The 55929-nt window shown below is 73.3% G+C and carries 52 protein-coding genes and 1 pseudogene (1 of these 53 only partly in view); 34 read left to right on the plus strand and 19 right to left on the minus strand.

Annotation, left to right across the window (positions count from 1 at the left end; genetic code table 11):
• A pseudogene (locus tag AC5RWQ_RS17645) lies at nt 1-376 on the minus strand (hypothetical protein); the annotation flags it as partial.
• A gap of 392 nt (nt 377-768) precedes the next feature.
• On the minus strand, nt 769-2250 hold the full coding sequence (locus tag AC5RWQ_RS17650; protein WP_494283800.1) for an aminopeptidase P family protein: 1482 nt from the start codon (nt 2248-2250) through the stop codon (nt 769-771).
• A 192-nt stretch (nt 2251-2442) separates the two neighbouring features.
• Here AC5RWQ_RS17650 and asnB point away from each other — a divergent pair, with 192 nt between their 5' ends.
• The gene (gene asnB, locus AC5RWQ_RS17655; protein ID WP_494283801.1) at nt 2443-4404 is read left to right on the plus strand and encodes an asparagine synthase (glutamine-hydrolyzing); all 1962 of its coding nucleotides are present in this window, start codon (nt 2443-2445) and stop codon (nt 4402-4404) included.
• Between the two features lie 101 nt (nt 4405-4505).
• Here asnB and AC5RWQ_RS17660 read toward each other — a convergent pair whose 3' ends face one another.
• Nucleotides 4506-5609, minus strand: a complete 1104-nt coding sequence (locus tag AC5RWQ_RS17660; protein WP_494283802.1) for a lytic polysaccharide monooxygenase auxiliary activity family 9 protein — start codon at nt 5607-5609, stop codon at nt 4506-4508.
• A 322-nt stretch (nt 5610-5931) separates the two neighbouring features.
• Here AC5RWQ_RS17660 and AC5RWQ_RS17665 point away from each other — a divergent pair, with 322 nt between their 5' ends.
• Complete coding sequence (locus AC5RWQ_RS17665; RefSeq protein WP_334493079.1) at nt 5932-6864, plus strand: carbohydrate kinase family protein; 933 nt, start codon at nt 5932-5934, stop codon at nt 6862-6864.
• 72 nt (nt 6865-6936) lie between these two features.
• Here AC5RWQ_RS17665 and AC5RWQ_RS17670 read toward each other — a convergent pair whose 3' ends face one another.
• Nucleotides 6937-8166 (minus strand): multidrug effflux MFS transporter, encoded by a 1230-nt coding sequence (locus AC5RWQ_RS17670; protein ID WP_494283803.1) that lies wholly within the window; start codon nt 8164-8166, stop codon nt 6937-6939.
• Between the two features lie 79 nt (nt 8167-8245).
• Between AC5RWQ_RS17670 and AC5RWQ_RS17675 the strand changes: the two genes are divergently transcribed.
• Nucleotides 8246-8692, plus strand: coding sequence for a MarR family winged helix-turn-helix transcriptional regulator (locus AC5RWQ_RS17675; RefSeq protein ID WP_494283804.1), 447 nt, complete (start codon nt 8246-8248; stop codon nt 8690-8692).
• A gap of 15 nt (nt 8693-8707) precedes the next feature.
• Here AC5RWQ_RS17675 and AC5RWQ_RS17680 read toward each other — a convergent pair whose 3' ends face one another.
• Both AC5RWQ_RS17680 and AC5RWQ_RS17685 read right to left on the minus strand, forming a co-directional pair.
• Complete coding sequence (locus AC5RWQ_RS17680) at nt 8708-9538, minus strand: MBL fold metallo-hydrolase (RefSeq protein ID WP_494283805.1); 831 nt, start codon at nt 9536-9538, stop codon at nt 8708-8710.
• Entirely contained in the window at nt 9535-9939 is a 405-nt protein-coding gene (locus AC5RWQ_RS17685; RefSeq protein WP_494283806.1) for a thioesterase family protein, read from the minus strand. The genes AC5RWQ_RS17680 and AC5RWQ_RS17685 overlap by 4 nt, the downstream gene beginning before the upstream one ends.
• A gap of 114 nt (nt 9940-10053) precedes the next feature.
• On the opposite strand from AC5RWQ_RS17685, the gene AC5RWQ_RS17690 reads away from it, so the two are divergent.
• The gene (locus tag AC5RWQ_RS17690) at nt 10054-11175 is read left to right on the plus strand and encodes a phosphatase PAP2 family protein (RefSeq protein WP_494283807.1); all 1122 of its coding nucleotides are present in this window, start codon (nt 10054-10056) and stop codon (nt 11173-11175) included.
• Nucleotides 11176-11497: 322 nt separating this feature from the next.
• On the opposite strand, the gene AC5RWQ_RS17695 is transcribed toward AC5RWQ_RS17690, so the two are convergent.
• Genes AC5RWQ_RS17695 through AC5RWQ_RS17705 form a run of 3 tightly spaced genes read right to left on the minus strand, consistent with a single transcriptional unit; the run spans nt 11498 to nt 13807 of the window.
• The gene (locus AC5RWQ_RS17695) at nt 11498-13030 is read right to left on the minus strand and encodes a PH domain-containing protein (protein WP_494283808.1); all 1533 of its coding nucleotides are present in this window, start codon (nt 13028-13030) and stop codon (nt 11498-11500) included.
• Entirely contained in the window at nt 13027-13554 is a 528-nt protein-coding gene (locus AC5RWQ_RS17700) for a PH domain-containing protein (protein WP_494283809.1), read from the minus strand. Before AC5RWQ_RS17700 ends, AC5RWQ_RS17695 begins: the two co-directional genes overlap by 4 nt.
• 22 nt (nt 13555-13576) lie before the next feature.
• The gene (locus AC5RWQ_RS17705; protein WP_334491784.1) at nt 13577-13807 is read right to left on the minus strand and encodes a hypothetical protein; all 231 of its coding nucleotides are present in this window, start codon (nt 13805-13807) and stop codon (nt 13577-13579) included.
• 240 nt (nt 13808-14047) lie between these two features.
• Between AC5RWQ_RS17705 and AC5RWQ_RS17710 the strand changes: the two genes are divergently transcribed.
• The 3 genes from AC5RWQ_RS17710 to AC5RWQ_RS17720 are packed head-to-tail and all read left to right on the plus strand — an operon-like array spanning nt 14048 to nt 17090.
• On the plus strand, nt 14048-15163 hold the full coding sequence (locus AC5RWQ_RS17710; RefSeq protein WP_494283810.1) for an AAA family ATPase: 1116 nt from the start codon (nt 14048-14050) through the stop codon (nt 15161-15163).
• Nucleotides 15142-16143: a DUF58 domain-containing protein gene (locus tag AC5RWQ_RS17715; RefSeq protein ID WP_494283956.1), complete on the plus strand. Its 1002-nt coding sequence runs from the start codon at nt 15142-15144 to the stop codon at nt 16141-16143. The genes AC5RWQ_RS17710 and AC5RWQ_RS17715 overlap by 22 nt, the downstream gene beginning before the upstream one ends.
• Nucleotides 16140-17090: a VWA domain-containing protein gene (locus AC5RWQ_RS17720; protein WP_494283811.1), complete on the plus strand. Its 951-nt coding sequence runs from the start codon at nt 16140-16142 to the stop codon at nt 17088-17090. Before AC5RWQ_RS17715 ends, AC5RWQ_RS17720 begins: the two co-directional genes overlap by 4 nt.
• Before the next feature lie 45 nt (nt 17091-17135).
• On the opposite strand, the gene AC5RWQ_RS17725 is transcribed toward AC5RWQ_RS17720, so the two are convergent.
• Complete coding sequence (locus AC5RWQ_RS17725; protein ID WP_494283812.1) at nt 17136-17315, minus strand: hypothetical protein; 180 nt, start codon at nt 17313-17315, stop codon at nt 17136-17138.
• 430 nt (nt 17316-17745) lie between these two features.
• On the opposite strand from AC5RWQ_RS17725, the gene fabG reads away from it, so the two are divergent.
• The 4 genes from fabG to AC5RWQ_RS17745 all read left to right on the plus strand — a co-directional run bounded on the left by fabG (nt 17746) and on the right by AC5RWQ_RS17745 (nt 21161).
• Complete coding sequence (fabG, locus tag AC5RWQ_RS17730; protein ID WP_494283813.1) at nt 17746-18450, plus strand: 3-oxoacyl-ACP reductase FabG; 705 nt, start codon at nt 17746-17748, stop codon at nt 18448-18450.
• A 21-nt stretch (nt 18451-18471) separates the two neighbouring features.
• Nucleotides 18472-19239, plus strand: coding sequence for an enoyl-ACP reductase FabI (fabI, locus tag AC5RWQ_RS17735; RefSeq protein WP_334491780.1), 768 nt, complete (start codon nt 18472-18474; stop codon nt 19237-19239).
• A gap of 71 nt (nt 19240-19310) precedes the next feature.
• Nucleotides 19311-20342, plus strand: coding sequence for a ferrochelatase (locus AC5RWQ_RS17740; protein WP_494283814.1), 1032 nt, complete (start codon nt 19311-19313; stop codon nt 20340-20342).
• 39 nt (nt 20343-20381) lie between these two features.
• On the plus strand, nt 20382-21161 hold the full coding sequence (locus AC5RWQ_RS17745) for an HAD-IIA family hydrolase (protein WP_334491778.1): 780 nt from the start codon (nt 20382-20384) through the stop codon (nt 21159-21161).
• Nucleotides 21162-21164: 3 nt separating this feature from the next.
• Here AC5RWQ_RS17745 and AC5RWQ_RS17750 read toward each other — a convergent pair whose 3' ends face one another.
• Nucleotides 21165-21959 carry an Rv1486c family protein gene (locus tag AC5RWQ_RS17750; protein ID WP_494283815.1) on the minus strand — a complete coding sequence of 265 codons (795 nt, stop codon included), beginning with the start codon at nt 21957-21959 and terminating at the stop codon, nt 21165-21167.
• A 182-nt stretch (nt 21960-22141) separates the two neighbouring features.
• Here AC5RWQ_RS17750 and AC5RWQ_RS17755 point away from each other — a divergent pair, with 182 nt between their 5' ends.
• Complete coding sequence (locus AC5RWQ_RS17755; protein WP_494283816.1) at nt 22142-22954, plus strand: DUF3097 domain-containing protein; 813 nt, start codon at nt 22142-22144, stop codon at nt 22952-22954.
• Between the two features lie 41 nt (nt 22955-22995).
• Here AC5RWQ_RS17755 and AC5RWQ_RS17760 read toward each other — a convergent pair whose 3' ends face one another.
• Nucleotides 22996-24306: a serine hydrolase domain-containing protein gene (locus tag AC5RWQ_RS17760; protein WP_494283957.1), complete on the minus strand. Its 1311-nt coding sequence runs from the start codon at nt 24304-24306 to the stop codon at nt 22996-22998.
• A 92-nt stretch (nt 24307-24398) separates the two neighbouring features.
• On the opposite strand from AC5RWQ_RS17760, the gene AC5RWQ_RS17765 reads away from it, so the two are divergent.
• From AC5RWQ_RS17765 to AC5RWQ_RS17780, 4 genes are all read left to right on the plus strand, one after another.
• Nucleotides 24399-24872, plus strand: a complete 474-nt coding sequence (locus tag AC5RWQ_RS17765) for an NfeD family protein (RefSeq protein WP_494283817.1) — start codon at nt 24399-24401, stop codon at nt 24870-24872.
• A gap of 5 nt (nt 24873-24877) precedes the next feature.
• Nucleotides 24878-25984, plus strand: coding sequence for an SPFH domain-containing protein (locus AC5RWQ_RS17770; protein ID WP_494283818.1), 1107 nt, complete (start codon nt 24878-24880; stop codon nt 25982-25984).
• 150 nt (nt 25985-26134) lie between these two features.
• Nucleotides 26135-26932: a hypothetical protein gene (locus tag AC5RWQ_RS17775; protein WP_494283819.1), complete on the plus strand. Its 798-nt coding sequence runs from the start codon at nt 26135-26137 to the stop codon at nt 26930-26932.
• Nucleotides 26933-27128: 196 nt separating this feature from the next.
• A complete protein-coding gene (locus tag AC5RWQ_RS17780) occupies nt 27129-29375 on the plus strand; it encodes a transglycosylase domain-containing protein (RefSeq protein WP_494283820.1) in 2247 nt (748 codons plus the stop codon).
• A gap of 86 nt (nt 29376-29461) precedes the next feature.
• Here AC5RWQ_RS17780 and AC5RWQ_RS17785 read toward each other — a convergent pair whose 3' ends face one another.
• A complete protein-coding gene (locus tag AC5RWQ_RS17785; protein WP_494283821.1) occupies nt 29462-29887 on the minus strand; it encodes a GNAT family N-acetyltransferase in 426 nt (141 codons plus the stop codon).
• A gap of 168 nt (nt 29888-30055) precedes the next feature.
• Between AC5RWQ_RS17785 and AC5RWQ_RS17790 the strand changes: the two genes are divergently transcribed.
• Nucleotides 30056-30619, plus strand: coding sequence for a dihydrofolate reductase family protein (locus AC5RWQ_RS17790; RefSeq protein ID WP_494283822.1), 564 nt, complete (start codon nt 30056-30058; stop codon nt 30617-30619).
• A 4-nt stretch (nt 30620-30623) separates the two neighbouring features.
• Here AC5RWQ_RS17790 and AC5RWQ_RS17795 read toward each other — a convergent pair whose 3' ends face one another.
• Nucleotides 30624-32468, minus strand: coding sequence for a thiamine pyrophosphate-requiring protein (locus AC5RWQ_RS17795; protein ID WP_494283823.1), 1845 nt, complete (start codon nt 32466-32468; stop codon nt 30624-30626).
• A 132-nt stretch (nt 32469-32600) separates the two neighbouring features.
• Here AC5RWQ_RS17795 and AC5RWQ_RS17800 point away from each other — a divergent pair, with 132 nt between their 5' ends.
• Together AC5RWQ_RS17800 and AC5RWQ_RS17805 are read left to right on the plus strand one after the other, a co-directional pair.
• Entirely contained in the window at nt 32601-33410 is an 810-nt protein-coding gene (locus tag AC5RWQ_RS17800; protein ID WP_494283824.1) for a TrmH family RNA methyltransferase, read from the plus strand.
• A gap of 52 nt (nt 33411-33462) precedes the next feature.
• Nucleotides 33463-35316, plus strand: coding sequence for a PucR family transcriptional regulator (locus tag AC5RWQ_RS17805; RefSeq protein WP_494283825.1), 1854 nt, complete (start codon nt 33463-33465; stop codon nt 35314-35316).
• Nucleotides 35317-35342: 26 nt separating this feature from the next.
• On the opposite strand, the gene AC5RWQ_RS17810 is transcribed toward AC5RWQ_RS17805, so the two are convergent.
• Nucleotides 35343-36692, minus strand: a complete 1350-nt coding sequence (locus AC5RWQ_RS17810) for a MurL-like N-terminal domain-containing (RefSeq protein WP_494283826.1) — start codon at nt 36690-36692, stop codon at nt 35343-35345.
• 90 nt (nt 36693-36782) lie between these two features.
• Between AC5RWQ_RS17810 and murD the strand changes: the two genes are divergently transcribed.
• The 3 genes from murD (at nt 36783) to AC5RWQ_RS17825 (ending at nt 40756) form a co-directional block, all read left to right on the plus strand.
• Complete coding sequence (gene murD, locus AC5RWQ_RS17815) at nt 36783-38132, plus strand: UDP-N-acetylmuramoyl-L-alanine--D-glutamate ligase (RefSeq protein WP_494283827.1); 1350 nt, start codon at nt 36783-36785, stop codon at nt 38130-38132.
• 510 nt (nt 38133-38642) lie between these two features.
• Nucleotides 38643-40190 carry a chymotrypsin family serine protease gene (locus AC5RWQ_RS17820; protein WP_494283828.1) on the plus strand — a complete coding sequence of 516 codons (1548 nt, stop codon included), beginning with the start codon at nt 38643-38645 and terminating at the stop codon, nt 40188-40190.
• A gap of 71 nt (nt 40191-40261) precedes the next feature.
• Nucleotides 40262-40756 (plus strand): hypothetical protein, encoded by a 495-nt coding sequence (locus tag AC5RWQ_RS17825; protein ID WP_494283829.1) that lies wholly within the window; start codon nt 40262-40264, stop codon nt 40754-40756.
• Between the two features lie 28 nt (nt 40757-40784).
• Here the strand turns inward: AC5RWQ_RS17825 and AC5RWQ_RS17830 are convergent, their stop codons facing one another.
• Nucleotides 40785-41759, minus strand: coding sequence for a hypothetical protein (locus AC5RWQ_RS17830; protein ID WP_494283830.1), 975 nt, complete (start codon nt 41757-41759; stop codon nt 40785-40787).
• A gap of 304 nt (nt 41760-42063) precedes the next feature.
• Here AC5RWQ_RS17830 and AC5RWQ_RS17835 point away from each other — a divergent pair, with 304 nt between their 5' ends.
• On the plus strand, nt 42064-43371 hold the full coding sequence (locus tag AC5RWQ_RS17835) for an aspartate aminotransferase family protein (protein WP_494283831.1): 1308 nt from the start codon (nt 42064-42066) through the stop codon (nt 43369-43371).
• Nucleotides 43368-44864: a CoA-acylating methylmalonate-semialdehyde dehydrogenase gene (locus AC5RWQ_RS17840; protein ID WP_494283832.1), complete on the plus strand. Its 1497-nt coding sequence runs from the start codon at nt 43368-43370 to the stop codon at nt 44862-44864. The genes AC5RWQ_RS17835 and AC5RWQ_RS17840 overlap by 4 nt, the downstream gene beginning before the upstream one ends.
• Here the strand turns inward: AC5RWQ_RS17840 and AC5RWQ_RS17845 are convergent.
• Entirely contained in the window at nt 44836-46221 is a 1386-nt protein-coding gene (locus AC5RWQ_RS17845) for an acyltransferase family protein (RefSeq protein WP_494283833.1), read from the minus strand. The two genes, AC5RWQ_RS17840 and AC5RWQ_RS17845, sit on opposite strands and share 29 nt — an antisense overlap.
• Nucleotides 46222-46330: 109 nt before the next feature.
• Here AC5RWQ_RS17845 and AC5RWQ_RS17850 point away from each other — a divergent pair, with 109 nt between their 5' ends.
• From AC5RWQ_RS17850 to AC5RWQ_RS17860, 3 genes are read left to right on the plus strand one after another with little or no spacing between them, the layout of a single operon-like run.
• Nucleotides 46331-46705, plus strand: coding sequence for a VOC family protein (locus AC5RWQ_RS17850; protein WP_494283834.1), 375 nt, complete (start codon nt 46331-46333; stop codon nt 46703-46705).
• Entirely contained in the window at nt 46698-47018 is a 321-nt protein-coding gene (locus AC5RWQ_RS17855) for an ArsR/SmtB family transcription factor (protein ID WP_494283835.1), read from the plus strand. The genes AC5RWQ_RS17850 and AC5RWQ_RS17855 overlap by 8 nt, the downstream gene beginning before the upstream one ends.
• Entirely contained in the window at nt 47011-47436 is a 426-nt protein-coding gene (locus AC5RWQ_RS17860) for an SRPBCC family protein (protein ID WP_494283836.1), read from the plus strand. Before AC5RWQ_RS17855 ends, AC5RWQ_RS17860 begins: the two co-directional genes overlap by 8 nt.
• 16 nt (nt 47437-47452) lie before the next feature.
• Here AC5RWQ_RS17860 and AC5RWQ_RS17865 read toward each other — a convergent pair whose 3' ends face one another.
• A complete protein-coding gene (locus tag AC5RWQ_RS17865) occupies nt 47453-48442 on the minus strand; it encodes an N-acetylglucosamine kinase (RefSeq protein ID WP_494283837.1) in 990 nt (329 codons plus the stop codon).
• A gap of 199 nt (nt 48443-48641) precedes the next feature.
• Here AC5RWQ_RS17865 and AC5RWQ_RS17870 point away from each other — a divergent pair, with 199 nt between their 5' ends.
• From AC5RWQ_RS17870 to tnpB, 7 genes are all read left to right on the plus strand, one after another.
• Complete coding sequence (locus AC5RWQ_RS17870; protein ID WP_334491758.1) at nt 48642-49589, plus strand: MurR/RpiR family transcriptional regulator; 948 nt, start codon at nt 48642-48644, stop codon at nt 49587-49589.
• Nucleotides 49586-50335 carry a sugar isomerase domain-containing protein gene (locus tag AC5RWQ_RS17875; RefSeq protein WP_334491756.1) on the plus strand — a complete coding sequence of 250 codons (750 nt, stop codon included), beginning with the start codon at nt 49586-49588 and terminating at the stop codon, nt 50333-50335. Before AC5RWQ_RS17870 ends, AC5RWQ_RS17875 begins: the two co-directional genes overlap by 4 nt.
• 26 nt (nt 50336-50361) lie before the next feature.
• Nucleotides 50362-51774, plus strand: a complete 1413-nt coding sequence (gene ngcE / locus AC5RWQ_RS17880; protein WP_334491754.1) for an N-acetylglucosamine/diacetylchitobiose ABC transporter substrate-binding protein — start codon at nt 50362-50364, stop codon at nt 51772-51774.
• Between the two features lie 45 nt (nt 51775-51819).
• Nucleotides 51820-52761, plus strand: a complete 942-nt coding sequence (locus AC5RWQ_RS17885; RefSeq protein ID WP_334491753.1) for a carbohydrate ABC transporter permease — start codon at nt 51820-51822, stop codon at nt 52759-52761.
• A gap of 13 nt (nt 52762-52774) precedes the next feature.
• The gene (locus AC5RWQ_RS17890) at nt 52775-53731 is read left to right on the plus strand and encodes a carbohydrate ABC transporter permease (RefSeq protein ID WP_494283838.1); all 957 of its coding nucleotides are present in this window, start codon (nt 52775-52777) and stop codon (nt 53729-53731) included.
• 169 nt (nt 53732-53900) lie between these two features.
• Complete coding sequence (locus tag AC5RWQ_RS17895; RefSeq protein ID WP_494283839.1) at nt 53901-54479, plus strand: IS607 family transposase; 579 nt, start codon at nt 53901-53903, stop codon at nt 54477-54479.
• The gene (gene tnpB / locus AC5RWQ_RS17900; protein WP_494283840.1) at nt 54469-55863 is read left to right on the plus strand and encodes an IS607 family element RNA-guided endonuclease TnpB; all 1395 of its coding nucleotides are present in this window, start codon (nt 54469-54471) and stop codon (nt 55861-55863) included. The genes AC5RWQ_RS17895 and tnpB overlap by 11 nt, the downstream gene beginning before the upstream one ends.
• A gap of 3 nt (nt 55864-55866) precedes the next feature.
• Here the strand turns inward: tnpB and AC5RWQ_RS17905 are convergent, their stop codons facing one another.
• Nucleotides 55867-55929, minus strand: partial view of an ABC transporter ATP-binding protein gene (locus AC5RWQ_RS17905; RefSeq protein ID WP_494283841.1) — the end only. It continues 1665 nt past the right edge of the window; 63 of the gene's 1728 nt are visible here — the last part of the coding sequence; the start codon falls outside the window, past its right edge; it ends in the stop codon at nt 55867-55869.

Consider the following 55929-nt stretch of genomic DNA (forward strand, 5'->3'; position numbering starts at 1 on the left):
TCTCCTGCTCGATCGTCGGCAGGGCCGTGCCGGACTTCTTGTCGGAGCCGTCGAGCTCGTAGGTGCAGTGCGCAGCCAGCTTCAGCGTGCCACCGTGGTCCCGGTTGGCCAGATCGACCGCCTCGATGAGCTTCTCCTCGTCACAGGGCACCTCCCGCACGCGCCCGTGCTCATCATCCCGGTCCTTGCCGCGGTGGTCGTCGGCCTCCTCGCCCTTGTCTTCGCTCTCCTCGTCGGCCTTGCCCGCGTCGCTGACGTTCTGTCGGGCCGTGGCCGCCTGGCTGTCCGACACGCCCTTGGCGTCGTCGGACTTGTCGTCCCGGGCGGCGAGGCCACCCAGCGCCGCCAAGCCGACGACGCCGGTCAGCCCGACCACGCCGGTAGCGACCCAGAGCGTGCGCCGCCTGTTCGTGGGTGGGGTCGTCGGGGCCCCGCCGTCGGAAGCCGTTACGTCTTGAGACATCAGAGCCTTCCGCCCTTTCTCTCTATCAGACGGGGTCGCACCACTCGGAGCGGGGCGACCAGCTACAAATCGGTTGCAGCATCTGATCCCCACCGTATGAGAAGGATCCTCACGAGGAGGACGTATCCGAAAAACCCCGCCTTACCCTCACATTCCGGCCGGGTGGCGCGTCGGCGTGCGGAGGGTCGAGAAGGGCGCGATCGGCGCGAACAGCGGAAACGGCAACGGGCCCCGCCGCCAACGCCGGGACGAGAGATCGTCGCGTACGTCGGCGGCGGGGCCCGCCGCTCAGGTCGTAACCGGGCTCAGCCGGGCAGGCGCGGACCCGCCTCGCGCTGCGCGGCCAGCCAGCTCTCCACCTCGTCCGAGCGGCGCGGCAGCCCCGCCGAGAGGTTCACCGAGCCGGTCGCGGTGACCAGGATGTCGTCCTCGATCCGGACGCCGATGCCACGCAGCTCCTCGGGGACCAGCTCGTCCTCCGGCTGGAAGTACAGGCCCGGCTCGACGGTGAGCACGTAGCCCTCGCCGAGCGGGCCGTCCCGGTAGGTCTCCTTGCGGGCGTTGGCGCAGTCGTGCACGTCGATGCCGAGCATGTGGCTGGTGCCGTGCAGCGTCCAGCGGCGGTAGACCGTGGAGGCCGGGTCCATCGCCTCGTCCACGCTCACCGGCAGCAGGCCGAGATCCTTCAGCGCCTCGGCGAGCACCCGCATCGAGGTCAGGTGCACCTCTCGGAACGCCACGCCCGGCCTGATCGCGTCGATGCCGGCCTGCTGGGCGGCGTACACCGCGTCGTAGACCTGGCGCTGCAGCGGGGTGAACCGGCCGTCGACCGGCAGCACCCGGGTGACGTCGGCGGTGTACAGGTTACGGTTCTCCACGCCCATGTCCATCAGCAGCAGTTCACCCGGGCGGGTGGCGCCGTGGTTGTGCACCCAGTGCAGGATCGTGGCGTGCTCGCCACCGCCGACGATCGAGTTGTAGCCGACGTCGTTGCCGTCGTGCCGGGCGCGCAGCGCGAAGATCCCCTCCAGCAGCCGCTCCGAGACACCCCGGTCGGCCGGCAACGCCCGCGCCACGTCCTCGAAGCCGCGGACGGTCGCGTCCACCGCATCCTGGAGCTGGGCGATCTCCCACTCATCCTTGACCAGCTTCAGCTCGGAAATCGCGATGGCCAGCTCCCGGTCGCGGGCCGGCTGGCCCTCGGCGCGCGGGCCGTCCCAGGGGCGCACGGCCGCGTCCACCCGGGGGTCGAAACCCCGCAGCACCCGGGTACGCCCCGGCGCCAGCCCGGCGAGCGCGGCGTCCAGCGCGGTCAGGTCCTCGGTGGGCAGGCCCAGCTCGGTCGACTTCTCCCTCAGGGTGTGCCGCCGCCCCACCCACAGCTCGCCGTGCCGACTGCGGAAGAACTCGTCGGTCGTCCGCGACGACCGGGGCCGCATGAACAGCGTGGCGTCGTGGCCCGAGCCGTTCGGCCGCATCACCAGCACGCTGTCCGGGTCGTGGTCGCCGGTCAGGTACGCGAAGTCGCTGCCCGGCCGGAACGGGTGGTCGGTGTCGTTGGCGCGTACCTTCTCGGTGCCGGTGGGGATGACCAGCGTCTCGCCCGGGAAGGCCGCGGAGAGCGCGGCCCGGCGCTTGGCGTGGTTGGGCACCTCCGGCCGGGGGCCCACCGGCAGGGTGGTGTCCCGCCACCCCTCGCGCATGAAGGCCAGGAACGCCTCCGGGAAATCCGGGTCGTGCGACTCGGTGCCGTCCGCCGGCTTGCCGCCCGTCTTCTCCTCGGCCATGGTTCGCTCCCTCCGCGTCGTTGCTGGTCCGACCGTACCGTCTCGGCTCGGCGGCCCGGGACCCGTGGTGGCCCGGTCGGATGGCTGCGGCAGAGTGCCTGCGGTGCCGCGACGGCCGTCATGCGTGCGTGGACAGAGGCAGAGCCGGCGGTGCCGCGACGGCCGGATGAACCGCGTGAAAAGATGACCACCATGTGCGGACTCCTGGCCTTCTTCAGTGCGCGCGGCGACGCCGCCGCTCACCGCGACAACATCGCCGGGGCGTTGGAATGCCTGCACCACCGCGGCCCGGACGAGACCGGGGTCGAGGTGGTCGGCGACGCCTCCGGCCGGTACGCGGACGGGGTGTTCGCGCACAAGCGGCTGGCGATCATCGACGTGGCCTCCAGCCACGAGCCGCTGCCCTACGCCAACGGGCGCTACCTGCTCACCTTCAACGGTGAGATCTACAACTACATCGAGCTCCGCGACGAACTGGCCCGCAACTTCGGCGCCCAGTTCGCCACCGCGGGCGACGGTGAGGTGATCGTCGCCGGGTACCACTACTGGGGCGAGCAGGTGCTCAGCCGGCTGCGCGGCATGTTCGCCTTCGTCATCTGGGACCGGCAGGAGCGCCGCGCGTTCGGTGCCCGGGACTACTTCGGCATCAAGCCGCTGCACTACCTGGAGACCGCCGACGGGCTCTACCTCGCCTCGGAGAAGAAGGCGCTGCTGCCCTTCGCCCAGTCGAACTACGAGGGTGACGCCGGCATCGACACGGCCAGCCTGAGCCACTACCTGACCCTGCAGTACGTCCCGGAGCCGGGCACCCTGCACAAGGGCGTCAGCCGGATCGGCTCCGGCGAGTACCTGACCTGGACCCCGGGCGGCCGGATCGACGTGCGGCGCTGGTACCGGCCGGTGTTCCGCCCCGCCCCGGTCTCCGACGAGCAGCGGCTCTACCACGACATCCGGGAGACGCTGCGGGAGAGCGTCCGGATGCACATGCGCTCGGACGTGCCGGTCGGTTCGTTCCTGTCCAGCGGCATCGACTCCACCGCGGTGGTGGCCCTGGCCCGGGAGTTCAACCCGAACATCCTCACCTTCACCGTCGGGTACGACGTGCCCGGCTACTCCGAGATCGACGTGGCCCAGGACTCGGCCCGGCACCTCGACGTGACCACGATCCCGACCAAGATCGGGCCGCAGGACATGATCGACGCGCTGCCGAAGATCGTCTGGCACCTGGACGACCCGGTGGCCGACCCGGCGCTGGTCCCGCTCTACTTCGTCGCCAAGAAGGCGGCCGAGCACGTCACCGTGGTCCTCTCCGGCGAGGGCGCCGACGAGTTCTTCGGCGGTTACACGATCTACCGGGAGCCGCTCTCGCTGGGCACCGTCAACGGCCTGCCGGGCGGGGTGCAGAAGGGGCTGCGCGCGGTCTCCAAGGCGATCCCGCAGGGCGTCAAGGGCAAGAGCTTCCTGGAGCGCGGCACCACCCCGATCGAGCAGCGCTACTACGGCAACGCCCGGATGTTCACCGAGGAGGAGAAGCAGCACCTGCTGCGCCGCTACGACCCCTCGGTGCGCTACACGGACGTGACCGCGCCGATCTACGCCGAGTGCACCGAGCTCGACGACGTCACCAAGATGCAGTACGTCGACCTCTACACGTGGTTGCGCGGCGACATCCTGGTCAAGGCGGACCGGATCTCGATGGCGCACTCGCTGGAGGTTCGGGTGCCCTTCCTCGACCGGGAGGTCTTCGACGTGGCGGCCACCATCCCGGTGGACCTCAAGCTCCCGCCCCGCTCGGACGCCACCAAGTACGCCATGCGCCAGGCGCTGCAGGGCGTCGTCCCGCCGGCCATCGTCAACCGGAAGAAGCTCGGCTTCCCGACCCCGACCCGGGTCTGGCTGCGCGGCGAAATGTACGAGTGGGCCCGGCACATGCTCTCCACCTCCGGCGCCGGTGACCTGATCGACCTGTCGTACGCGATGCGGCTGCTGGAGGAGCACAAGCGGGAGGAGGCCGACCACTCCCGCAAGGTGTGGACGGTGCTGATCTTCTGCATCTGGCACGCCATCTTCGTGGCCAAGACCCTCGACCCGGGCATCCAGCGCAACCAGTCCGCCCTGCTCACCAAGCCGGTGGTCGGCTCCATGGTCCGCTGACCCCCCAGGCCCGCTCACGGGCCGCCGCCGCCCTGTTTCACGGAAAAGAGTGGCCTCCGCGCGTCGGGAGGCCACTCTTTCCGTGAATCTGCGCTCAGGCGTCAGCGGCCGGAGCAGGTGACGGTGGGGAGGGTGTTGGTGCCGGTGAAGGACGCGGTGAAGCCGAAGGTGGTGGTGCCCTCCGGTGCCACGGTGCCGTTCCAGGCGACGTTGGTCACGGTCACCGCCGAGCCGGTGGTGCTGACCGTGCCGTTCCACAGCTGGCCGATCGACTGACCGCTCGGCCAGGTCCAGCTAGCCACCCAACCGCCGTACGTCCGGGCGCTGTGGTTCATGATCATCACCTCGCCCTGGAAGCCGCCGGGCCATGCGCTGACCACCTTGTAGACCGCCATGCAGTCACCGCCCGGCGGCGTGGTCGGGCTCGGCGGGGTCGTCGGGCTCGGCGGTGCAGTGGTCGGGGACGGCGGCGGGGTGGTCGGCGCGGGACTGCCGTTCGGGCCGACCCCGGTGACCTCGCCGTTGCCCCCGTCGAAGGTGACGTCCGAGCAGCCGAAGAAGTTCTCCTGGCTGTCCGAGCGGACCCAGCGGGAGTAGACCAGGTGCCGACCGGACTTGCCGGACGGCAGGGTGCCGCTGAAGTAGTAGTTGCCGCCGTCGGTGCCGGGTGAACCGCTCTGCGGCGGGTTGGTGACCGTGAGGAACGGCTGTTCCTCCAGATCGCTCCAGGCCAGCGGCCGGGTCGGGCTCCAGCTGTCCTTCGTCACATAGAAGTAGAAGGTGCCCGGGTGGGCCGCCCAGTTGCTGTACCGGAAGTCCAGCCTTGCCCCGGCGGTCAGGTGGGTCACCGGCCAGTCGGTCCGGGCCAGGTCGTAGCCGGCGTAGCCCGGATTGCCGCCGCTGCACAGCTTGCCGTCCGGAATGAAGCCGACGGTGCGCCCGCCGGCGTCGGAACGCAGTACACCGAACCAGTTGTAGAGCGAGTTGGCGCCGCTCTGCGCGACGGCCGCCGCGCAGGCCGGGTTGTTCGGCTTGATCTCACCGGTGGGGCTGAGACCGTCCTTCCAGCACAGGTAGGTGCGGCTGCCCGGGGTCATCGCCGCGCCGTGGGCGACCGCCGGGTCGTCGGCGGTGGCCAGCGCGACGGCGCCGAGGGCGAGGGTGGCGGCCGCGGTGAGCAGCGCGGCCGTACGGGAACGGAACACGGGTTCTCCTGATCCGCGGGGGCGGCACGACGGCCGGCCCCGCTCGACGAGCGGATGCGGGATCGCGGTCACGCCCCGGGTGGGCCGGGAAGAGCGCGCGCCGCCTGCGGTCCGTCTCGCGGACCGGTGCCCTCGCGTCGGCTCCGACTCGTCGCCAGGCGGTGCGGCAGCCCCCGCAGCCGTCCGGCAGCGCCATCCCACCACGCGTCGGCCAGGGATGCAATAGCCAAACTTCGATATGTCGCGACGGTGGCTTCGGTGCCCGTGCCGGCCGCCGGTGTGCCAGCCTGTTACGACAGCATCGGTGGACGTGGGAGGCGACGTGGGATACGCGGTGGTGCTCGGTGAGGCGTTGGTCGACCTGCTCGACGCCGAGTGCGAGGGGCGGCCCGTGTTCCGGCAGGAGATCGGCGGTGGCCCGCTCAACGTGGCCGTCGGGGTGTCCCGGCTCGGCGGCGCGGCGCAGTTCGTCGGCTCGCTCGGCGACGACGTGCTGGCGGGCCGGATCCGCGCCTTCCTCGACGAGGCCGGCGTCGGGCTGGACGGTGCGGTGACCGTGTCCGTGCCCACCACGCTGGCGGTGACCACCCATGCCGGGGCCGAGCCGGACTTCCGCTTCTACGGCGACCCGCCCTCCTACGGACTGCTCGCCGCCGACGACCTGGACGTCGCGCTGGTCGAGGGCGCCGACGTGCTCTACTGCGGCTCGATCGTGCTGCTCCGCCCGCCGGTGCTGGCCGCCGCCCGCCGGGCCTGGTCACTCACCCCCGGGCTGCGGGTCTTCGACCCGAACGTGCGTCCCCGGCTGCTCGACGGGCCCGCCGCGCTGTCCGGCCTGCGGGAGGTGGTCGTCGAGTTCGCCGCCGGGGCGCACCTGGTCAAGCTCAGCGCGGCCGACGCCGAGCTGCTCTGGCCGGGCGAGCCGGTCGAGGGCGTCGCCGCGTACCTGCGGGAGCTGGGGGCCGGGACCGTCGTGGTCACCCTCGGCGCGGACGGCGCGGTGGTCGCCGCCGGCCCCGATCCGGTACGCGTGCCCGCGCCGAAGGTCCGCGCGGTGGACGCCACCGGGGCCGGCGACTCGGTGATGGCGGCGCTCATCGCCGACCTGCTGGTCGACGGCGAGCCGACCGAGCCGACCGGCTGGCACGAGCGGGTGGCCTTCGCCCTGCGGGTCGCCGGCCTGGTCTGCGAGTCGCCGGGCGGTGCGGTCTCCATGCCCACCCGGGCCGAGGTGCTGCGCCGCTTCGTCGACTGACGTCGGCGGCGGCGCGGCCCCGACCCCGGCCTGCCGGCGTCTCCCGGTCCGGCCGGCAGCGGGTCGGTGCGGTCAGCGACCGGGGCGGGCCAGGGTGAGCACCGCGGCGAGGGAGAGCGCGGCGGCGCCGGCGATCACGGCGGCCATCGGCAGGGCGCTACCCTCGCCGCCCAGCCCCACCACCGGCGCGGCGAGCGCGCCGACGACGGACTGGAGGCCGCCCATCAGCGCGGCGGCGGTGCCTGCGTGGCCGGCGTGCTTGTCCAGGGCCAGCGCGGTGCTGTTCGGCATCACCATGCCGAGCGAGCCGACGAAGACGAAGAGCGTGACGGCCACCAGGGCGAGGCTGCCGGCGGTCGCGCCGGCCAGCACCCCGGCGGCGGCGACCGCGCCGACCAGCAGGGTGGCCACCAGCAGGCGGCGGGGGCTGAACCGGTCGAGCAGCCGGGCGTTGGCCTGACCCATGACCACCAGGGCCAGCGCGTTGAGGCCGAAGAGCAGGCTGAACGTGGTCGCGGAGACGCCGAAGACGTCCTGGAGCACGAAGGACGACCCCGAGATGTACGCGAACAGCCCGGCGAAGGCGAAGCCCTGGGTCAGCGCGTATCCGAGGTAGGTCCGGTCGGCGAAGAGCGACCGCATGGTCCGGGCGGTGCCGGCCAGGCCACCGGAGCTGCGCCGCTCGACGGGGAGCGTCTCCGGCAGCCAGCGGGCCACCGCGGCGGCCAGCAGCAGCCCGATCACCGCGAGCGTGACGAAGACGGCCCGCCAGGAGCCGAGCTGGAGCACCAGGCTGCCCACGCTGGGCGCGGCCACCGGTGCGACGCCGAAGACCAGGGTGAGCCGGGAGAAGTACCGCGCGGCGGCCCGGCCGGCGTAGCGGTCGCGGACCACGGCGCGGGCCACCACCACGCCCATCCCGCCGGCGAAGCCCTGCGCGAAGCGGGCGGCGGCCAGCGTCGGGGCGGTCGGCGCCAGCGCGCAGACCAGGGCCAGCAGCGCGTACGCGGCCACGCCGACGAGCACCGGTCGACGCCGCCCCCAGCGGTCGCTGAGCGGGCCGGTGACCAACTGGCCCAGGGCGAGCCCGATCAGGCAGGTGGTGAGCGAGAGCTGGATCTGCGCCTGGGTGGCGCCGAGGTCGCGGGTCATCGCCGGGAACGCCGGCAGGTACATGTCCAGCGAGAGCGGACCGATGGCGGTGAGGGTGCCGAGCAGGACCAGCAGGGTGAGGCCGCCGCCGGTGGTGGGGGCGGTCGGCTCGGCCGCCACCGGTGCGGGCGGCGGCGCGGTGCGTGTCATGGGTCCCCCGGGTCGGTCGGCTGCCCGCTAACCTTAGCTCTGTATCCAGAACTGTTGCGATGTGAAGTAGGTGACCGGGGTGCCGACCGGAAACGACGTCGCGCGGCTCGGCGCGCTGGTGGGGGAGTTGCACCGGCTGCTGCGCCGCTCGGCCAGCCGGCGCGCGGACCGGACCCCACTGCCCGAGGCGCAGGTCGAGCTGCTGCTGCTGGTCCGGTCCCGGCCCGGGATCAGCGGCCGGGACGCCGCCCGCCGGCTCTGCACCGCGCCGAACACGATCAGCACCCTGGTCCGCGACCTGACCGACGCCGGGCTGCTGACCCGGGAGCGCGACCCCGAGGACCGGCGGGTGGTCCGCCTGCACCTCACCGACGCGGCCCGGGACCGGATGGCCGACCACGAACGCCACCGCACCGCGCTGCTGACCGCCGCCCTCGCCGACCTCCCGGCGGCGGACCGGGCCGCGGTCCTCGCCGCCGTCCCCGCCCTCCGCCACCTCCTCGACGCCCTGCCCGCCACGAGCTGACCCGGCGGCAGCGGATCAGCCGGTGAGGGCGAGCTCGGCGTAGCCGCGCCGGGCGGCGACCAGGCCCGGTCCGGCGCCGAACGGGGACCGGCCGGCGACCTCCTCCGGCAGGACGCCCGCCGGGTACGCCGCGCGAATCAGCTCCGCCTGCGTGACCAGCTGGGCCCGCTGGGCCCGGACGAACCGGGCGTCCACCAGGTCCCCGTGCCCGGGCACGACCACCGTCGCGGCAGTGGTCAGCCGCAGCAGCTCGGCCAGCGCGTCCGGCCAGCGCAGCGGGTACGCGTCCGCGAAGGCCGGCGGTGCGCCCTGCTCCACCAGGTCACCGGCGATCAGCACGTCGGCGTCCGGCACGTGCACCACAAGGTCGGCGTCGGTGTGCCCGGGGCCGGGATGGCGCAGCACCACCTCGCGTCCCCCGACGTCCAGGACGGTCTCGTCGCGTACCGGGTGGGTCGGCGCCAGCAGGAGCGTGCGGGCCAGCTCGGCGGCCAGCTCCGGCCGCTCCTCCCGCATCTCCTCGTACGCCGCCCGGCGCACCGCGTCCGGTCGCTCGCGCAGCGCGGCGGCGACCCGCTCGTGCGCGTAGACCGGGCGCGGCGGGTCCGCGGCGAGGGTGGCGTTGCCGAAGCAGTGGTCGAAGTGGTGGTGGGTGTTGACCACCGTCCACGGGTGCGGGGTGACCGCCCGGGCGGCCGCGGCCAGCTCGGCCGCCTGCCCGGCGGTGGAGAGGGTGTCCACCAGCAGCGCCGCGCCGTCGCCGACCACCAGCGTGACGTTGACGTCGAGCAGTGGCTCGCGCAGCACGTGGACGCCCTCGGCGACCGGGGTGAACGCCAGGCTCACGGGAGGCGCGTGGCGCGGTCCACGAAGCGCTGCCGGTCGACCAGCGCCCGCTCCACCCGGCCCCGCGCCACCGGCTCGCCGCCCTCGGTGACCGTCACCTCGAAGACCAGCCGCCGCCGGTCGACCTCGGTCAGCCGGGCCTGCGCCACCACCGTGCGACCCACCGCGGTCGCCGCCAGGTGGTCCAGCTCGACCCGGGTGCCCACCGTGGTCGACCCCGCCGGCATCCGATCGGCGAGCGCCGCGACGGTGGCGGCCTCGGCCAGGGCGAGCACCCGGGGGGTGCCCAGCACCGGCACGTCGCCGGAACCGATCGCCCGGGCGGTGTCGGCCGCCGTGACGGTCAGCTCGACCCGGGCGGTCAACCCGGGCGGGAAGGGGTGCTCCGGCCGCTCCTGCATGCCCCCACCCTAGGGCCCGACCGGGCACCGGCGGCCACCCCCGACGGTGCCCCGGGACACCGGCGAGGTGGTGCGCGTCGACCCCCGGGTTGCCCACCGTTAACCTTGACCGCGATGGCCGTCGTCACTGACCCCCAGCCCCCCGCCCCGACCGGACCGTCCACCGCCCCGGGCGGTGGACGCCGACGCGTGATCGCGATGACCGTCTGGGGCGTCGCCTTCGTCGCCGCCTGGCTCGGCATCGGGCTGCCCACCGACCCGGCGTACGCGTTCCTGTGGATCTGGGCCGGCACCGTCGCGTGGCACTCGCACCGGCCCTGGCGCAGTCACCTGCGCTTCGCCCGGGACTGGATCCCGGTGGTGCTGCTGCTCGCCACGTACAACCTCTCCCGGGGCTTCGCCGACAACGGGTCGACGCCGCACGCCATGGAGTTGATCGTCGCCGACCGGGTGATGTTCGGCTGGGCCACCGGCGGCGAGGTGCCGACTGTGTGGCTCCAGGAGCACCTCTACCGGCCCGAGGTGCACTGGTGGGACGTGGTGGCCAGTTGGGTCTACTTCTCCCACTTCGTGGTCACGCTGGCCGCCGCCGCCGTGCTCTGGCTGCGCGACCGCGGCCGGTGGGGGGCGTACATGCGGCGCTGGGGCTTCCTCTGCGCCGCCGGCCTGGTCACCTACTTCCTCTATCCGGCCGCACCGCCCTGGTGGGCGGCGCAGAACGGGCTGCTCACCGAGGTCGCCCGGATCTCCACCCGGGGCTGGAAGGCGTTCGGCATGCACGGTGCCGGCAACCTGCTCAACGCCGGCCAGATCGCCTCGAACCCGGTCGCGGCGATGCCCTCGCTGCACACCGCGTGGGCCCTGTTCGTGGTGCTGTTCTTCCTGCGCGCCACCCGCAAGCGGTGGTGGCCGTTGCTGCTGGCGTATCCGCTGGCGATGACCTTCACGCTGGTCTACAGCGGCGAGCACTACGTCATCGACGTGCTGGTCGGCTGGGCGTATGTGGGAATGACCTTCCTGGTGGTCGGGCTGGCCGAGCGGGGCTGGGCGGCCTACCGGGCGCGCCAGCGGCCGGTCGCCGCGCCCTCGGCCGGTGCCGATGCTGCGGCCACCCCCGTCGGAAGCGGTCGGGCGGCTCCGGAGGCCGGGACCGGTCCGGACGGGGCCACCCCGGACAAGGCGACCCCCGACGGGACCACCCCGGACGGGCGTCCGGCCTCGCCGGTCGCTCGCTGACCCACCAGGGGCGTCGGGTCAGACGGGAGGTCCCGGGCTGCATCTCCGGCCCCCGTGCCCGCTCGCCGTACCCCGCCTGTGTCGCCCGGCCCCGCTTTCGCTCGGCGTGTCGGCCGGCGGAGTGGACTTCTGGATGAGCGATATGACGCAGAGGCATAAATATGCCTCTGCGTCATATCGCTCGTGACGCCAATAGGGTGCTACGTGGTGACTTTGCGTGACGCCAGGGTGCCCGGCGTGTCCAGCGCCGGAGGGGCGTCGACTGCACCTGCCCCCGGCTGGTCCGTGTCGACCCGTCGCCCCCGCCGCCGGCGTGCCCGGCTCAGCGGGCGGTGCGGGCGGCGTGCCCCCGGGCGGTCAGCTCGGCCGCGAGCGCCCACGCCTCCGTCAGGTCGCGGTCCTGGGCGGCGGCGCCCGCGCCACCGGCCGTGTCGGCGTGCACCGTGGCCAGCCGTAGCCGCCGCTGCACCGGGCCCTGCACCACCCGGACGCTCTGGATCCGGCCGTACGGCACGATCGCCAGTTGCCGGGTCAGCAGCCCGGAACGCACCGTGAAGGCCCGCTCGCCCAGGCCGGCCCCGAGCACCCGTACGCCGAACGGCCGCAGCCAGCGTGCCCGGGCCGGCGGCGGCGACAGCGGCAGCCCGGTCAGCCGCACTCCGGGCAGCACCTCCGCGACGATCCACTCGGCGGTGCGCAGATCGCCGACGGGCAGCAGCCGGTCCGGCCGGTTGCGGTCGTCCGGCTCGCCGCTGGAGTAACCGGCCACCTCCAGCCGCAGCCGCAGCCAGCCCTTCATCCGCCAGAGCAGCGGCCAGGTCACCCCGACCGTCTGCACCCGGTCCAGGGGCACGGTCTGCACCCGGGTCTCCAGTAGCCCGTTGCGAATCCGCAGGCTGTCGTCCTCCCGGGCCAGCCGGAAGTTCCAGTCGTCGAGCACCCGGCGGACCGGTTGCAGGATCACCCCGGCCATCGCGGTCAGCGTGCTGGCCACCCCGATGAACGACCAGGAGCCCTCGGAGAGGAACTGCACGATCACGAACGCCAAGCCGAACGGGAGCAGGAACGCCTGCGGGGTGAGCAGCTGGCTGACCAGCAGGTCGCCGTTGCGGACCTCGTGCAGGGTCGTGCCGACCGGCTCGGCCACCGGCCCGACTCCCGTGATCGGCCCGGCTCCCGGGGCCGCTTCGGCTCCCGCGACTGGTCCGGCGCCCGGGCCCGCCCCGACGCCCGGGCCCGCCCCGACGCCCGGGCCCGCCCCGACGCCCGGGCCCGGTCCGGCGCCCGCGACCGGTCCGGTGGCGGTCCGGCCCGACGCCCGGCCGGCGACGACGAGCAGCCGGCCCCGCAGCGCGGCGGCCTCGGCCACCCCCAGGTAGGCCAGCGGCGCCTCGGTCCTGCCCCCGCCGACCACCTCCAGCCGCAGCTCGGCCAGGCCGGTGAGCTGGGCGAGCAGCGGTCGGACCAGCTCCACCGCCTGGAGGCGTTCCAGCGGGATGGCCCGGGTGCGACGCCAGAGCAGCCCCTCGTACACCCGCAGCTCCCGGCCGACGATGTGGTAGCCGGTGTTCCACCAGCTGATCACCGCCAGCACGGTCGCCCCGACGGCCAGCACCGCCGCCAGCACCGCGAACCAGCCGAAGCCGACCCGGGACAGGGTCGACCAGGAGAGCCCGGCGATCACCACGAACAGGGATTTCGCCCCGTGCAGCACCGGGCTCAGCGGATGCAGCCGCTGCCGCGGCTCCGCACCGGCCGGCGTACCGGTGGTGGGGGCCGGCCCGGGGGGCGGCGGCCCGACCGCCCGGACCGGGTCGGGTGGGGCCGGCTCGGAGTCGCGCAGGCCGCCGGTCACAGCCCCTCCGCGCGGTCTTCACCCAGCGCGGTGAGCCGGTCGCGCAGCCGGGAGGCCTCCGCCGGGCGCAGCCCGGGCACCCGGGCGTCGCTGGCCGCGGCGGCGGTGTGCAGCTGCACGGTGGCCAGGTTGAAGGCCCGCTCCAGCGGCCCGGCGCTGACGTCGACGAACTGCATCCGGGAGTACGGCACGATGGAGAGCCGTCGGACCAGCAGCCCGTGCCGGACCAGCAGGTCGTTCTCGCGTTCGGCGTACCCCCAGGCCTGGACGGCCCGGACGATCGCCACCGCGCGCCACCCCCCGAGGAGCACTACCAGGGCGAGCGCCGCGCCGAAGAGCCAGTGCCCGCTGAACGCCCAGCCGAGGGCGAGCCCGACCAGCACGACGGCCAGTCCCATCGCCAGCCGCAGCAGCTCCACCCGGATCAGGTCAACGGAGATCGGCTGCCACCGGACCGTGTCCGGCCAGGGTTCCAGCGCGCTGACCGGGGCCGGTCGGGGCCCGTCGGGCACGTCGTCGTTCACCGGGAGGATCCGCTGTGGGCGCTCACGGTTCGAGCGTATGCGATTCGGAGAGGGGAGCGACCTCCCGCAGGAAGCCGCGCGCGTTGAGGAAGTCGCCGAGGGTGCCCCGGTGCTCCGGGCAGGCCAGCCAGGTCTTGCGCCGCTCCGGGTCGTGCAGCCGGGGATTGTTCCAGCGCAGCGCCCAGACGGCGGGAGCGCGGCACCCACGGGACGAACAGATCGGAGCCTGGTCGGCGGGGGTGGGTTCGGTCACTCGGGGCAGTCTAGGCCGCCGGTGCCGGAAGATTGAGCGCCGGGCGGCCACGGGGGGAGCCGCCCGGCGACGGGGTGAATCGTACACGCGCCGGACCCCTCCGTGTCCACCCTCGTTCAGCGATTCGGCTAACGGGACGGCGGGGCCGAAATCGGGTTCTCCCCGCCTCGGCTCTCAGTCGGGCATGCGAGTCTTGATGCGCACCACGCCGCGACGACCGAATCATGCTGTGGAGGACCGGTGGCCCAGCCGACCACGCCCGACGCCCAGACCCCGAACGGGGCGGCCCCGGAGACACCCGCGCCGCCGGCGCCGGTGAGCACCCCGGCGCAGGACGCCAGCCTGCTGGAGCGGGCCCTGTTCGAGATCAAACGGGTCATCGTCGGGCAGGACCGGATGGTCGAGCGGATGTTCGTCGCGCTGCTCGCCCGAGGTCACTGCCTGCTGGAGGGCGTCCCCGGGGTGGCCAAGACCCTCGCCGTGGAGACGCTGGCCAAGGTGGTCGGCGGCGACTTCGCCCGGGTGCAGTTCACCCCCGACCTGGTTCCCGCCGACATCATGGGCACCCGGATCTACCGGCAGTCCAGCGAGAAGTTCGATGTCGAGCTGGGCCCGGTCTTCGTCAACTTCCTGCTCGCCGACGAGATCAACCGGGCGCCGGCGAAGGTGCAGTCCGCGCTGCTGGAGGTGATGAGCGAGCGGCAGGTCTCCATCGGCGGCGAGACCCACCGGGTGCCCAACCCGTTCCTGGTGATGGCCACCCAGAACCCCATCGAGCAGGAGGGGGTCTATCCGCTGCCGGAGGCGCAGCGGGACCGGTTCCTGATGAAGATCGTGGTCGGCTACCCCACCGACGCCGAGGAGCGGGAGATCGTCTACCGGATGGGGGTTGCCCCGCCGGAGCCGGCCCGGATCTTCACCACCGACGAGCTGATCGCCCTCCAGCAGAAGGCGGACCAGGTCTTCGTGCACAACGCGCTGGTCGACTACGCGGTCCGGTTGGTGCTGGCCACCCGCGCCCCGGCCGAGCACGGGATGCCCGACGTGGCCCGGCTGATCCAGTACGGCGCCAGCCCGCGCGCCTCGCTCGGCCTGGTCCGGGCCAGCCGGGCGCTGGCCCTGCTCCGCGGCCGGGACTACGCGCTGCCCCAGGACGTGCAGGACATCGCGCCGGACATCCTGCGGCACCGGCTGGTGCTCAGCTACGACGCGCTCGCCGACGACGTGCCCGCCGATCACGTCGTCCACCGGGTCATGTCGACCATCCCGCTGCCGTCGGTGGCGCCCCGGCAGCAGGCGAGCCCACCGCCGCCGGTCAGCGGCCCGCCGGCCGGCTGGCCCGGGCAGCGGCCGTGACCTCACCCGTACGCCCGCCCGACGCCGGCGGGGAGCGCACCGAGGCGGTGCTGTCCCGGTTGCAGCTGCTGGTCACCCGCAAGCTGGACGGGCTGCTCCAGGGCGACTACGCCGGGCTGCTGCCCGGGCCGGGCAGCGAGGCGGGGGAGTCCCGGGAGTACCGCCCCGGCGACGACGTACGCCGGATGGACTGGCCGGTGACCGCCCGGACGACCATGCCGCACGTGCGTCGTACGGTCGCCGACCGGGAGTTGGAGACCTGGCTCGCGGTCGACCTCTCCGCCAGCCTCGACTTCGGCACCGGACGCTGGCTCAAGCGGGACGTGGTGATCGCCGCCGCCGCCGCGCTGACCCACCTGACGGTGCGCGGCGGCAACCGGATCGGCGCGGTGATCGGCACCGGCGCGGAGGCAGCCGCGCCGGCCGGCCGATGGCGCGCCGCGCCGCCCCCGGTCGGGCCGGGCGTGCTGACCCGGGTGCCGGCCCGCTCCGGCCGCCGGGAGGCGCAGGGCCTGCTGCGGGCGCTGGCGGGCACCCCGGTGCGCCCGGGCCGCAGCGACCTCGGGACGTTGGTCGACGCGCTCAACCGGCCGCCGCGCCGCCGCGGCCTGGCGGTGGTGATCTCGGACTTCCTCGCGCCCCCGCAGCAGTGGGGACGACCGCTGCGTAGGCTGCGGGTCCGGCACGACGTGCTGGCGATCGAGGTGGTCGACCCGCGCGAGTTGGAGCTGCCCGACGTGGGGGTGCTGCCGGTGGTCGACCCGGAGACCGGTGAGCTGCACGAGGTGCAGACGGCCGATCCCGGGCTGCGCCGGCGGTACGCCGACGCGGCCGCCGCTCAGCGGGAGGCGATCGCCACGGAGCTCCGCGCCGGGGGCGCCGGGCACCTGCGCCTGCGTACCGACCGAGACTGGCTGTTGGACATGGTGCGATTCGTGGCCGCCCAACGGCACGCCCGCACCCGGGGGACGACGCGATGATCCGTTTTCTGCAACCGTGGTGGCTGCTGGCGCTGCTGCCGGTGCTCGCCCTCGCCGCCCTCTACGTCTGGCGGCAGCGGCACCGCCGGGCGTACGCGATGCGGTTCACCAATGTGGACCTGCTGCGCACCCTGGCGCCGAAGGGGCTGGGCTGGCGGCGGCACGCGGCGGCCACCGCGTTCCTGCTCGCCCTGGTGGCCCTCGCCGCCGGGATGGCCCGACCGGCGGTGGACACCAAGGAGCCGCTGGAGCGCGCCACGGTGATGCTCGCCATCGACGTGTCGCTGTCGATGCAGGCCGACGACGTGGCACCGAACCGGTTGGAGGCCGCCCAGGAGGCGGCCAAGCAGTTCGTCGGCGAGCTGCCGCAGAGCTACAACCTGGGGCTGGTCTCCTTCGCCAAGGCGGCGAACGTGCTGGTCGCCCCGACCAAGGACCGGGACGCGGTGACGGCGGCCATCGACGGGCTGACGCTGGCCGAGTCGACCGCCACCGGCGAGGCGGTCTTCACCTGCCTGGAGGCGATCCGGTCGGTGCCCGCGGACGGCGCCGCGGGCATCCCGCCCGCCCGGATCGTGTTGCTCTCCGACGGCTACCGCACGTCGGGGCGGTCGGTGGAGGAGGCCGCCGCGGCGGCGCAGGCGGCCAACGTGCCGGTCTCCACGATCGCCTTCGGCACCGACTCGGGCCAGGTGGACATCGGCGGCCAGCTCCAGCGGGTGCCGGTGGACCGGCTGGCCCTGGCGCAGCTCGCCGAGACCACCGAGGGCTACTTCTACGAGGCCGCCTCGGTCTCCGAGCTGAAGCAGGTCTACCAGGACATGGGCAGCTCGATCGGGTTCCGCACGCAGCCGCGCGAGGTCACCCAGTGGTATGCGGGGGTGGCGCTGCTGCTGGCGCTCTGCGCCGGCGGGATGAGCCTGCTCTGGACGTCCCGGATGATCTGAGGGGTCGTGGTGCCGTGCCGGCGGCGGCCGGGTGGCCGGCGGTGGTCAGTGACCGCCGCCGGCCAGCACGAACAGGACGGCCACCCAGACGGCGGCGAGGGTGAAACCCAGCGGGGCGACGTAACGGCTCATGGAAGGCTCCGGTGGCGGCGTGACGGTCCGCGCGGGCGGACCGCAGGGGTTGATCGGGGGCGCGCACACGAAGTCGTGACCGGGGTGCTCCACCGCGGGCCGTCCGACGGGACGGCAGGGGTCGCCGGCCCCGGCGACGGCCGGGGGTCCAACGGGTGCGGGGAGCGGGAGCTGGGTCAGCTCTGCCGACTGAGTCGCGGCTCAGCGGGGCTGACGGTGGGCCCGGCCACGACTGGGAGGATCGCTATCTCGCACAGCGATCACCTCCTGCGCTCGGCGGGGCCCGGAACGCGGGCCGCACACCGGCCCGCAGACGCGGATCATCGTACAACGGGGACACTCGCGGCGCGCACCCGGCCGAGCGGCCGCCGGTCCCCGCCGACCGGCCTGCCGAAGCGGCCGAGCGGCGGACCCGCCCGCTCGACCGCGTACCCAGGCACGACGCGGCCGGCGTTAGCGCTTACCTACCGGTAACGCCTAGGCTCCGAGCCGACCGAGAGATCAGTTGAGCAGAGGGGGACCCGTGGCCCGTACCGTGCTGGTGACCGGCGGCAACCGGGGGATCGGACTGGCCATCGCGCAGGCCTTCGCCAAGCAGGGCGACCGGGTGGCGGTGACCCACCGCTCCGGTGACGCTCCCGAGGGTCTGTTCGGGGTGCGCTGCGACGTCACCGACTCCGCCTCCGTCGACGCCGCCTTCGCCGCGATCGAGGCGGAGCTGGGCCCGGTCGAGGTGCTGGTCGCCAACGCCGGGATCACCGACGACACGCTGCTGATGCGGATGTCCGAGGAGCAGTTCACCGGGGTGCTGGACACCAACCTCACCGGGGCGTTCCGCTGCGCCAAGCGGGCCTCGTCGAAGATGCTCCGGGCGAAGTGGGGCCGGATGATCTTCATCTCGTCCGTCGTCGGCCTCTACGGCGGCGTCGGTCAGGTCAACTACGCCGCGAGCAAGGCCGGCCTGGTCGGGGTGGCCCGCTCGATCACCCGCGAGCTGGGCACCCGGAACATCACCGCGAACGTGGTCGCCCCCGGCTTCATCGACACCGACATGACCGCCGCGCTGCCCGAGCAGCGCCGCGCCGAGTACCGCAAGGCCATCCCGGCCGGCCGGTTCGCCGCGCCGGACGAGGTCGCCGGCGTGGTCACCTGGCTCGCCTCGGATGCCGCCGGCTACATCTCCGGCGCCGTGATCCCGGTCGACGGCGGCCTGGGCATGGGTCACTGAGAAAAACGGAGGAATCTACAGATGTCCGGACTGCTCGCCGGTAAGCGGCTGCTGGTCACCGGCGTCATCACCGACGCCTCGATCGCCTTCTCGGTGGCGAAGCTCGCCCAGGAGAACGGCGCCCAGGTCGTGCTCACCGGCTACGGCCGGCTCTCCCTGGTCGAGCGGATCGCCAGGCGGCTGCCCGAGCCGGCCCCGGTGATCGAGCTGGACGTGACGAACCCGGAGCAACTGGCCGGCCTGGCCGACAAGGTGCGCGAGCACGTCGACGGCCTCGACGGGGTGGTGCACTCGATCGGCTTCGCCCCGCAGAGCTGCCTCGGCGGCGGCTTCCTCGACGCCCCCTGGGAGGACGTCGCCACCGCGTTGCAGGTCTCCACGTACTCGTACAAGTCCCTGGCCGTGGCGGCGCTGCCGCTGATGTCCGCGGGCGGCGCGGTGGTCGGCCTGACCTTCGACGCCACCAAGGCCTGGCCGGTCTACGACTGGATGGGCGTGGCCAAGGCCGGCCTGGAGTCCGCCTCCCGCTACCTGGCGCTGCACCTGGGCAAGCAGGGCATCCGCAGCAACCTGGTCGCGGCCGGCCCGCTGCGCACCATCGCCGCCAAGTCGATCCCCGGCTTCGACCAGTTCGAGGACGCCTGGACCCAGCGCGCCCCGCTCGGCTGGAGCCTGACCGACCAGGAGCCGGCCGCCCGCGCCTGCCTGGCCCTGCTCTCCGACTGGTTCCCGGCCACCACCGGCGAGATCGTGCACGTCGACGGCGGTTACCACGCGATCGGCGCCTGAGACGGGGGCGAAACCCCACTCGTCCCGGGGTGGCCGCCGGGCTGTCACGGCCGTCGGGGGAGAATGGCGCCATGGCGTACGACGCATTGGTGCTGGTCTCCTTCGGCGGCCCGGAACGGCCCGAGGACGTGCTGCCCTTCCTGCAGAACGTGACCCGGGGGCGGGGGGTGCCGCCGGAGCGGCTCGCGGAGGTCGCCGAGCACTACCTGCACTTCGGCGGGGTCTCCCCGATCAACCAACAGAACCGGGAACTGCTCGCCGCGATCCAGGAGGACTTCGCCGCGAACGGCGTGGACCTGCCGGTCTACTGGGGCAACCGGAACTGGGACCCGTTCCTCGCCGACACCGTGACCCGGATGCGCGACGACGGCGTGCAGCGCGCGCTGGCGTTCGTGACCAGCGCGTACGGCGGCTACTCCTCCTGCCGGCAGTACCAGGAGGACATCGCCGCCGCCCGGGCCGCCGTGGGCCCGGACGCCCCGGTGATCGAGAAGCTGCGCCAGTTCTGGGACCACCCGGGCTTCGTCGAGCCGCACGTCGACGCGGTGCGGGCGGCGCTGGCGCAGCTCGACCCGGCGAAGCGGGACAGCACCCGGCTGGTCTTCAGCGCGCACTCCATCCCCCTCTCGGCGGCGGCCGCCGCCGGCCCGCAGGGCGGCCGGTACACCGCGCAGCTGGAGGAGGCGGCCCGGCTGGTGCACGAGCGCGCCGCCGCCGACCTGCCGTACGACCTGGTCTGGCAGAGCCGCTCCGGCCCGCCGCAAATGCCGTGGTTGGAGCCGGACATCAACGACCACCTGACCGCGCTCGCCGCGCAGGGCGTCACCAGCGTGGTGGTCAGCCCGATCGGGTTTGTCTCCGACCACCTCGAGGTGGTCTGGGACCTGGACACCGAGGCGCTGGAGACGGCCAAGCAGCTCGGCCTGGACTTCGTCCGGGCCGGCACCCCCGGCACCGACCCGCGCTTCGTGAGGATGGTGCGGGAACTGGTGGCCGAGCGCAGCGCGCCCGACGGGGAGCGGCTGCGCCGCCGTCTCGGCGAGCTGCCGATGTGGGACACCTGCCCCACGCCGTGCTGCGTGCCGGCCGCCCGCCGGCCCTGAGCCCGACCTCTCCTCCCCGACACCCCCTTGGGATGACACATGCATGACCGCAAGCCGGTGCAGAGCTGGCTCACCGACATGGACGGCGTGCTGGTGCACGAGGGCCAGCCGGTGCCGGGTGCCCCGGAGTTCATCAACCGGCTCCGCTCCTCGGGCAAGCCGTTCCTGGTGTTGACCAACAACTCGATCTACACCCCGCGCGACCTCCAGGCCCGGCTCGTCCGGATGGGCTTCGAGGTGCCCGAGCACGCGATCTGGACGGCGGCGCTGGCCACCGCCCAGTTCCTGGCCGACCAGCGGCCGGGCGGCACGGCGTACGTGATCGGGGAGGCCGGGCTGACCACCGCGCTGCACGCCGTGGGGTACGTGCTGACCGACTTCGCGCCGGACTACGTGGTGCTGGGCGAGACCCGCACCTACAGCTTCGAGGCGATCACCAAGGCGGTCCGGCTGATCAACGACGGGGCGCGGTTCATCTGCACCAACCCGGACGTCACCGGTCCGTCGGTGGAGGGCGCGCTGCCAGCCGCCGGCTCGGTGGCCGCGATGATCTCCAAGGCGACCGGGGTGGAGCCGTACTTCGTCGGGAAGCCGAACCCGATGATGATGCGCTCGGCGCTGAACACCATCAACGCGCACTCGGAGAGCACCGCGATGATCGGTGACCGGATGGACACCGACATCCTCTGCGGGCTGGAGGCGGGGCTGGAGACCATCCTGGTGCTGACCGGGATCAGCACCCGGGTCGAGGCGGAGCGCTACCCGTACCGGCCGTCGCGGATCGTCGACTCGGTGCGCGACCTGATGGACGAGATCTGACCCTCAGGGGCGCAGCGGCGCGTTGCAGGCGGCCACCAGGGCCTGCCGGCAGGCGGTGGTGAGCGGGCGCAGCGCGGCGTCACGCTGCTGCGCCTCGTAGTTGTTGATGGCGCCACCCGGGGCGCTGTGCCCGGCCAGGGCGAGCACCCGGTCCAGCACGGCCGCCCGGGCGAAGAGCCGGCGGGCGCGCGGGTCGAAGCCGGGCGGCAGGTCGGTGGCGCCGTCCGGCCGGCGCAGCGCGGCCAGCGCGCCGGCCAGCTCGGGCCGCCACTGGGCCACGTCGAGGCGGGTGAGCGCGGCGGTGGTCTCGGCGAGCGCGGCGGCCAGCTCGGCCTCCGCCTCGGCCGCGCCCGGCGAGGCGAGCGACGCCCGGGGCGCGTCGGCGGGCAGCGGGTAGACCCGCCAGAGCACCGTCTCCCAGGTCATCCCGGAGCCGGAGGTGTGGCTGCGGACCTCGGGGATCAGGCCGAGCGGGCCGGCGACGACCGCCTCGCCGACGAGCAGCGCGGCGCCGGCGAAGTCACCCGGGCCGGGCAGCCCGCGTGGGTCGCCGGGCGCGGGCAGCACGAGCCGGATCTCGTCGGGGGAGAGCTTGGCCAGCGCGGGCAGCGCCTCACGCAGCGGCACGTCGGTCCAGGTGCCGGGGGCGTCGGCGACCAGGTGCTCCTCGTCGCCGGCGATGGACTCGGCGACCTCGTCGAAGGGCACCAGCCCGGCGCGCCACGCGCGCACCCAGGCGACCAGGCGGCTCGACCGACGCGGGGCCAGGGTGGCCGCGCCCGCTGCGGGGGAGGACATGCGGAAAGGGTACGTGCTCCCCGCCGCCCCTGTCTCGACTGCCGCTCGCGCCGCGCGCCCTGCCCCGAACTGCCCCGTTCGCCCTTTACCGCCCGGTGGTTCGGCGTGTCGTACCGTTCCGTGGACGGCGTCGGCGGCGCGTCGGCGAGCGACGCGCCGGAGCCGGCGTTAGCGTGATCGACATGGGGCGGCGATACGGCGAGGACGTGCTGGCCGGTCAGTGGCGCCGGCGGAAGGTGACCCCCGAGGTGGACGCCGAGCCGGACCTGGTGGTCGAGGACGTGGACTCCGGCTTCTGCGGCGCGGTGGTGGGCTTCGAGTCCGGCGCGGTGGTGCTGGAGGACCGGCACGGCCGGCGGCGCAACTTCCCGCTGCTGCCCGCGGCGTTCCTGCTCGACGGTCGGCCGGTGACGCTGCGCCGGCCGGTACGCGCCCCGGTGCCGGCGGCCCGCCGGCGCACCGCCTCCGGCTCGGTCGCGGTCGACAACGTGAAGGCGCAGGTCGCCAAGGCCAGCCGGATCTGGGTCGAGGGCGTGCACGACGCCGCGCTGGTCGAGCGGATCTGGGGCGACGACCTGCGGATCGAGGGGGTGGTGGTCGAGCCGCTCGACGGCATCGACGACCTCGAAGCGGAGGTGCGCGCCTTCGCGCCCGGCCCGACCCGCCGCCTCGGGGTGCTGGTCGACCACCTGGTCGCCGGCTCCAAGGAGAGCCGGATCGTGGCGAAGGTGACCTCGCCGCACGTGCTGGTCACCGGCCATCCCTACGTCGACGTCTGGCAGGCGGTGAAGCCGACGGCGCTGGGCATCGCGGCCTGGCCGGTGGTGCCGCCGGGCCGGCCGTGGAAGGAGGGCGTCTGCGCGGCGCTCGGGGTGGCCGAGCCGGCGGCGATGTGGCGGCACATCCTCTCCCGGGTGGACAGCTTCGCCGACGTGGAGACACCCCTGATCAACGCCATGGAACGCCTGATCGACTTCGTCACCGAACCGGCCTGAGCGGCGGCGGCCCGGGCCCCACCGACTCCGCCGCGGCAGGGTCAGGGCTCCTGGTCCGGGGTACGGTTGAAGACGAAGGTGGCGATGTCCAGGGCGACCGGGCGGCCCGCCTCGTCTCGCACGACGGTGAGCACCTCGCCGTCCTGGTTGCCGCTGCGGCCCCGCCAGCGGTCCGGCCCTTCGGGGGTGAACCGGAGCATCGGCCGGCCCACCGGGCCGCCCCAGAGCTCCCCGGCGGGGTCGGGGCGGAACTCGTACTCCATCCCCATCCACCACCAGCGGCCGGTCAGCTCGGCCAGCTCGTCGGCGGGCGGGGCGGCGGGGCGCCAGGGCGTGACGGGCGCCGGCTCGGTGTCGAGCACCAGGGTGAGCAGCTGCCGGGCGAGCCCGCCGAGGTGGGTCCCGCGCAGACCGTACGAGTTGGCGAAACCGACCACCGCGGTACGGCTCGGCCGGTGCACCGTGAGGGCGGCCACGTACCCGGGCATCGAGCCACCGTGGCCCACGTAGATCCGGTCGCCCTCCCGGTAGAGCTCCACGCCGAGGCCGTGCCCGCCGGTCCACGAGTCGAGGTCACTGATCACCACCGGCGCGCACATCGCGGTGAGGGTCTCCGGCGCGAGCAGCTCCGGCGCCGGGTCGGCGAGGAACGCCGCCCAGCGGCCCAGATCTTCCACCGTGGACCAGAGCTGGCCGGCCGGCGCCATCGCCCCGGTGTCGGTGCGCGGCTCCTCCCGCAGCGTGTCGTGCCAGGGGTGCACCACGTAGCCGCGGGCGTACGGCTCGGTGGCGTGGAAGGTGGTGCGGGCCATGCCCAGCGGATCGAGCAGCCGCTCGCGCAGCAGGGCGAACCACGGGGTGCCGGTGACCCGTTCCAGCACCCCGCCGAGCAGCCCGTACGCCAGGTTCGAGTAGTGGTAGCCGCGCAGCGGCGGGTAGGCCACCTTCGCCGGGGTGAGCCCGGCGACCAGGTCGGCCAGGGCGACTCCCTCGGTCCGCTCCCACCAGCGCCCGTCGGGCTCCCGCTGGAGGCCGCCGGCGTGGCCGAGCAGTTGGCGCAGGGTGAGCGCGCCTACCGGAGTGCCCGGCAGGTGGGTCTCCAGCGGGTCGTCGAGGTCGAGTCGCCCGGCGTCGCGCTGCTGGAGGACCAGGACGGCGGTCATCGTCTTGCTGATCGAGCCGAGCCGGTACTGCAGGTCGGCCTCGGGGCGGGGGTGCTCCCCGGCGGCCGCGAGGTGGGCCAGCACGCTGTCGCGGACCACGCCCAGCACCAGCGACGGTGCCCGGCCGGTCGACTGTGCCCCGGCGACCAGGGCGTCGACCCGGCGGACGGTCTCGGGCAGCAGGGCCACGGCGGCCTCCTCGGCGTCTTCGGTGCGGTTCCGGCCGACTCTACTGATCATGACGGATTCCCGGAGGTGCGGGCGCGTGTCACCCTTGGGGGGTGGACCCCGTGGTGTGGATCGTGCTGGGTGTGGTGCTGGCGGTCGCCGAGATCTTCACGACGACGCTCTTCCTGATCATGTTCGCGGCCGGCGCGTTCGCCGCCGCCGGCGCGGCCGCGCTCGGTGCCCCGCTCGCGCTCCAGGCCCTGGTCTTCGCGCTGGTCTCCGTCCTTTCGGTGGCGGTGGCCCGGCCGGTCATCCAGAGGCACGCCCGGTCGGCGATGGAGAGCGGCGACCATCCGTTCGGGGTGGAGGCGCTGGAGGGTGCGACGGCGCTGGTGATCGAGCGGGTCGACCCCGACCACGGCATGGTCAAGATCGACGGTGAGCTGTGGAGCGCGCGGCCGTACGACGCGACGCAGGTTTTCGATCCCGGTGCGCGGGTGCAGGTGATCAAGGTCCGGGGCGCCACCGCCCTGGTATGGCAGGACGACATTTCCTCCCCCGGCCAGTTGCCGGAAGCGAAAAGGTGAGCGGTATGACATTTGCAGCGGTCCTGTTGGCGGCCGTGGCGTTGATCGTCGTCGTCACCCTGGTCAAAGCGGTGCGGATCGTGCCGCAACAGCGCCAGGACGTGGTGGAACGGCTCGGCAAGTACAAGCGCACGTTGAACCCGGGTCTGAACCTGCTGGTCCCGTTCATCGACGCGGTGCGTACCAAGGTGGACATGCGCGAGCAGGTGGTCAGCTTCCCGCCGCAGCCGGTGATCACCTCCGACAACCTGGTCGTGTCGATCGACACGGTCCTCTACTACAAGGTGGTCGACGCGGTCCGGGCCACCTACGAGATCGCCAACTTCATCCAGGCGATCGAGCAGCTCACCGTCACCACCCTGCGCAACGTGATCGGTTCGCTCGACCTGGAGCGGGCGCTGACCAGCCGCGAGGAGATCAACCGGCACCTCTCCGGGGTGCTGGACGAGACCACCGGCCGCTGGGGCATCAAGGTCACCCGGGTGGAGATCAAGGCGATCGAGCCGCCGGCGAGCATCCGCGACTCGATGGAGAAGCAGATGCGCGCCGAGCGGGACCGCCGGGCGGCGATCCTGACCGCCGAGGGGCACAAGCAGTCGCAGATCCTCACCGCCGAGGGTGACAAGCAGTCCGCGGTGCTGCGGGCCGACGGTGACCGGCAGGCCCGGATCCTGCAGGCCGAGGGTCAGGCCAAGGCGATCCGGACCGTCTTCGACGCCATCCACCAGGCAAACCCGAGCCAGAAGGTGCTGGCGTACCAGTACCTCCAGGCGTTGCCGCAGATCGCCAACGGCACCGCGAACAAGGTCTGGATCGTCCCGGCCGAGCTGACCAAGGCCCTCGAGGGGATGGGCGGCGCGCTCGGCGGGCTGAGCCAGATGGTCGGCGACGTGCCCACCGCGGAGGCGGCCGATCACGCCAGCCAGGTTGAGCGGGAGGCCGCAGAGGCGGCCCGGGCGGCGGCGACCGCCGCCCAGCAGATCCACGACGAGGTACGCGCCGCCGAGGCCCAGGTCACCGGCGGCAACGCCCCGCAGGGGCTGCCGGCGCCCGAGCCGGTCTCCCCGGCGAGCCTGGTCAATGACCCGGCGGATCAGCGCGAACGGGGCTGATCGGCGGCCGTCCGGAGCCGGACGGCAAATGCGAGAAATGCTCATGCGGCGCCCCGGTGCCTGCCATGATCGGTCTGAGGACGGGTGGTGGCCAGGAGCCGGGGCGCCGGTGCGTCCCGCGCCGCTCGTCGGAGTCGAGCGAGGTGACGCATGAAGGACCCGGCGCACAGCCTGTTCTCCCGGACCCCGGTCCCCGGCGCGCACGACCCGTCCGGACCGCTGGGCAGCCGACGTACCGGAGGGGGGTTCGGGGTGCTGCCCTTCGCCGGCGATCCCGGGCCGGCGGCGCCCGCCACCAACGCCAGCTGGGCCTGGTCGCTGCGGCGCTTCGCCCGCGCCTCGGTCTGGCTGCTGCCGGCGTACGCGGTCCTCTACGGCGTGGTGGCGATGGCCAGCGACGGCGGGGCGGGCAACGACCCGTACCCGGCCGACGGCCGGCCGCTCTACCTGCTCGGCTGGGTGGCCGCGGTCTGGCTGGGGCTGCTCGCCCTGCTGGCGCTGACCGGCCTGCTCGCGGCGACCCGCAGCCGCCGGGTCGCGGCGGCCGGCCTGCTGGCGAGCCTCGCCGGCACGGTGCTCATGCTGCCCTTCGCCGGGCTGGCCGAGCAGACGCCGGTCTTCGGCACCACGGCCCGGATGCCGGTGCTGGTCGGCGCGTTCCTCTACAGCGCGGGCTGGCTGCTGACCGGCTGGTCGGTGGCCCGGTCCGGGATGTTCGCCATCGGGGACGGGGTGATGCTCATGATCGCTGCTCCGCTGCTCGGCCTCGGCGGTGCCCTGATCGGCTCGTTGCAGACCTTCGGCGCGATCTTCGTGCTGATCTCCGGCATCGGCGTCGCCTACCGCTCCGGGCGCCTGCTGCCCGCCGAGATCGCCCGCGACGCCGCCACCGCCAGCGTCTCCACCCCGGCCAACAACGGCCCCCAGGGCCCCCTCCCCGCCGCCTGACCGCGCCGCCCCACCCGGTCGGCCCGGCGCCACACCACCTCGATCAAGGAGGTCGGGCACCCGTCCGGGCCAGGACGGCGGCCGAACGTCGTGATGAACGCGGGCCGGGCGGAAGGGGACGCCGGGGACGCGGGGGACGGCGGGGAGGAGGGGGGTAGGGGAGGGCGCGAAGCGGGGAAGTTGCTGGCAGGTGACGGTGAGTTACCTGACAATCGCCGGTCGGAGTGGCCCGCTGCTCCTTGTGCTGGCAATCCTTGCAGCCATGCCCCGACCCCGGTCGCCGCTGTCGCGGCTCCTCACCGTGCTGCTCGCCGGCCTGCTGGCCGGCCTCGTCCTCGCGGTCGCCGCGCTCCCGGGCAACGTGCTCGCCGGGGTGGCCACCAAGTCGGTGCTCGGCGCGTTCGACGACCTGCCGGCGGCGCTGCGCACGCCCGCCACCCCGCAGCGCTCCTACCTTTACGCCAACGACGGCAGGACGCTGCTCACCACGTTCTACGACGTGAACCGCACCGACGTGCCGCTGGCCGAGATCGCCCCGGTGATGCGGCAGGCGATCGTGGCGGCCGAGGACCGGCGCTTCTACTCGCACGGCGGCACCGACCTGCGTGGCATGGCCCGGGCCCTGGTCGCCAACGTGACCGGCGGGGGCACCTCCCAGGGCGGCTCGACGCTGACCATGCAGTACGTGCGCAACGTGCTGAAGACCGACCCCAGCCGCACCGCCGAGGAACGGCAGGCGGCCACCGACCAGACCGTCGGGCGCAAGCTCCAGGAGATCCGGTACGCCTCCGAGGTGGAGAAGACCCTCAGCAAGGACGAGATCCTCAACCGCTACCTAAACATCGCGTACTTCGGCTCCGGGGCGTACGGCATCGCGGCGGCCAGCCAGCGCTACTTCGGCACCTCGCCGGCCGACCTGACCCTCGGCCAGGCCGCCCTGCTCGCCGGCCTGGTCCAGTCCCCGGACGAGTACAGCCCGATCGACGGCGACGCCGACGCGGCGCTGGCCCGACGCGGGTACGTGCTCGACTCGATGGTCGACACCGGCGCGATCAGCGCGGATCAGGCCGCCCGGGCGAAGGCCGAGAAACTGGCGCTGCGGCCGACCGCCCAGCCGAACGGCTGCACTGCCACCTCGACCTCCGACGCCGGCTTCTTCTGCGACTACCTGCGCCGCTGGTGGCTGGAGCAGCCCGCGTTCGGCGCCAACGCCGAGGAGCGCGAGCAGGCGCTGCGCCGCGGCGGCTACCGGGTGGTCACGTCGCTCGCCCCGGACGTCCAGGCCACCGCCGTCAAGGAGGCCCGCAAGGTCTACGCCGACGACGACAAGCGCGCCCTGCCCATCGCGGCGGTCGAGCCGGGCACCGGTCGGGTGCTGGCCATGGCGGTCAACCGGCAGTACGGCGTGGCGAGCGGCGAGACCGTCAACCCGCTGATCTCCGGCGGCGGCAGCGTCGAGGGCTACCAGGCCGGCTCCACCTTCAAGCTCTTCACCATGCTCGCCGCGCTGGAGTCCGGCAGGACCCTCTCCACCGGCTTCGACGCGCCCAGCAAGCTGCCCACCCGGTACGCGGCCGGGGAGGGCGAGGGCAACTGCGACGGCAAGTGGTGCCCGGCCAACGCCAACCCGGAGCGGATGGACGGCTACCGGATGATGTGGGACGGCTTCGGCCGCTCGGTGAACACCTACTTCGTCTGGCTGGCCGAGCAGGTCGGCGAGGACAAGGTGGTGGAGATGGCGCAGCGCCTCGGCATCACCTTCCGCGCCGAGTCGGACGCGGACTTCGCGAGGAACAACGCCGCCGACTGGGGTGCCTTCACCCTGGGCGTGGCCGCCACCACCCCGCTCGACCTGGCCAACGCGTACGCCACGGTGGCCGCCGAGGGGACGTACTGCACGCCCACGCCGGTGGTCTCGGTGACCGCGGCGGACGGCCGGAAGATCCCGGTGGGACAGCCGTCCTGCAAGCGGGTGCTGAGCGAGGACGTGGCCCGGGCCGCGACCGACGCCGCGCGCTGCCCGGTCGGCCAGCAGTCGGCGTACAACCAGTGCAACGGCGGTACGGCCGGCGGCGTCGACCGGCTCGTCGGCCGCCCGGTCGCCGGCAAGACCGGCAGCTCGGAGGGGAACGCCACCGAGACCTTCGTCGGCTTCACCCCGCAGGTGGCCGTCGCCGGGATCGCGGCCAACCCGGACGACCCGACCGACGCGGTCGGCGCGGCCGTGCAGGGCCAGGTGATCACGGCGGTGGCCCGGACGATCGCGACCGCGGTCGACGGCCAGCCGGTCCGCGACTTCACCGCCCCGAGCCGGGAGCTGGTCGGTGACATGCGACGCCCCGAGCCGCCGCGCCCGTCTCCCCGCCCGACCGAGCCGCCGCAGCAGAACGACCGGGGCCTCCCCCCGGACCTGCTGCGCTGGCTGCAGAACCGCCGCGGCTGACGGCCGCGGCCCGCTGACCGGCCCCCGCCGTCCCCCCCTGAGGACGGCGGGGGCCGATCCGGTTGGCCCGGGGAACGGCCGGGCGGTCACCGCCGGTCGGCGCTGAGCGGGCCCACCCGGAACATGCCGGTCATTCCGTCGTGCACGGCGTAGCCGAAGCGACGGTAGAGGCTCGCGGACTCGCCGGCGGCGAAGAGCCCGACGAAGGTCCGGTTCGAGGCGCGGCCCGCGATCCACTCCTCCAGCCGCCGCAGGATGGCCGCCCCGACGCCGCGCCGCTGCCGCTCCGGCACCACCGCCAGGTCCTGGAGGTAGTAGTAGATCGCCCCGTCGCCGATCAACCGGCCCAGCCCGATCACCCGGTCGCCCTCCACCGCGAGCACGCCGTGCAGCGAGCCGGCCAGCGACGCCGGGATCGCGGCCGGGTCGTACGCGTCGTCCCAGCCGACGGCCCGGGTCACCGCGACGAACTCGGCCACCGTCGGCAGCCGGTCGACCAGCCGGTACTCCATGATCGAAGACCCTAGCCGCTCGGACCGGGTCGGACCGGTGATCGGGTGTCCCGGCACGGTAGCCGGGCCCGGCAAGAAATTCTGGCCCGGCTGTCGGATCCCGTCGACCCGCTCCGATCCTCCGGTGAGAGCGCCCGCCGGGCGCGCCACCGTGAGGGAGAGCGGGACATGGGCAGGATCGTCTACTGGGTGAACCAGTCCGTCGACGGTTTCATCGAGGGCCCGAACGGGGAGTTCGACTGGCCGGTGATGGGGCCGGAGCTCTCCGCGTACGCGCTGGAGCTGTCCGGGCGGGCCGGTGCGTTCGTCTACGGACGCAAGGTCTGGGAGATGATGTCCTGGTACTGGCCGCGAGCGGAGTCGGTCTCGACGCATCCGCACGACCTCGCCTTCGCGCCGATCTGGCGGCGTACCCCGAAGATCGTTGTCTCCCGTACCCTCGACGCCGCCGACCACGACGCCCGGGTGATCGGCCGCGACCTCGCCGCCGAGGTCGCGGCGCTGCGGGCCGAGCCCGGCGGCGACCTGCTGCTCACCGGCGGCGCGGAGGCCGCCCGGGCGCTGGCCGACCTCGGCCTGCTCGACGAGTGGCAGATCTTCGTGCACCCCGTCGTGCTCGGCGGCGGCCGGCCCGTCTTCGCCCGCCAGGACCGGCTCGGCCTGCGGCTGGCCGGCACGCGGACCTTCGACGGCGCGTCGGTGCTGCTGCGCTACGAGCGGGCGGCCGGGTGAGCGCTCAGCGGTCCCGCCGTCGCGGCCGGTACGTGGCGATCGTCGAGGGCAGCCCCCGCCGGATGATCCCCGCCCGGTCGGCGTCGCCGCGCAGCACCGCCGTCGCCGTCTTGCGCGCCTGCTCGGCGGTGAAGTGCGGCGGCAGCATCAGTTCGGCCGGGTCGACCATCGCGTTGACCACCACCGGCCGGTCCGCGCAGAGCACCCGCCGCCACAGGCCCGCCACCTGGCCGGGGGAGTCGACCAGCTCGCCGCGCAGCCCCAGCACCTCCGCCCACCGGTGGTACGCCACGTCGGGCAGGTCCTGGCTGTCCGGGAACATCGGCGTCCCCTCGCTGGAGCGCTGCTCCCAGCTCACGAAGGCCAGCTCCCGGTTGTTGAGCACCAGCACCACGAACCGCGGGTCGGCCCAGCGCCGCCAGTACTTCGCCACGGTGATCAGCTCGTTCACGCCGTTCATCTGCATCGCCCCGTCGCCGACCAGCGCGACCAACGGCCGGTCCGGGTGGGCGAACTTCGCCGCCAGCGAGTACGGCATCGCCCCGCCCATCGACAGCAGGGTGCCGGAGAGGCTGGCCAGCATGCCCGGGCGGACCTGGAGGTGCCTTGCGTACCAGGCGGTGGCGGTGCCGCAGTCCACCGCGATCATCGCGTCGTCGGGCAGCGCGTCGCTGAGGGTGTGGAACAGCAGCTGCGGGTTGACCGGGTCGGCCGCCTGCCCGGCCAGCTCCACCTGCGCCCGCCGCCAGGCCGAGGTGGCGTCGGCGATCGTCTCCCGCCAGGCGGTCGGCGCGGGGTCGGGGCGCAGCTCGGCCAGGAGCGCCCGCAGCGTCGGGCCGGCGTCCCCGGTCAGGTTCACCTCCGTCGGGTAGCGCAGCCCCATCCGGGTCGGGTCCACGTCGATCTGCACCGCCCGGGCCTGCCCCTGCGGCGGGTAGAACTCCGAGTACGGCATGTTGCTGCCGACGATCAGCAGCCGGTCGCACTCCCGCATCAGCTGCCAGCTGGGTCGGGTGCCGAGCAGCCCGATCGCCCCGGTCACCCACGGCTCCCGATGATCGACCGCGGGGAAGCCGAGCAGCGCCACCGCCACCCCGGCGCCGAGCCGCTCGGCGACCGCCCGGACCTCCTCCTCGGCGCCGAGCGCGCCCTGCCCGACCAGCATCGCTACCCGCTCGCCGCCGCGCAGCGCCTCGGCGGCCCGGCGCAGCTCCGCCTGCGGCGGCACGGTTGACGCGCTGCTCGGCACCGCGCTGGTGTGGTAGTAGCCGTGCGCGTGCGGCGGGTCCGGCACGGCCGGCTCGTCCTGCACGTCCGAGGGGAGCACCAGCGCGGTGACCGTCCGCCGGGCCAGCGCGGTCCGGCAGGCCCGGTCCACCAGGTGCCGTACCTGGGACGGGTCGTCGAGCTGGGCGAGGAAGTCCCCGGCCACGTCCTTGTAGAGGGCGAGCAGGTCGACCTCCTGGTAGTAGCCGCCGCCCTCCGCGGTGAGCGCGGTGTGCCCGAGCAGGGCCACCACCGGCTGGTGGTCCAGCTTGGCGTCGTAGAGGCCGTTGAGCAGATGGATCGCGCCCGGACCGCTGGTCACCAGCGCGCAGCCGAGCGGACCCCCGCCGTACTTGACGTGCGCCGAGGCGGCGAAACCGGCGGTCTCCTCGTGGCGTACCTGGACGAACTCGGCCCGCCCCGCGGCGCGTTGCAGCGCCGAGGTCATGCCGTTGATGCCGTCGCCGGGGTAGCCGAAGTAGCGGTGCACCCCCCACTCGGCGAGCCGGGCGACGATGTGGTCGGCCACCGTGGCGCCCTTCGGCAGGCGTCCGGACGCCCCCTGGGTGTCGTCTGCGCTCATCGGTGGTGTCCCTCCGGTCGTGTCCCGTTCCGGCTCGGTTCCCCGCCCCCGGCCCGGAAAACCCGGTGGCGTACGCCGCTGGACCGCCCCGCCCCGACCGGCCCCGGACCGGCACCCGGCAGAATCGTCGCCGTGCCCGTCCACCAGATCACCGACCCCGACGACGACCGGATCGCCGACTACCGCGCGCTGACCGACGTCGAGCTGCGTACCCGCTGGGAGCCCCCGCACGGGCTGTTCATCGCCGAGGGGGAGCTGGTGCTGCGGCGGGCGCTGCGGGCCGGCTACCCGGCCCGGTCGTACCTGGTCGACGCCAAGCGGGTCGACCAGCTCGCCGATCTGGACACCGGGGACGCCCCGGTCTACGCCGCCACCCCGGACGTGCTCCAGCGGGCCACCGGCTTCCACGTGCACCGGGGCGTGCTCGCCTCGTTCCGGCGCAAGCCGCTGCCGGCCGCCGCCGAGGTGCTGGCCGCCGCCCGCCGGGTGGTGATCCTCGAGGACGTGAACAACCACACCAACCTGGGCGCGATCTTCCGCGCGGTCGCCGGGCTCGGGGTGGACGCCGTGCTGCTCTCGCCGACCTGCGCCGACCCGCTCTACCGGCGCAGCGTACGGGTCAGCATGGGTGAGGTCTTCGCCGTCCCGTACGCCAAGCTGGAGCCCTGGCCGGACGCGCTCGCCGAGGTGCGGGCGGCCGGCTTCACCGTGCTGGCGATGACCCCGGCCCCCGACGCGGTGCCGATCCAGCGCCTGGACGCCGCCCAGCGGGCCCGCTCGGCGCTGCTGCTGGGCGCCGAGGGCGCCGGGCTGACCCGGGCCGCGATGGACGCCAGCGACATCCGGGTGGTCATCCCGATGCGCCGCGGCGTCGACTCGCTCAACGTCGCCGCCGCCACGGCGGTGGCCTGCTGGGAGCTGGGCCGCGACGACCCGCTCTGAGCTGCGGGGCGGCCTGTCGTCGTACGGGGTGACGGACGGTAGCGTGTCGCCCGTGTTCCCTACCGTCCGTGAGGTGCTCGCGCTGGACCCGGTCCGCCACGGCGCCCCACGCCTGGTGGCCGGCGAGGCGGCTCTGGACCGGCCGGTGCGCTGGGTGCACGTCACCGAGGTGCCCGACATCGCCACCCTGCTCGGCGGCGGTGAGCTGGTGCTCACCACCGGCATCGGGCTGCCCGCCGACGACGCGGGGCTGCGCGCGTTCATCGGCGACCTGGCCGACGTCGGCGTCTCCGGGCTGGTGGTCGAGCTGGGCCGCCGCTACCTCACCGGCGTGCCCCGGGTGATGGCGGCCGCCGCCGAGCGGCGCGGGCTGCCCCTGGTGGAGCTGCGCCGGGCCACCCCGTTCGTCCGGATCACCGAGGCCGTGCACGCGCTGATCGTCGACGCGCAGCTCACCGAGCTGCGCGCCACCGAGGAGATCCACCAGCGCTTCACCGAGCTGTCCGTCGAGGGCGCCGGCCCGGCCGAGGTGGTCCGGCAGGCCGCCGAGCTGGCCGGCTGCCCGGTGGTGCTGGAGAACCTCTCCCGCCAGGTGCTCGCGTACGACCCGGCGGGGGAGAGCGCCGAGCTGCTGCTGGACGGCTGGGAGCAGCACTCCCGCCGGATCCGGCCGGCCGGGCGGACCGCGTACGACGCGGACAGCGGCTGGCTGGTCACCACCGTCGGCGCCCGGGGCCACGACTGGGGACGGCTGCTGCTGCGCTGGCCGGGCGGCGGCGACCTGGCGACCGGCCGGGGCGTCCCGGCCGACCCGACCGGCGCCGGCGCGGCCGACGGGGAACGCGACGGGCGGACGTCGGCCGGCACCCCGCCCACCCGGTTGACGATCCTGGTGGAACGGGCCGCCTCCACCCTCGCGCTGGGCCGGCTGATCCGCCGCGACGCCGAGGGGCTGGAACGGCAGATCCACCGCACCCTGCTCACCAACCTGCTCGACCACTCTCGCCCGGTGGACGAGGTCGCGCTGCGGGCCAAGGCGCTCGGCGTCATCCTCGACCGCCGCCACCTGGTCGGGGTGGTGGTCCGGCACCGCCTCGACGAGCCGGCGGGGGAGAGCGGGGCCGGGGAGGGCGGCCGGTCGGCCGAGCCCGCCCCGGAGGCCGGCCCGGCGCGGCTGCGGGACCTGGCCGAGGCGGTCGGCCAGGCGCTTCGGGAGGCGAAGCTGACCGGCCTGACCAGCGCGGTGGACGACCAGGCGGTGGGCGCGCTGCTCGCCCTGCCGGACGCGGCCGCCGAGGAGCGCGCGCTGGCCGCGTTCGCCACCGCGCTGCGCCGGATCCGCGTCGACGCCACCCCGTCGCGGCCGCCGGCCGGCCGGTCCGAGGCGGGATCGGCCGCCGGCCGGCCGGAGGCCGGCGGATCGCGGCGGCCGACGTCCGCCGGTGCCCCGGGACCGGACGCGGTGATCGTGGCGGCCGGTTCCGGCGTGGGCAGCCTGCGGGAGGCACGACGCTCGCTGATCGAGGCCCGGCAGGTCGCCGACGCCGCCCGCCGCGACCGGCGCGACCTACCGATCTTCCGGCTGCCGCACGTCGGGCTGGCCGGGCTGCTGCACCTGCTGCGCGACGAGCCACGGGTGCAGACCTTCGTCGAGCGGGAACTCGGGGCGCTGCTCGCCCACGACGCCCGGCACCCCCGCGACCAGCTGCTCGGCACCCTGCGGGCGTACCTCGAACAGGGCCGCAACAAGTCGGCGGCGGCCGCCGCGGCGCACCTGTCCCGGCCGGCGTTCTACGAGCGGTTGGCCCGGATCGCCCGCATCCTCGACGTCGATCTCGACTCGGTCGACGCCTGCCTCTCCCTGCACGTGGCCCTGCTCGCCCTGGACGCCATCCGCACCCCCTGAGGGGAGCCGGCGGGAATCCGCACCGATCAGGCGAGGGCGTCGAGGGCCTTGGCGTACGCGGCGGGGACGAAGTTAGGGCCGCCGGGGGTGAAGACGTCCGAGTGCGCCGCCGTCGACCAGGCGGTCTCCGGCACGGCGTCGACCAGGGCGCGGACCACCGGGGCGTCGCGCCACTGCTCCTGCTCGGCGAGCAGGCTCAGCGCCACCACCGACTCCTCCACCTCTCCGACGCACTCGAACGGCTTGTGCCCGTCGACGCCCAGCAGCTCCCGGTAGCCGGGGATCTGGGACTCGTCGGCCAGCAGGTCGCCGCCGAAGATGCCCACCACCCGCTCACGCGGCATGAACGGCGCCATGGCCAGGAAGACGAACCGGCACTTCGGGCAGTTGCGGCACCAGCGCTCGCTCGCGTCGCGCAGCTTGAACGCGGCGTTGCAGCTGGTCACCACCGCGTCGTACCGGTCGATCCCGGCGAAGAGCCGGGCGATGTGCAGCTCCGACAGCGACCGCAGCAGCGAGAAGTACGGCTCGGTGAGCCCGGCGTGCTCGGCCAGCGCCGCCCGCAGCAGCCCCTCCGCCTCGACGCCCTTGGACCACTGGTGGTTGATCTCGTGACCGTTCCAGAGCAGGTTCGGGTCGGACGCCGAACGCTCGTTGGACATCACCACCGGGCCGAGGCCGTGCAGCACCGCGGTGGCGACCGCGATCAGCGAGTTGATCGCGGTGACCGGGATGTGGCCGTTGAGCGCGCCCGCCGCGTTCAGGTCGAACAGCACCGGGTCGATCCGCCGCCGGGCGGCCAGCGCGGGCAGCCCGGACGCCTCGTTGACCGACACGATCACGTGGTTCGGGTTGACCGAGAAGGGCACCGGGTCGAGGCCGGCCCGGCGCAGCGCCTCCAGGCTGACGATGGAGTCCTTGCCGCCACCGACGGCGGAGAGCGGCCGGCGGTCCGAGTCGTCGTACACCCGGGGTGGCGACACCTCGCCGGCCGGCGCCTCCGGACGCAGCTCGAGCACGTGCGGCAGCTGGTTGCGGTAGGCGTACTCGGCGAGGCCCTTGGTGTAGATCCCGGTGACCAGCTCGACGGCGGACGCGCCCAGCGGCGCCGGCAGCACCAGCCGGCCGGGCGCGGCGGCCTTGTAGTAGCTGACCCCGGCGACCACGTGCAGCAGCTCCAGGACCCGGTTCAGGGTGGCCACCGTCTCGTCCGAGGGCGGCTCGGCCGGCAGCGGCAGCGTGATCACCTCGGTGAACCGCTGCTCGCCGTCGGGACCGGTCAGCGCGTAGTCGAACAACGCCTCACCGGTGGCGAGATCGATCGAGTAGGACGGGAAGGTGAAGGCGTCCATCCGCCGGAGCTGCTCGTTGGGCACACGCCATACTAGGCCCTGGTTCGTCCGGCCGTGTCCGGCTGCGGCCGGACCGTGCCCGAGCACCGCCGTCGTGAGTCCCGAGGAGAGCCCGTGCGCCTGTCTGACCTGCGCGGACGTACCGTCGCCGTCTGGGGGGCGGGCCGCGAGGGCCGCGCCGCCGTGACCGCCATCGCCGCGCACGGCCCGGCCGACCTGGTCGCCGTCGACGACAGCGCCAACTTCCTCACCCTGCCCTGGGAGGGTCCGCTCGCCGCCGCCGCGCCGCTGGTCACCGGTGAGGAGGGGTTCGCCCGGCTGGCCGCCGCCGACGTGGTGGTCCGCTCCCCGGGCGTGCCGAACACCCACCCGTGGATGGTGGAGCTGCGCGCGCGTGGGGCCATCGTCACCCAGGGGACCGCGCTCTGGATGGCCGACCACGCCGACCGGACCGTCGGGGTCACCGGCAGCAAGGGCAAGAGCACCACGTCCAGCCTGATCAGTCACCTGCTCACCGCGATGGACCGGCCGAACGTCTTCGGCGGCAACATCGGCGTGCCCACCCTCGACCTGCCCGAGGCCGACCAGTACGTGCTGGAACTCTCCAGCTACCAGTGCAGCGACCTCACCGACTCGCCCCGCGTCGCGGTGGTCACCGCGCTCTTCCCCGAGCACCTGGACGCGCACGGCGGCGAGGCCGAGTACTACCGGGACAAGCTCAACCTGATCGCGTACGGCCCGCGTACCGTGGTGGTCAACGGCGCCGACCCGCGGCTCGCCCTGGAGTTGGGCGACCGGGCGGCCGTCCGCGCCGGCCTGCCGGACACCGCGCACGTCGCCACCGGCCCGGACGGCACGCCCTGGTTCCACCTCGCCGACCAGCCGCTCTTCCCGCGCGCCGTGCTGCCGCTGGTGGGCCGGCACAACGAGGGCAACCTCTGCGTGGCGCTCGCCGTCCTCGACGCGCTCGGCGTCGACGTGGTGGCCCGCAAGGACACCCTCGCGGTTGCCGTCGCCGAGTTCCAGGGGCTGGCCCACCGGCTCACCGAGATCGTCGACCCCTCCGGCCTGACCTTCGTCGACGACACCCTCGCCACCAGCCCGTACGCGGCCATGCACGCCATCGACGCGTACGAGGGGCGGCCGCTGACCGTCATCCTCGGCGGCACCGACCGCGGGTTGGACTACGCCCCGCTGGCCGAGCACCTGGCCGAGCGGGAGATCACCGTGATCGGCATCCCGGACAGCGGCCCCCGGATCGTCGAGGCGCTGGCCGGCCTGCCCAAGGTGCGTACCGAGGTGGTCGACGACCTGGTCGACGCGGTCCGGCGGGCCCGGGAGCTGACCCCGGCCGGCGGGGTGGTGCTGCTCTCGCCCGCCGCGCCCAGCTACGGCCGGTTCCGCAACTTCGAACACCGCTCCGAGGTCTTCGCCCAGGCGGTCCGGGACACCGCCGCCGGCTGAGCCCGGGTCCGGCCACCCTGGCCGGCGGCCCGCCACCCGGCTGGCCTGCTGTTGGTGGCGGTGCTGCTGGAGGCGGACCGGCGGTGGCCGGCGGCTGCCCGGAAGCTGCCGGCCCGGCCTGGTCGTGGCGGGCAGCCACGTCTCCCGGTCCGGCGCCGGAACGGTCACCGCGACGGTCGCCGCAAGGTCTCCCCGCTGCTGGAGGAGATCGCGGGCGAGATGGCCGACCAGGTCACCATCGCGTTCTCACGTACATCCGACCGTGATCGGTGGACCCGGTTTCGGGGCAGCGGCGCGGAACTCGCCTCGGCATACTATTCACAGGCGTCGAAATCGAGGCCGATAGATGGTGAGCGCCGCGCTGCAACGCGGCGCCCACCTGGGTGAACCGCTCAATTCACGGGAGGAATCATGCGGGTTCGGAGGCAATTCTACCGCCGATCAGACCGCGGACACGCGGGCCGGGTTCGGGGCGCTCGCCCGCTCGCGCTCGCCCTGGCGTTCTGCGTCGTGCAGACCGCTGTGATGTCGACCGCGCCGGCCTCGTTCGCCGCGGAGCCGTCGTTCCACACCTCGCTCGACCCGGCGGCGGTGCAGGAGTCGATGCAGTACCTGATGGACAGCTACGGCGTGTCGAAGCAGGAGGCGCTGCGCCGGTTGGAGCTGCAGAACGACGCGCAGAAGCTCGACAAGCTGCTCTCCGAGATGAAGTCGAACTCGTACGGCGGCATGCGGATGGACCAGGACAACGGCGGCCGGCTGGTGCTGTCGATGACCGACCCCGCCGACGCGCAGCCGTTCATCCGGTCCATGCCGGACCGGGCGCACGTGGACACCCGGGTCGTCACGCACTCGTTGCGGCAGTTGGAGCAGGTGCGCAAGGGTGTCTCCCAGCGGGTCGGCGAGGGCGCCGACGCGGTGTACCTCACCTCGATCGACGAGGAGAAGAACTCGGTCGTGGTGTGGGAGCGCGACTGGGTGGCGCAGAGCAAGACCAACGGCACCTGGGCCGCGGAGTCCGGTTCCCGCTCGCCGATGGTCCGCACGCCCGGCGAGTACAAGAAGGACGTCGCCGCCGAGCACGCCAACGCCAACGCCGCGATCGCCGCGGCCCCCACCACGGCGCGGGCGGCCGGCGCGATGGCGCCCGTCGCCGTCGAGCGCCGTGTCCTGCCGCGGCCCCGGCAGTCCTACACGCCGTACGTGGACTGGGGATACTGCCACCCGCTGTACTGCAAGTCCGGCTACGGCGGCATGCGGGGCGGCCTGCGCCTCAACATCCAGCGCGACAACGGCTCCTGGGGTGGCTGCACGAGCGGCTTCAACATGCGCAGCTACGGCGGTAACTACGGCGGCTGGGCCTGGGTGCTCACCGCCGGCCACTGCGTCGTCGGCAAGACGAACGCCACCAAGATCCACCACAACGGGTACAACATCCTCAACCCGCACGGCGTGGCGGGCGGGTACATGATGGAGCGCAACGCCTACCCGTACGACTTCGCCGTCCTGAGCTACGTCGACGGCACCCAGTCGACGAGCTGGCTGGAGAACCAGGCGTACCGCAACAAGGTGATGAAGTACTGCCGCAACGGCGGCATGGACAGCGACTCGGACACCCCCTGCGGCACACAGGCCACCACGGCCACCGAGTACATCAGCGACTGGCACTCGTTGAGCGAGATCAAGGGCGGCTGGGTGGTCTGCGCGACCGGGGCGGGCTCCAGCCCGGCCAACTACCCAGAGTCGTACGACTCGGGCGCCGGCTCCGGCTACCTGGTGGGCACGCGGTGCGGCAAGGTGCTCTCCACCGACGTGGGCATCAACACCGACCTCTGCGCCCGTGCCGGGGACAGCGGTGGACCGTTGTTCAGTCAGATCGACCACACCGCGTACGGCATCCTCGAGGGCAACCAGCAGAGCCGCTCCGGCGCCTGCTACTCGGGCGAGAAGAACAACTACTCCCCGCTTAGCAAGATCTACGAGCAGTTGCAGGTCTGGAAGGACAACGGTTACACCGGCGGAGCCATCTTCACGGTGATCCAGGCGGCCCAGGGCTGACGGACTCCGGCGGGGGCCACCCGGCCACGGGTGGCCCCCGCGCGGGTCCCGGCGATCGGAGGAGAAACTCCATGATCCCGATGAGGGCACGGCTCACCACGGTCGTGGTGCTCGCCGCGATCGGCGGCGCGCTCGCGGCGTGGACGGCCGGGATGTGGCCGGGCGACGATCCACGCGCCACCGTGGACCACTGCTACATCACCTACGACCGGCAGGAGCAGTCGCACAGTCGGTGCGTGGGCAACTGGACCCGAGGGGGGCGCGGCCACTCGGGCCCCGTCCACGGGGTGGCGGTGGGCGAGTCGTGGCGGGTGCTCAGCACCGAGCCGAACTCGGCGTACGAGTGGGAGGTGGCGGTGCCCGCCGGAGACCGGCAGCCGTGGGTGCTCGCCGACACCGGCCAGGCGTGGACGCTGTCCGCCGGAGCGGCGCGATCGGCCCTGACGCCGATCGCCGGCGGGGCGCTGCTCGTCGGCCTGGCCTGGGCGGTCGTCTCGACGTTCACCGCCCGGCGGCGGGCCAGGGCGGCCGAGGCCGCCCAGCTGGCCGACCTTCCGGTCGCCTGACGGGCCCGGCCCGGCGGGGGCCGGGTCCTCACTCCGAGGGCTGCGCCGGCAGTGCGGCGTGCAGGGCGCGCAGCGACCGGATCGCCGAGCGGATCTCCTGCAGGTACCGCCCCGGCGTCAGGGTCGGCTCCGGGACCCCGGCCAGCGTCACCAGTGCCGGGTCGACCCCGACCGTCTCGATGTCGCAGCCGTACGGCAGGGCCAGGGTGCGCAAGGCGTCGCCGTGCTGGAACGGCACGTAGATCGCGGCGGTCACCACCAGCACCCGGTCGCCGGGGGAGAGCCGGACGTGCTCGGCCCAGAACCGCTGGGTGTCCGCGGTGTGCGCGCGCCGGCGCTGCGGCTCGCTGGACGGGGCGGCCAGCACGCGTACCGGGGGCAGGCCGGGGGGCCGGTAGGTCCGCGAGGACCAGGAGTGGTGCGGGTGGTCGCCGTCGTGCCCGTCCCGCTCGGCCGGCGCGTCGACCCCGAAGGACCGGCGGACCGCCGCGTCCAGGGCGTCCACCTCGGTGTCGCCGTCGATGCCCACCCCGGTGAGCACGGCCCGCTCCACCTCGGACAGCGGGCGGAAGCTGCCGAGCACCGCCACCTCGCCGGTCACGGCCGGGCCGGTGCGCACCAGTTGGGCGGCGTACGCGACGCGGCGCAGGCAGGCGTGCGCGAGTCCGCCGAGGACCGTCAGGTGGGCGTACCCGGGCCGGGCCGGCGCCGCCGGGTGGACCAGGCCGAGCGCGGCGGCCGCGTCGAGCACCCGCCCGGCGGTACGCGCGTCGAACGCCGGTTCCCGGGCGTCGGGGCGTTCCCGTCCCTGCCGGAAGTCCCAGTGCCGGGCGGAGAAGTCGTCCAGCCCGGCCAGCACCGCCGCCAGGTCACCGGGTGGCCAGTCGCCGCCGAAGTGCCCGACCAGTTCCCGCAGCGGTGCGGACCCGACCCAGGCCCGTACCCCCGCCGCGATCCGCTCGGCGGCCGTTCCGGTCGGCAGGGCCGTGTCCGCTCTCCGCACCCGCCGGATGCTACCGCTCACCAGATGCCGCGCGCGCCGGTTGGACGCGCTGACCGACGTGGCGCCCCGGGTGAGCGGGGAGCTGAGCCAGCCATCCGGGGGCGGTACGGAATGAGTGGCCGTCCGGTGCCCTGACCGTCGGGAAGGACCGTGACGATCGGGTTCGGCTCCGAAAACGGTGGCCCCCGCCTGACGTGCTGTCAGGTCCCGACGGTCGCTGCGCTACACAGTGACAGTTGTCCCTGCCGGTGGGTGGTGGAAGCGTGCGAGGAACGCGAAACCGCCGCCGCTGAAGGGTGCCCCGATGACCTCCGACGACCTGCTGGCCAGACATCGGGCCGTGCTGCCCTCCTGGATGCCGCTCTACTACGCCGAGCCGATCGAGCTGGTCTCCGGCTCGGGCCGCCGGGTCACCGACGCGCGGGGCCGCAGCTACCTCGACTTCTTCGGCGGTGTGCTGACCAACATGATCGGCTACGACATCCCGGAGATCCGGGAGGCGGTCGAGCGGCAGCTGCGCACCGGGATCGTGCACAGCTCCACGCTCTACCTGATCCGCCAGCAGGTGGAGCTGGCCGAGAAGATCGCCCAGCTCTCCGGCATCCCCGACGCCCGGGTCTTCTTCACCAACTCCGGCACCGAGGCGAACGAGGCGGCCCTGCTGGTGGCCACCAACCACCGCCGCTCGCACCAGATCCTGGCGGTGCGCAACAGCTACCACGGCCGGTCGTACGCGGCGATGGGCGTGACCGGGAACCGCAGTTGGACGGCGAGCGCGCTCAACCCGCTCCAGGTGGCCTGGCTGCACTCGGGCGAGCGGCTGCGCGGCCTGCTGTCCCGGCTGGACGAGGCGGACCGGATCGACGCGGCGGTGGAGGATCTGCGCGAGGTACTGGCCACCCAGACCTCCGGCGACGTGGCCTGCCTGATCGCGGAGCCGATCCAGGGCGTCGGCGGCTTCGTCGCGCCGCCGGACGGGCTCTTCGCCGCCTGGAAGAAGGTCCTGGACGAGCACGGCATCCTGCTGATCTCCGACGAGGTGCAGACCGGCTGGGGTCGGACCGGTGAGCACTTCTGGGGCTACCAGGCGCACGGCGTCACCCCGGACCTGCTCACCTTCGCCAAGGGCGTCGGCAACGGCTTCGCGCTGGCCGGCGTGGTCGGCCGGGCCGACGTGCTGGAGTCGGTGCCGGCGATCAGCTTCTCCACCTTCGGCGGCAACCCGGTCTCCACCGCCGCCGGCAACGCCGTCCTGGACTACCTGCGCGACCACGACCTCCAGGCCAACGCGGCCCGCACCGGCGCGATCCTCGCCGACGGCCTGCGGGCCGCGGTGGGCGGGCTCGACTGCGTCGCCGAGGTACGCGGAAAGGGGCTGATGCTCGGCGTCGAGTTCGTCCGACCCGGCACCACCGAGCCCGACCCGGCGCTCACCACCCGGGTCTTCGAGGCGTGCCGGGCCGGTGGCCTGCTCGCCGGCAAGGGCGGCCTGTACGGCAACGTGCTGCGGATGGGTCCACCGCTGACCCTGACCGAGGACGAGGCCCGGGAGGGCCTGGCCATCCTGGTCGAGGCCATCCGCTCCTGCGCGTCGGCGGAGGTGGCGGCGTGAGCACCCCGGTCATCGGGCACTTCGTCGACGGCAAGCGCAGCTCCGGCGGCTCCGAGCGGCGCGGGGATGTCTTCGACCCGGCCACCGGCCGGCGTACCGGCAGCGTGGAGCTGGCCTCTGCCGGGGACGTCGCGGTGGCGGTCGAGGCCGCCGAGCGCGCGGCCCGGGCCTGGCGGGACACCTCCCTGGCGAAGCGGACGGCGGTGCTCTTCGCCTTCCGGGAACTGGTCAACGTCCGCCGCGACCGGCTCGCCGAGGTGATCACCGCCGAGCACGGCAAGGTCCTCGCCGACGCCGCCGGCGAGGTGCAGCGCGGTCTGGAGGTCATCGAGTACGCCTGCGGCATTCCCTCGGCGCTGCGCGGCGGCTTCAGCGAGAACGTCTCCACCGAGGTCGACTCGTACAGCCTGCGCCAGCCGCTCGGGGTGGTCGCGGTGATCTCGCCGTTCAACTTCCCGGTGATGGTCCCGCTGTGGTTCGTGCCGGTCGCCGTGGCGTGCGGCAACGCGGTGGTGCTCAAGCCGAGCGAGAAGGACCCGAGTGCGGCGCTGCTGCTCGCCGAGTGGTTCGCCGAGGCGGGCCTGCCCGACGGGGTGCTGAACGTGGTCAACGGCGACAAGGAGGCGGTCGACGCGTTGCTCGACCACCCGGCGGTGAAGGCGGTGTCGTTCGTCGGCTCCACCCCGGTCGCCCGGTACGTGCACCAGCGCGGGGCGATGTCCGGCAAGCGGGTGCAGGCGCTCGGCGGGGCGAAGAACCACATGGTGGTGCTGCCCGACGCCGACCTGGACCTGGCCGCCGACGCGGCGGTCAACGCCGGGTTCGGCTCGGCGGGGGAGCGGTGCATGGCGATCTCCGCGCTGGTCGCGGTGGAGCCGGTCGCCGACGCCCTGGTCGCGAAGATCGCCGACCGGATGGCCGGGCTGCGCACCGGTGACGGCCGGCGGGGCTGCGACATGGGTCCGCTGGTCACCGCCGCGCACGCGGAGCGGGTCCGGTCGTACGTGGAGTCGGGCGTGGCGGCCGGCGCGGTCCCGGTGGTGGACGGTCGGGACGTCACCCCGGACGGCGAGGCGGGCGGCTTCTGGCTCGGCCCGACCCTCTTCGACCGGGTCACGCCCGACATGTCGATCTACACCGACGAGATCTTCGGCCCGGTGCTCGGCGTCGTCCGGGTCGGCTCGTACGACGAGGCGGTGGAGCTGGTCAACGCCAACCCGTACGGCAACGGCACGGCGATCTTCACCAACGACGGCGGCGCGGCCCGGCGCTACCAGCACGAGGTGGAGGTCGGCATGGTCGGCATCAACGTGCCGATCCCGGTGCCGATGGCGTACTACTCGTTCGGCGGGTGGAAGTCCTCGCTCTTCGGCGACCTGCACGCGCACGGCGAGGACGGGGTGCGCTTCTTCACCCGGGGCAAGGTGGTCACCAGCCGCTGGCTCGACCCGCGCCACGGCGGGGTCAACCTCGGCTTCCCCACCCAGACCTGAGCAGCCGCAGCACGCCCGCCCCGGCCAGGTACGCCAGCAGCGCCGGGACGGGCGTGCCGAACGGTTCCGCGGCCCGCCCCGGAGTCGCGCTGTTGACCAGCAGCCCGACCACCACGGCGGCGTACCCGGCGACGGTCAGCGCGGCCCGCGCCGGGGTGCCCCGGCCGGCCCGGCTCCCGGTACGGTGCCGGGCGCTGCGGGCCTCGATCGCCCCGAAGACCGCGACCAGCACGGCCAGGACCGCCGCGAGCATCAGCAACCAGGGCACCCGCCAACCCCACCAGGCGGCCGAACCGACCGCCGGGGTGGGCAGCAGCCCGAGCGCGTCGAGGAGCCCGACCAGCAGGAGCGTGGCGGTCAGGTGCCAGAGGAAGACGGTCAGCACCACCAGGTTGACCCCGATCACCAGCTGCCAGGGGCCGGGCCGGCGCAACCACCGTTGCGCCGGGTCGCGCAGCAGCAGGATCAGGCCGAGCTGGGTGGCTGCCACGGCCAGCAGCGCCAGGCTGGGCGGCCCGGCGTTGTCCAGCCGCTCGCCGGGGACGTGCAGCATGTTCACCGGCCACGGACCGACGACGGTGAGCAGCACCAGCGCGGCCAGACCGGCGGCGAGGAAGGTCAGCGCTGTACGGCGTGAGGTGGGCAGCCGCCGCCGGCGTACCCCCGGGCGGTCGGACCCCGACGGCCCGGCGGGTTCGGCCGGGGAGCGGGCGTCGTGCCAGGCGAAGCCGAGCTGGTGCACGGCCAGCCAGCCGAAAAGGTAGTTGCCGTTCCCCAGCTCCGCCGGGCCGACGAGCCGGCCCAGGTCACCGAGGCCGACCAGGGCGACCAGCACCAGCGGCACGGCCAGACCGAAGCGGCGGTGCAGGGCGTACATCGGCGGGGTGAGGGCGACCACGACCAGGTAGGCGACCAGGAACCAGAGCGGGATGGTGGCGAACCAGACCACCACGCGCACCTGCGTCGGGTCGACGTCCCGCAGTCGGGCGATTGCGGCGGCGGCGGTGAGCACCAGCAGCAGGGCGCTGGTGGGGCGGATCAGCCGGGCGCTGCGGTCCAGCAGCCACCCGATGGCGTCGCCGCCGCGGGCCCGCAGCCGGGTCAGCGAGGCCGCGTTGGCGTAGCCGCCGACCAGGAAGAAGACCGGCATCACCTGGGCCAGCCAGGTCAGCGGGTACGCCCACGGCAGGTCGCCGAGCGCCGAGTGCCCGGTGGGCCGGCCGGCGGCGTCCCGGGTGATCACGGTGACGCTCCAGTGTCCGAGAACGACCATGGTGATGGCGAGCGCGCGGAGCAGGTCTACGTACCGTTCCCGGCCGGCCGGGGTGCGCTCGGCGAGCTCGCGCAGGCGGCGCATGGGCTCAGGCTATGCCAGCCGCGGGTGGCCGGTGGCGATAACGGTTCGCGGGTCTGCGTCGGGGCGCTGCGGTTGACTGGTAGGAAATCTCCTACCTATGCTGGACGGCATGACCGTGACGCATGTGCAGGTGCTCTCCGTGCCCGTCAGCGACCAGGACCGGGCCCGCGACTTCTACGTCGACACCCTCGGCTTCGACCTCGTCGCGGACTACCCGATGGGGCCGGGCGGGCGCTGGGTCCAGGTCGCGCCGAAGGGTGCCGCCACCACGCTGACCCTGGTCACCTGGTTCCCGACCATGCCGCCCGGCTCGCTGAAGGGCCTCGTCCTGGAGACCGACGACCTCGATGGCGACGTCGCCAGCCTGCGGGAGCGCGGGGTGGTGTTCGCCGACGGTGGCATCCAGGTCGCCCCCTGGGGGCGGTACGCCACCTTCGACGACCCGGACGGCAACGGCATCGCCCTCCAGTCGACCCGTGTCTGAGCCGGACGTCTTCGGCGCGCTGGCCAACCCCACCCGCCGGGAGGTGCTGCGGCTGTTGCGCGAGCGCGGTGAGCAGCCGGTGCAGGAGCTCGCCGCGCACTTCGACATGCGCCGCCCCAGTTTGTCGGAGCACCTGAAGGTGCTCAAGGACGCCGGCCTGGTGGTGGAGCAGCCGGTCGGCCGGCAGCGCCTCTACTCGCTGCGCCCGGAGCCGTTGCGCGAGGTGGCCGACTGGCTCACCCCGTACGAGCGGTTCTGGCGTACCCGGCTGGCCGGACTGCGCGACGTGTTGGACGGGATGCCCGATGAGTGAGCGCACCATCGCCGTCGACCAGTTCCTGCCCCATCCGCCGGCGAAGGTCTGGCGGGCGTTGACCGATTCTGATCTGCTCGCGCGCTGGCTGATGCCGAACGACTTCAGCCCGGTGCTCGGCCACCGGTTCACTCTCCGTACGACGCCCCGCCCGCAGCAGGGCTTCGACGGCGTCGTACACGGCGAGGTGCTGGCGATCGAGCCGCTGCGGCTGCTGCGGTTCAGCTGGCGCGGCGGCGGGCTGGACACCGTGGTCACCTGGACGCTGGTTCCCGAGGGGCGGGGCTGCCGGCTGTTCCTCGAGCACGACGGCTTCGACCCGGACGACCCGGTGCAGCAGCGGACCTTCACCATCCTCGACGGCGGCTGGCGCTCGCACGTCTGGCGCCGGCTGGAGCAGACCCTCGCCGAGGCCTGACCCCGGGCCTGCGGGGTCAGGTCGTCGCCGGCACCAGCAGGGCGTGCAGGGCGGTGGGGTCGGCGACCTCGGGGAGGTCGCGGGCGGCGAGCCAGGCGGCGGCCGCCGCGCCGTCCCCGGCCGAGCGGACCGGGGCAGCCGGCCAGCGGCGGGCCACCTCGGCACGGACCGCCGTGGCCAGGGTCGTGTCCCCGGTGAGCAGGCCGCCGCCGAGCACGATCGGCTCGACCGCGCCCGCCGGCCGGATCCGCGCCGCGCTGGTGGCCAGGTGGGCGGCGGCCTCGCCGACCAACGCCGTCGCGACCGGCTCGCCCTCGACGGCGGCGGTCACCACCAGCGGGGCCAGTCGGGCCAGCTCCACCGGGGGGCGTTGGGTGACCGCCTGGACCAGCGCGTCCACGGTGTTCCGTGGGCGGGGGGCCACCTCCGCCGAGCCGAGCAGCCGGGTGAGCACCCGGCGGCCGAGCGGGCCGGGTGCGGCGCCCGCGTCCAGGTCGGCCAGCAGTCGGCGGACCGCCTCACGACCCAGCCAGAAACCGGAGCCGGCGTCGCCGAGCAGCCAGCCGTGACCGTCGGCGACCCGGTCCAGCCGCAGGTCGCGTATCTGCGCGGCGATCGCGCCGGTGCCGGCGATCAGCACCGTGCCGTCCGGCGAGGCGGTGCCCGAGGCGTACCCGACGAGGGCGTCGCCGTGCACCATGTACGGGCAGCTCAGTCCGGCCTCCGACCAGGCCCGGTCGAAGGCGGCGCGGCCCTGCGGGTCGGCGAGCAGCCGGCCCGCCCCGGCCAGGCCGATGGTGCCGGCGCGGACCCGGACGGGGTCCGTTCCGGCCAGTGCGCCGCGCAGGGCGGTCAGCAGTTCCGCGGCGGCCTGCTCGGCGCCGTGGCTGGTCGGGTTGCCGCCGCCGCCCCGGCCGCTGCCGAGGCGCTTCCCGGTCAGGGTGAGCGCGACGGCGCGGGTGGACGTACCCCCGACGTCGAGGCCGACCACGACGGTGTCGGACATCGCACCAACCCTTCCCGACGCGGCGCTGCGGGCGGTGTTCATGCTGGTCGGCCCGGTGCGATGAGGCAAGATCGCGGGCCGTCGGGCGACTGTGCGCCAGGTAACAGTTTGAAAACTTCGCCCACACTCTTGACACGGAGGGGCCTTCAGTAAGAACTTTTACCACTAACAGTTAACACTCTTTTCGAAAGGCGCTCCCATGGTTGATCACGAGGTGGACACCCCCGCGGGGACCGCGGTGGTCGACGCCGACGCGGTCGACCGGCGGGGCGCCGACGGGGTGCTGGCCAGGGTCAGGGCCGGGCTGGGAGAGCTGACGGGGGCGTTGCGCCGGGTCGCCGAGCATGTGCTCAGCGACCCGGAGGCAGCGGCCCGGGCGACCATCGTGGAGCTGGCCGAACGCAGCGGCACCTCGCCGGCCACCATCACCCGGTTCTGCCGGGCGATGGGCTTCGACGGCTACGCCGACCTGCGGCTGGGCATCGCGTCGGAGACCGGCCGGGCCCGCTCCGCCGGCTGGACCGTCGACATCGGACGGGAGATCCAGCCCAGCGACCCCCTCGGCCGGGTGCTCGACCAGATCATGGCCGCCGACACCCGGGCCATGCACGACACCGCCGCGCTGCTCGACCTCGCCGAGGTGGAACGGGCCGCCGTCGCCATCGCCGGCGCCGCCCGGGTGAACATCTTCGGCGCCAGCGGCAGCGCCCTGGTCGGCGCGGAGATGCAGTTCAGCCTGCACCGCATCGGGGTGGCCGCTTGGGCCTGGAGCGACGTGCACGAGGGCCTGGCCAGCGCCGCGCTGCTCGGCGCCGGGGACGTCGCCCTCGGCGTCTCGCACACCGGCCAGACCCGGGAGACCATCGAGATGCTCGCCGAGGCCGGCAGCCGGGGCGCCACCACCGTGGCGCTGACCGGCTTCCCCCGCTCACCGCTGGCCGAGCTGGCCGACATTGTGCTGCTCACCGCCAGCCAGGCCACCACCTTCCGGCCGGACGCCCTCTCCGCCCGGCACCCCCAGCTCGTCGTGCTCGACCTGCTCTACATCGCCGTCGCGCAACGCACCCATGACCGCGCCCACGCGGCCTTCCGGCGTACCGCCCAGGCCGTCGACGGGCACAAGGCCGCGAAGGGGACCAGCTCATGATCAGTGCCCGGGGGTACGCCGACGCGGTTCGACCCGTCCTCGACCGGCTGGTCGACAGCCAGTCCGAGGCCATCGCCCGCGCCGCCGACACGATCGCGACGAGCCTGCGCGCTGGTGGGATGCTCCAGGCGTTCGGCGCCGGCCACTCCGAGGCGTTCGCCGCCGAGCTGGTCGCCCGCGCCGGCGGGCTGGTCCCGGCCAACCGGATCTCCCTGCACGATCTCGTGCTGCACGGCGACGCGCCCCGCGACGTGCTCGCCGACCCCAAGCTCGAACGCGACCCGGCGGTGGCCCACGAGCTCTACGCCCTGGCCGGGCCGCAGCCGCGGGACGTCTTCCTGGTCGCCTCCCAGTCCGGCATCAACGGCTCGGTGGTCGAGCTGGCGCTGCTGGTCAAGGAGCGCGGCCACCCGCTGATCGCGGTCACCTCGGTCGCGCACACCGCACGGGTCGCCCCGCGGCACCCGTCCGGACGCCGGCTCGTCGATCTCGCCGACGTCGTGCTGGACAACGGCGCGCCGTACGGCGACGCACTGCTGCCGCTCGAGGGCGGCGGCGCGGTCTGTGCGGTCTCCTCGGTCACCGCCGCGCTACTGGCGCAGCTGCTGACCGCGGAGGTCGTACGACGGTTCCACCAGGCCGGGGAGGTACCCCCTATCTACCTCTCCGCCAACGTCCCCGGTGGGGACGAGCACAACCTCGCCCTCGAGTCGCGGTACGCCGGGCGTCTCCGGCGCACCGCCTGACCCGAACACCACAAGGAGAGACGACGATGTCGATTACCCCCGAGATCCCTGGTGACCTCAGCCGCCGGACCCTGCTGCGGCGGGCCGCCGCGGCGGGTCTCCTCGTCACCCCGGCCGCCGGCCTGCTCAGCGCCTGCGCCGGCAGCGAGCCGACCAAGTCCGACGACGCCGGCACCGCGAAGAGCAAGGACAACCCGTTCGGCATCAAGGACGGCAGCGCCGTCAAGGTGGTCATCTTCAACGGCGGCCTGGGTGACCAGTGGGCCAAGGAGGACAAGGCGGTCTTCAACGCGAAGCACGCCAACGTCACGGTCAACATGAGCTCCACCCAGAAGATCAAGACCGAAGAGCAGCCCAAGATGACCACTCAGCCGAGTGACGTCGTCATGAACTCGGGCGCCGACATGATGGACATCAGCACCCTGATCAACGAGGGCGCGATCGATCCGCTGGACGACCTGCTCACCGCGCCGGCCTGGGACGGCGACGGCACGGTGGCCGACTCGCTGCTGCCGGGCACCGTCGAGGACGGCACCTTCCAGGGCAAGTTCTACGTGGTCAACGTCGCCTACACGGTCTGGGGCAACTGGTACAACGGCGCGCTCTTCACCAAGGAGGGTTGGGAGCCGCCGAAGACCTTCGACGACTTCTTCGCCCTCGCCCCGAAGATCAAGGCCAAGGGCATCGCGCCGTACGTGCACGACGCGGTGCACGGCTACTACCCGCGCTGGGCGCTGATGGCGACGATCTGGAAGTCCGCCGGCAGGCAGGCCGTGATCGACATCGACAACCTGAAGGAGAACGCCTGGAAGGCGGACGGCGTCCTGCCGGCGCTGCAGGCGTGGGAGAAGCTGGTCAAGGACAAGCTGCTCCTGCCCGGCAAGCTCGACCACACCCAGTCCCAGCAGGCGTGGCTCGATGGCAAGGCGGCGTTCATCCAGGTCGGCACCTGGCTGAAGAACGAGATGTCGGCGACCATCCCGCCGGGCTTCGAGATGAAGCTGTCGGACTACTGGGGCCTGGGCGCCAGCGACAAGGCGCCGAAGGACGTGTTCGCGGGCGCCGGTGAGGGCATCGTGGTGCCGAGCAAGGCCCCGAACAAGGCGGCGGCCAAGGAGTTCCTCCGGGCCGTCCTCTCCAAGTCGGGTTCGGCCAAGTTCGCCGAGCTGACCAAGTCGCTCGCCTCGACCAAGGGCTCCGGCGACAACGTCCAGGACACCTCGCTGACCACCGCCAACGAGCTGATGAAGAACGCCCCCAAGGACCTGATCAAGGTCAAGATCTGGGACTTCTACGCCGACCTCGACAAGGAGAGCCAGAACCTCTCCGAGGAGCTGATGGCCGGCCGGCTCACCGCGCAGCAGTTCGTCGACAAGATGCAGGCGGCCGCCGACAAGGTCGCCAAGGACTCGTCGATCAAGAAGCAGACCCGCGCCTGACGGTCGCGCCGGACCATCCGACCCGAACGAGAGAGTGAGTGGGGAATGCGGCACGGTGTTGCGCGTTTCGTCACGGGATTCCTGGCCCTGCCCGTCGCGCTGTACCTCTTCTACGTGGTGTGGCCCTTCGCGCAGGCCGCCGGGTACTCGCTGACGAACTGGGGAGGGTACTCCGACAAGCAGGAGTTCGTCGGGCTGGACAACTACGTCCGGCTGGTCTCCGACGAGCTGATCAGGAAGGCGTTCTGGCACAACGTGTTCTTCCTGGTCACCGTGCCGCTGTTCACCATCGCCCTGGCCCTGTTCCTCGCGTTCCTGCTCAACGTGGGCGGACGCGAGGACAGGGCGGGCATCCGGGGGGTCTTCGGCTCCGCCGTCTACAAGGTGATCTTCTTCTTCCCACAGGTGCTGTCGCTGGTGGTCATCGCCGTGATGTGGCAGCAGATCTACCGCACCGACAACCAGGGCCTGATCAACGGCCTGCTGATCAAGGTCGGGCTGGTCGACGCCGACAACCCGATCGCCTTCACCGCCGACCCGGAGCCGTTCCTCGGCGTACCGGCGGTGCTCTGGTGGCTGCTGCTGATCGCGGTGTGGAGCGGAGCCGGCTTCTACATGGTGCTCTTCTCCGCGGCGATGCAGTCGATTCCGAGGGACATCTACGAGGCGGCGCTCCTCGACGGCGCCGGCCGCTTCCACACCTTCTTCCGGATCACGTTGCCGCTGCTGCGGGACACCATCTCGGTGGCCTGGGTGTACCTGGGCTTCATCGCCCTGGACATGTACGCCCTGGTGTTCGTGATGACGCCCAGCCAGGGCGGACCGAACCACGCCAGCGAGATCTTCGCGTCGGTGCTCAACTTCACCGCGTTCCAGAAGGGCCAGTTCGGCTACGCCTGCGCGATGGGCGTGTCGCTGGCGATCTTCACGATCCTGCTGGCCGCGGCGCAGCTGAGGATCACCCGTCGTGAGCGTATCGAGTTCTAAAGGAGGCTGGACGATGAGCACAGCGACGCACGGTGGTCTGATCCGGCCCGACCAGACCCCACCCACCCAGCCGGCGCCCCCGCGACGGACGCAGTCCCGCGCCGGCGCCGTCGGCACGCGGATCTTCAACGGGTTCTCCCACCTGTTCCTGGCGGTCTGGGCCGTGATGGTGATCTACCCGCTGCTGTGGGTGGTGATGTCGGCGTTCAAGGCCGACTCGGAGGTCATCCGCGAGCCGCTGTCGCTGATCCCCGACACGCTGCACTGGGACAACTTCAGCCGGGCCTGGGGCCAGGGGCACCTCGGCGCGTTCTTCCTGAACACCCTGCTGGTGCTGGTCGGCAGCGTCTTCCTGACCATGCTGCTCGGCTCGATGGCGGCCTACGTGCTGGCCCGCTACGAGTTCCGGGGCAACCGGCTTATCTACTACATGTTCCTGTCCGGGCTGACGCTGCCGATCTACCTGGCCGCCGTGCCGCTGTTCAAGGGCGTCTACAACATGGGCGTCGTCTTCCCGCTGCTCGGCCCGAACAAGCACGTCATGCTGGTCATGGTCTACGTCGCCTGGTCACTGTCGTTCACGATCTTCTTCATGCACTCGTTCTTCAAGACGCTGCCGAACTCGATCGCCGAGGCCGCGATGGTCGACGGGGCGTCGCACAGCCGGCTCTTCTTCAGCGTCATGCTGCCGATGGCCAAGCCGGGCCTGATCAGCATCGGCATCTTCAACGTGCTCGGCCAGTGGAACCAGTGGTATCTGCCGACCCTGCTCATGCAGTCCGTCGCGGGCGAGCCGAAGAACCAGGTTATCTCCCAGGGCCTGATCGAACTCTCCGTCAACCAGGGCTACAAGTCCGACTGGTCGGGCCTCTTCGCCGGCGTGACCATGGCGATGCTCCCCGTGCTCATCGTCTACATCGTCTTCCAACGCCAGGTCCAGTCCGGCCTGACCGCCAACATCAGCAAGTAGCCCCCTCCTCCCGCCCGAGGTCGACGCACTTTCACGGAAAGAGTGGCTATTCCGCGCCGGATAGCCACTCTTTTCGTGAAAGAGGGCGCTCGCCGGGGGTGGAATGGGGCAGACAACAGATAGCGCCACAGTAGACTCTAGCGGTCTTGAACTTGCTATGGTGAGCAGGGTGAATCTGAAGGAGTGGGCGGCGTCGCAGGGCATCGCGTACGTGACCGCGCGGCGGCAGTACGCGGCTGGGACGCTGCCTGTTCCCACTTTCCGGCTGGGCCGGCTCATCATGGTGGGCGATCCTCTCGCCGCGGCGGCACCCAGTGGCGGGCAGGCGGTGGTGTACGCCCGGGTCTCGTCGGCTGACCAGCGGCCTGACCTGGACCGGCAGGTGGCGCGGGTGACTATGTGGGCGACCGGACAGCAGCTGGTCGTGTCCCGGGTGGTGACCGAGGTCGGGTCCGCGCTGAACGGGCATCGCAAGGAGTTCCTCGCCCTGCTGCGCGACCCGACGGTGACGACGATCGTGGTAGAGCACCGGGACAGGTTCGCCCGCTTCGGCGTCGAGTATGTCGAGGCGGCCCTGGCCGCTCAGAGTCGTCGGCTGCTCGTGGTGGACCCGGCGGAGGTGGACGACGACCTGGTGCGGGATGTCACCGAGATCCTGACCAGCCTGTGCGCCCGTCTGTATGGGCGTCGGGCCGCCGCCAACCGGGCTCGGCGGGCCGTCGCGGCGGCGATGGACGATGGTGATTGATGTGATGGTGGTGCAGGCGTACCGGTTCGCCCTGGACCTGACGCCGCGTCAGGAACGGGCGGTGCTGGCGCACGCGGGCGCGGGTCGGGTGGCGTACAACTGGGCCCTCGCCCGGGTGAAGGCGGTCATGGAGCAGCGTGCCGCCGAACGCTCCTACGGCATCGCGGAGTCGGGCTTGACGCCGACGATCGAGTGGTCGTTGCCGGCGCTGCGCAAGGCGTGGAACGCAGCCAAGCCGGACGTGGCGCCGTGGTGGGCCGAGTGCTCCAAGGAGGCATTCAACACCGGCCTCGACGCCCTGGCCCGCGGTTTGAAGAGCTGGTCCGATTCGCGCACCGGTAAGCGGGCGGGGCGGCGGGTGGGGTTTCCCCGGTTCAAGTCCCGTCGCCGCAGCACGCCGTCCGTGCGGTTCACCACGGGCGCGATCCGGGTGGAGCCGGACCGCAAGCACGTCGTGCTGCCCCGGCTGGGCCGGCTCAAGCTGCACGAGTCCGCCCGCAAGCTCGCCCGCCGCCTGGAAGCGGGCACGGCCCGGATCATGTCGGCTGCCGTGCGCCGTGACGCCGGGCGGTGGCAGGTCGCGTTCACCGTTGAGGTCGACCGGGTCGAGCGCACACCGGCGCGCCCGCAGGCGGTGGTCGGCGTGGACGTCGGGGTGAAGCACCTGGCGGTGCTGTCCACCGGCACGATGGAGCCCAACCCCCGCCACCTGGAGGACGCGGCCCGTCGAATGCGGCGTCTCGCCCGGCGCCTGTCACGGCGTGTCGGCCCGGATCGGCGTAGCGGCCAGCAGCCGTCGAACCGGTGGGAACGCGCGCGCAGGCAGGTGGCCCGGGCGCACGCGCGGGTGGCGAACCTGCGCCGCGACGGCCTGCACAAGCTCACCACCCGGCTGGCCCGCGAGTACGGCACCATCGCGGTCGAAGACCTCAACGTGGCCGGCATGCTACGCAACCGGCGCCTCGCTCGGCGCATCGCCGACGCCGGCTTCGGCGAACTACGCCGGCAATTGGCGTACAAGACCACATGGAACGGCGGCCACTTCGTGGTGGCTGACCGCTGGTGTCCCTCCAGCAAGACCTGCTCGGCCTGTGGCACGGTGAAAGCCAAGCTTGCCCTGTCCGCGCGCACCTACACCTGCACCACCTGCGGGCTGGTCCTCGACCGGGACGTCAACGCCGCACGCAACCTCGCCGCGCTCGCGCGTGAGGCGACAACTGCCGGGAGTGGCCCGGTGGCAGGACGTGGAGCCGACCGTAAGACCCGCCCCAGCGGGCCGGTGGCCGTGAAGCGTCAACCCGGCACCGCCCAGGTGGGTAAGGCCGGGACCGTCCCGCAAGCGGGACTACCAATCACATGCTCCCCAGAGCACACTGAAAGGTAACGGTTAGTGGTGCCAGGAGTGCCAGAGGGCGGCGTAGGGGCCGTTGGCGCGGACCAGGTCGTGGTG

This window comes from Micromonospora sp. BS32, assembly GCF_059089345.1.

Excerpts from the sequence above, each read along its gene's own strand:
- AC5RWQ_RS17650 (WP_494283800.1), bottom strand. The coding sequence starts at position 2,250 with ATGGCCGAGGAGAAGACGGGCGGCAAGCCGGCGGACGGCACCGAGTCG.
- asnB (WP_494283801.1), top strand. The coding sequence starts at position 2,443 with ATGTGCGGACTCCTGGCCTTCTTCAGTGCGCGCGGCGACGCCGCCGCT.
- AC5RWQ_RS17670 (WP_494283803.1), bottom strand. The coding sequence starts at position 8,166 with ATGACACGCACCGCGCCGCCGCCCGCACCGGTGGCGGCCGAGCCGACC.
- AC5RWQ_RS17685 (WP_494283806.1), bottom strand. The coding sequence starts at position 9,939 with ATGCAGGAGCGGCCGGAGCACCCCTTCCCGCCCGGGTTGACCGCCCGG.
- AC5RWQ_RS17690 (WP_494283807.1), top strand. The coding sequence starts at position 10,054 with ATGGCCGTCGTCACTGACCCCCAGCCCCCCGCCCCGACCGGACCGTCC.
- AC5RWQ_RS17720 (WP_494283811.1), top strand. The coding sequence starts at position 16,140 with ATGATCCGTTTTCTGCAACCGTGGTGGCTGCTGGCGCTGCTGCCGGTG.
- fabI (WP_334491780.1), top strand. The coding sequence starts at position 18,472 with ATGTCCGGACTGCTCGCCGGTAAGCGGCTGCTGGTCACCGGCGTCATC.
- AC5RWQ_RS17740 (WP_494283814.1), top strand. The coding sequence starts at position 19,311 with ATGGCGTACGACGCATTGGTGCTGGTCTCCTTCGGCGGCCCGGAACGG.
- AC5RWQ_RS17745 (WP_334491778.1), top strand. The coding sequence starts at position 20,382 with ATGCATGACCGCAAGCCGGTGCAGAGCTGGCTCACCGACATGGACGGC.
- AC5RWQ_RS17750 (WP_494283815.1), bottom strand. The coding sequence starts at position 21,959 with ATGTCCTCCCCCGCAGCGGGCGCGGCCACCCTGGCCCCGCGTCGGTCG.
- AC5RWQ_RS17755 (WP_494283816.1), top strand. The coding sequence starts at position 22,142 with ATGGGGCGGCGATACGGCGAGGACGTGCTGGCCGGTCAGTGGCGCCGG.
- AC5RWQ_RS17770 (WP_494283818.1), top strand. The coding sequence starts at position 24,878 with ATGACATTTGCAGCGGTCCTGTTGGCGGCCGTGGCGTTGATCGTCGTC.
- AC5RWQ_RS17775 (WP_494283819.1), top strand. The coding sequence starts at position 26,135 with ATGAAGGACCCGGCGCACAGCCTGTTCTCCCGGACCCCGGTCCCCGGC.
- AC5RWQ_RS17785 (WP_494283821.1), bottom strand. The coding sequence starts at position 29,887 with ATGGAGTACCGGCTGGTCGACCGGCTGCCGACGGTGGCCGAGTTCGTC.
- AC5RWQ_RS17790 (WP_494283822.1), top strand. The coding sequence starts at position 30,056 with ATGGGCAGGATCGTCTACTGGGTGAACCAGTCCGTCGACGGTTTCATC.
- AC5RWQ_RS17795 (WP_494283823.1), bottom strand. The coding sequence starts at position 32,468 with ATGAGCGCAGACGACACCCAGGGGGCGTCCGGACGCCTGCCGAAGGGC.
- AC5RWQ_RS17825 (WP_494283829.1), top strand. The coding sequence starts at position 40,262 with ATGATCCCGATGAGGGCACGGCTCACCACGGTCGTGGTGCTCGCCGCG.
- AC5RWQ_RS17835 (WP_494283831.1), top strand. The coding sequence starts at position 42,064 with ATGACCTCCGACGACCTGCTGGCCAGACATCGGGCCGTGCTGCCCTCC.
- AC5RWQ_RS17845 (WP_494283833.1), bottom strand. The coding sequence starts at position 46,221 with ATGCGCCGCCTGCGCGAGCTCGCCGAGCGCACCCCGGCCGGCCGGGAA.
- AC5RWQ_RS17850 (WP_494283834.1), top strand. The coding sequence starts at position 46,331 with ATGACCGTGACGCATGTGCAGGTGCTCTCCGTGCCCGTCAGCGACCAG.
- AC5RWQ_RS17860 (WP_494283836.1), top strand. The coding sequence starts at position 47,011 with ATGAGTGAGCGCACCATCGCCGTCGACCAGTTCCTGCCCCATCCGCCG.
- AC5RWQ_RS17865 (WP_494283837.1), bottom strand. The coding sequence starts at position 48,442 with ATGTCCGACACCGTCGTGGTCGGCCTCGACGTCGGGGGTACGTCCACC.
- AC5RWQ_RS17870 (WP_334491758.1), top strand. The coding sequence starts at position 48,642 with ATGGTTGATCACGAGGTGGACACCCCCGCGGGGACCGCGGTGGTCGAC.
- AC5RWQ_RS17875 (WP_334491756.1), top strand. The coding sequence starts at position 49,586 with ATGATCAGTGCCCGGGGGTACGCCGACGCGGTTCGACCCGTCCTCGAC.
- ngcE (WP_334491754.1), top strand. The coding sequence starts at position 50,362 with ATGTCGATTACCCCCGAGATCCCTGGTGACCTCAGCCGCCGGACCCTG.
- AC5RWQ_RS17885 (WP_334491753.1), top strand. The coding sequence starts at position 51,820 with ATGCGGCACGGTGTTGCGCGTTTCGTCACGGGATTCCTGGCCCTGCCC.
- AC5RWQ_RS17890 (WP_494283838.1), top strand. The coding sequence starts at position 52,775 with ATGAGCACAGCGACGCACGGTGGTCTGATCCGGCCCGACCAGACCCCA.
- tnpB (WP_494283840.1), top strand. The coding sequence starts at position 54,469 with ATGGTGATTGATGTGATGGTGGTGCAGGCGTACCGGTTCGCCCTGGAC.